Annotated in this window: 38 protein-coding genes; 29 read left to right on the forward strand and 9 right to left on the reverse strand. The window is 45.6% G+C overall.

Going from position 1 to position 44,402, the window contains the following annotated elements:
• Positions 1–266: 266 nt before the first annotated feature.
• The 4 genes from folE to coaBC form a co-directional block, all read right to left on the reverse strand.
• On the reverse strand, positions 267–926 hold the full coding sequence (gene folE, locus ACVBIO_RS16080; protein WP_447162698.1) for a GTP cyclohydrolase I FolE: 660 nt from the start codon (positions 924–926) through the stop codon (positions 267–269).
• Between the two features lie 290 nt (positions 927–1,216).
• Entirely contained in the window at positions 1,217–1,810 is a 594-nt protein-coding gene (slmA, locus tag ACVBIO_RS16085; protein ID WP_447172986.1) for a nucleoid occlusion factor SlmA, read from the reverse strand.
• A gap of 99 nt (positions 1,811–1,909) precedes the next feature.
• Positions 1,910–2,368: a dUTP diphosphatase gene (gene dut, locus ACVBIO_RS16090; protein WP_447162697.1), complete on the reverse strand. Its 459-nt coding sequence runs from the start codon at positions 2,366–2,368 to the stop codon at positions 1,910–1,912.
• Positions 2,368–3,561 carry a bifunctional phosphopantothenoylcysteine decarboxylase/phosphopantothenate--cysteine ligase CoaBC gene (gene coaBC / locus ACVBIO_RS16095; RefSeq protein ID WP_447172987.1) on the reverse strand — a complete coding sequence of 398 codons (1,194 nt, stop codon included), beginning with the start codon at positions 3,559–3,561 and terminating at the stop codon, positions 2,368–2,370. Before coaBC ends, dut begins: the two co-directional genes overlap by 1 nt.
• A gap of 149 nt (positions 3,562–3,710) precedes the next feature.
• Here coaBC and radC point away from each other — a divergent pair, with 149 nt between their 5' ends.
• The 4 genes from radC (at position 3,711) to argA (ending at position 6,589) form a co-directional block, all read left to right on the forward strand.
• Entirely contained in the window at positions 3,711–4,388 is a 678-nt protein-coding gene (gene radC, locus ACVBIO_RS16100; RefSeq protein WP_447162695.1) for a RadC family protein, read from the forward strand.
• A 128-nt stretch (positions 4,389–4,516) separates the two neighbouring features.
• Positions 4,517–4,753, forward strand: a complete 237-nt coding sequence (gene rpmB, locus ACVBIO_RS16105; RefSeq protein ID WP_012157028.1) for a 50S ribosomal protein L28 — start codon at positions 4,517–4,519, stop codon at positions 4,751–4,753.
• Between the two features lie 6 nt (positions 4,754–4,759).
• On the forward strand, positions 4,760–4,933 hold the full coding sequence (rpmG, locus tag ACVBIO_RS16110) for a 50S ribosomal protein L33 (protein WP_012275560.1): 174 nt from the start codon (positions 4,760–4,762) through the stop codon (positions 4,931–4,933).
• A gap of 336 nt (positions 4,934–5,269) precedes the next feature.
• Positions 5,270–6,589 carry an amino-acid N-acetyltransferase gene (argA, locus tag ACVBIO_RS16115; protein ID WP_447162694.1) on the forward strand — a complete coding sequence of 440 codons (1,320 nt, stop codon included), beginning with the start codon at positions 5,270–5,272 and terminating at the stop codon, positions 6,587–6,589.
• 134 nt (positions 6,590–6,723) lie between these two features.
• Here the strand turns inward: argA and rarD are convergent, their stop codons facing one another.
• Together rarD and ACVBIO_RS16125 are read right to left on the reverse strand one after the other, a co-directional pair.
• Positions 6,724–7,611: an EamA family transporter RarD gene (gene rarD / locus ACVBIO_RS16120; RefSeq protein WP_447162384.1), complete on the reverse strand. Its 888-nt coding sequence runs from the start codon at positions 7,609–7,611 to the stop codon at positions 6,724–6,726.
• 179 nt (positions 7,612–7,790) lie between these two features.
• Positions 7,791–8,255 (reverse strand): thioesterase family protein, encoded by a 465-nt coding sequence (locus ACVBIO_RS16125; RefSeq protein ID WP_447162385.1) that lies wholly within the window; start codon positions 8,253–8,255, stop codon positions 7,791–7,793.
• 173 nt (positions 8,256–8,428) lie between these two features.
• On the opposite strand from ACVBIO_RS16125, the gene recQ reads away from it, so the two are divergent.
• Positions 8,429–10,252, forward strand: a complete 1,824-nt coding sequence (gene recQ, locus ACVBIO_RS16130; RefSeq protein ID WP_447163458.1) for a DNA helicase RecQ — start codon at positions 8,429–8,431, stop codon at positions 10,250–10,252.
• A gap of 54 nt (positions 10,253–10,306) precedes the next feature.
• On the opposite strand, the gene ACVBIO_RS16135 is transcribed toward recQ, so the two are convergent.
• The gene (locus ACVBIO_RS16135) at positions 10,307–12,067 is read right to left on the reverse strand and encodes a tetratricopeptide repeat protein (RefSeq protein WP_447170059.1); all 1,761 of its coding nucleotides are present in this window, start codon (positions 12,065–12,067) and stop codon (positions 10,307–10,309) included.
• 569 nt (positions 12,068–12,636) lie between these two features.
• Here ACVBIO_RS16135 and leuA point away from each other — a divergent pair.
• The 7 genes from leuA to glpK all read left to right on the forward strand — a co-directional run bounded on the left by leuA (position 12,637) and on the right by glpK (position 21,654).
• The gene (gene leuA / locus ACVBIO_RS16140) at positions 12,637–14,208 is read left to right on the forward strand and encodes a 2-isopropylmalate synthase (protein ID WP_447162388.1); all 1,572 of its coding nucleotides are present in this window, start codon (positions 12,637–12,639) and stop codon (positions 14,206–14,208) included.
• Positions 14,209–14,294: 86 nt separating this feature from the next.
• On the forward strand, positions 14,295–15,389 hold the full coding sequence (leuB, locus tag ACVBIO_RS16145) for a 3-isopropylmalate dehydrogenase (protein WP_447172988.1): 1,095 nt from the start codon (positions 14,295–14,297) through the stop codon (positions 15,387–15,389).
• 2 nt (positions 15,390–15,391) lie between these two features.
• A complete protein-coding gene (gene leuC, locus ACVBIO_RS16150) occupies positions 15,392–16,792 on the forward strand; it encodes a 3-isopropylmalate dehydratase large subunit (RefSeq protein WP_447163456.1) in 1,401 nt (466 codons plus the stop codon).
• Positions 16,793–16,801: 9 nt separating this feature from the next.
• Entirely contained in the window at positions 16,802–17,407 is a 606-nt protein-coding gene (leuD, locus tag ACVBIO_RS16155; RefSeq protein WP_447162391.1) for a 3-isopropylmalate dehydratase small subunit, read from the forward strand.
• 514 nt (positions 17,408–17,921) lie between these two features.
• A complete protein-coding gene (locus ACVBIO_RS16160) occupies positions 17,922–19,208 on the forward strand; it encodes an outer membrane protein transport protein (protein ID WP_447162392.1) in 1,287 nt (428 codons plus the stop codon).
• A gap of 416 nt (positions 19,209–19,624) precedes the next feature.
• Positions 19,625–20,161 (forward strand): nuclear transport factor 2 family protein, encoded by a 537-nt coding sequence (locus ACVBIO_RS16165; protein ID WP_447172989.1) that lies wholly within the window; start codon positions 19,625–19,627, stop codon positions 20,159–20,161.
• An 11-nt stretch (positions 20,162–20,172) separates the two neighbouring features.
• Positions 20,173–21,654, forward strand: a complete 1,482-nt coding sequence (glpK, locus tag ACVBIO_RS16170) for a glycerol kinase GlpK (protein WP_447162394.1) — start codon at positions 20,173–20,175, stop codon at positions 21,652–21,654.
• Positions 21,655–21,676: 22 nt separating this feature from the next.
• On the opposite strand, the gene ACVBIO_RS16175 is transcribed toward glpK, so the two are convergent.
• Positions 21,677–22,105, reverse strand: a complete 429-nt coding sequence (locus ACVBIO_RS16175; protein WP_447162395.1) for a hypothetical protein — start codon at positions 22,103–22,105, stop codon at positions 21,677–21,679.
• Positions 22,106–22,605: 500 nt separating this feature from the next.
• On the opposite strand from ACVBIO_RS16175, the gene mraZ reads away from it, so the two are divergent.
• The 15 genes from mraZ (at position 22,606) to lpxC (ending at position 39,627) form a co-directional block, all read left to right on the forward strand.
• Entirely contained in the window at positions 22,606–23,064 is a 459-nt protein-coding gene (gene mraZ / locus ACVBIO_RS16180; RefSeq protein ID WP_447162396.1) for a division/cell wall cluster transcriptional repressor MraZ, read from the forward strand.
• 29 nt (positions 23,065–23,093) lie between these two features.
• Positions 23,094–24,041, forward strand: coding sequence for a 16S rRNA (cytosine(1402)-N(4))-methyltransferase RsmH (gene rsmH / locus ACVBIO_RS16185; RefSeq protein WP_447162397.1), 948 nt, complete (start codon positions 23,094–23,096; stop codon positions 24,039–24,041).
• Positions 24,042–24,058: 17 nt separating this feature from the next.
• Positions 24,059–24,373, forward strand: coding sequence for a cell division protein FtsL (ftsL, locus tag ACVBIO_RS16190; protein WP_447162398.1), 315 nt, complete (start codon positions 24,059–24,061; stop codon positions 24,371–24,373).
• On the forward strand, positions 24,370–26,106 hold the full coding sequence (locus tag ACVBIO_RS16195; protein WP_447172990.1) for a peptidoglycan D,D-transpeptidase FtsI family protein: 1,737 nt from the start codon (positions 24,370–24,372) through the stop codon (positions 26,104–26,106). Before ftsL ends, ACVBIO_RS16195 begins: the two co-directional genes overlap by 4 nt.
• The gene (gene murE, locus ACVBIO_RS16200; RefSeq protein ID WP_447172991.1) at positions 26,106–27,572 is read left to right on the forward strand and encodes a UDP-N-acetylmuramoyl-L-alanyl-D-glutamate--2,6-diaminopimelate ligase; all 1,467 of its coding nucleotides are present in this window, start codon (positions 26,106–26,108) and stop codon (positions 27,570–27,572) included. The genes ACVBIO_RS16195 and murE overlap by 1 nt, the downstream gene beginning before the upstream one ends.
• Positions 27,569–28,948, forward strand: coding sequence for a UDP-N-acetylmuramoyl-tripeptide--D-alanyl-D-alanine ligase (locus ACVBIO_RS16205; protein ID WP_447162401.1), 1,380 nt, complete (start codon positions 27,569–27,571; stop codon positions 28,946–28,948). The genes murE and ACVBIO_RS16205 overlap by 4 nt, the downstream gene beginning before the upstream one ends.
• Positions 28,948–30,030, forward strand: a complete 1,083-nt coding sequence (gene mraY, locus ACVBIO_RS16210) for a phospho-N-acetylmuramoyl-pentapeptide-transferase (RefSeq protein ID WP_447172992.1) — start codon at positions 28,948–28,950, stop codon at positions 30,028–30,030. Before ACVBIO_RS16205 ends, mraY begins: the two co-directional genes overlap by 1 nt.
• A 65-nt stretch (positions 30,031–30,095) precedes the next feature.
• Positions 30,096–31,415, forward strand: a complete 1,320-nt coding sequence (murD, locus tag ACVBIO_RS16215; protein ID WP_447163452.1) for a UDP-N-acetylmuramoyl-L-alanine--D-glutamate ligase — start codon at positions 30,096–30,098, stop codon at positions 31,413–31,415.
• Entirely contained in the window at positions 31,405–32,625 is a 1,221-nt protein-coding gene (gene ftsW, locus ACVBIO_RS16220; RefSeq protein WP_447162404.1) for a cell division protein FtsW, read from the forward strand. The genes murD and ftsW overlap by 11 nt, the downstream gene beginning before the upstream one ends.
• Positions 32,626–32,633: 8 nt before the next feature.
• The gene (murG, locus tag ACVBIO_RS16225) at positions 32,634–33,731 is read left to right on the forward strand and encodes an undecaprenyldiphospho-muramoylpentapeptide beta-N-acetylglucosaminyltransferase (RefSeq protein ID WP_447163522.1); all 1,098 of its coding nucleotides are present in this window, start codon (positions 32,634–32,636) and stop codon (positions 33,729–33,731) included.
• Between the two features lies 1 nt (position 33,732).
• Positions 33,733–35,202, forward strand: a complete 1,470-nt coding sequence (gene murC / locus ACVBIO_RS16230; RefSeq protein WP_447172993.1) for a UDP-N-acetylmuramate--L-alanine ligase — start codon at positions 33,733–33,735, stop codon at positions 35,200–35,202.
• Between the two features lie 104 nt (positions 35,203–35,306).
• Entirely contained in the window at positions 35,307–36,071 is a 765-nt protein-coding gene (locus tag ACVBIO_RS16235) for a cell division protein FtsQ/DivIB (RefSeq protein ID WP_447170067.1), read from the forward strand.
• Between the two features lie 3 nt (positions 36,072–36,074).
• Positions 36,075–37,310 carry a cell division protein FtsA gene (gene ftsA / locus ACVBIO_RS16240; protein ID WP_012157000.1) on the forward strand — a complete coding sequence of 412 codons (1,236 nt, stop codon included), beginning with the start codon at positions 36,075–36,077 and terminating at the stop codon, positions 37,308–37,310.
• 31 nt (positions 37,311–37,341) lie between these two features.
• Positions 37,342–38,529 (forward strand): cell division protein FtsZ, encoded by a 1,188-nt coding sequence (gene ftsZ / locus ACVBIO_RS16245; RefSeq protein WP_447162407.1) that lies wholly within the window; start codon positions 37,342–37,344, stop codon positions 38,527–38,529.
• Between the two features lie 177 nt (positions 38,530–38,706).
• Positions 38,707–39,627 (forward strand): UDP-3-O-acyl-N-acetylglucosamine deacetylase, encoded by a 921-nt coding sequence (lpxC, locus tag ACVBIO_RS16250; protein WP_447162408.1) that lies wholly within the window; start codon positions 38,707–38,709, stop codon positions 39,625–39,627.
• Between the two features lie 7 nt (positions 39,628–39,634).
• Here the strand turns inward: lpxC and ACVBIO_RS16255 are convergent, their stop codons facing one another.
• Positions 39,635–40,087 carry a DUF721 domain-containing protein gene (locus ACVBIO_RS16255; protein WP_447162409.1) on the reverse strand — a complete coding sequence of 151 codons (453 nt, stop codon included), beginning with the start codon at positions 40,085–40,087 and terminating at the stop codon, positions 39,635–39,637.
• A gap of 27 nt (positions 40,088–40,114) precedes the next feature.
• Here ACVBIO_RS16255 and ACVBIO_RS16260 point away from each other — a divergent pair, with 27 nt between their 5' ends.
• Positions 40,115–41,014: a M23 family metallopeptidase gene (locus tag ACVBIO_RS16260; protein ID WP_447162410.1), complete on the forward strand. Its 900-nt coding sequence runs from the start codon at positions 40,115–40,117 to the stop codon at positions 41,012–41,014.
• A gap of 60 nt (positions 41,015–41,074) precedes the next feature.
• Positions 41,075–43,798, forward strand: a complete 2,724-nt coding sequence (gene secA, locus ACVBIO_RS16265; protein ID WP_447172994.1) for a preprotein translocase subunit SecA — start codon at positions 41,075–41,077, stop codon at positions 43,796–43,798.
• Positions 43,799–44,402: the final 604 nt, after the last annotated feature.

The raw sequence follows: 44,402 nt of genomic DNA on the forward strand, positions 1-44,402 counted from the left end.
GATTTTGTAATTAATGCTGATGGGCTAAAGCCCAACCTACTTAAAGAAAGTACTAGGTTTAACAAACAGGTGCTAGGAACTCACTCATTTTAGCCTTTGATTGCTTAGCTAAAACGAAAAAACGCTGCGTTTATGACGCAGCGTTTTTGTTTTTAGGCTTTAGTATTTTAGGACCTAGAACCTAGAACCTAGAACCTCGAAGCGAAGCGTCCTAGAACCTAGAACCTTCTTTTACCTTAATTACTTAGCTCTTAGTTGCTAAACTCTTAGTTACTTAAGAATTCAGCCCTTGTTGCTGGGTTCGACTTAAATTTGCCGCCTAGCGCTGTGGTGGTGGTTGAGCTGGTTGAGTCCATCACGCCACGAGATTTGACGCAGTAATGCACCGCATCCATCTTAACCGCTACATCTTGAGTGCCTAATAACGCCTGTAGCGCCACTAGAACCTGTTGTGTCAGACGCTCTTGCACCTGAGGGCGCTGAGCAAAGAAACGCACGATACGGTTAATTTTAGACAGACCGATAATGTTCTCACGTGGTAGGTAAGCCACGGTTGCCACACCGTCGATGGTGACTAAGTGATGTTCACAAGTACTGGTTAAGCTGATGTCGTTAACCTTAACCATTTCATCAAAGCCCATCTTGTTTTCGATGACGGTGATCTTTGGAAAGTTGGCGTAGTCTAGGCCTGAGAATATTTCATCGACATACATTTTGGCGATACGACGTGGGGTATCCGCTAAGCTGTCATCGCTTAAATCCAGTGACATTAAGGTCAAGATCTCACGCATATGATGCTCAATCTTGTCTTTGCGTACTTCAGCGGTTAGCTCGCTAGGTAGCATCGGCGTTTCTAAGCCGCGCTCCATTAATGCAGCTTTTACTATTTGAGCAGATTCACTGAGGATTGCTTCTCTTGATGTCATAAGTTCCTCCTTCACCATAAACAATGAGTGGTGATTTTCGTATCCAGTGTACTAGGGCCGTCAGTCTTATTGAGACTAAGTTATCTCAAAAAAATAAGTTATCTCATGAAAAAATGAATAGTTTGAGTGGCAACTATTTGCATTGTATTTAGAGAGGACGGGAGAATAGCGCTATTTGCTGTAAATATACACCGAAAACCGCATTGGAGATAAGAAAAACCGACTAAATTAGTCGGTTTTTCTATTTGAGACATTGTAATGCTAGATCCGCAGTGGCTTTTTAAGCTGCGTTAGCTCTGAAGCAGTTGTTTTTGGATGAAAGTCCACTGTTCATTAAAGTGCTTGGTCGGCTTGAGCTTAAACTCACTACGCACAAACTGAGCGATGCGGCCTTCGGCTACAGCAAGCAGTAAGTTAGCTAACACGGCTTCATCGAGCTCAAAGCCTTTACCTTCACGTAGACTCTTCTCGCGTAAAATTTGCTTTAAATGCGTTTCAATCTTCGAGAATAACTGGCTAATACGGCTACGCAGGCGTTCGTTTTCACCCAGTAGTGCATCACCGTTTAATACTCGCGAGATCCCTGGGTTGCGCTCGGCAAACACCAACAATAGTTGCAAGAGTTGCTGGCAACGTTTCATGGTGTCTTTTTCTTCGTCCATGATCAGGTTGATACGAGAGAGTAGCGATTCTTCGATAAACTCAATGAGTCCTTCAAACATACGCGCCTTGCTAGGAAAGTGACGGTAGAGCGCCGCTTCTGATACGCCAACTTCTGCGGCTAATTTAGCTGTGGTGATCCGTTGTCCTGGGCTCGTTTCTAGCATTGTCGCTAAGCATTGGAGGATATGCTCACGACGATTTATCTTAGGGCTTGCAGCCATTTATCTGTCCTTCACTCGATTACTACTGAGCGAGACGGCAAGGAAACTTTGCTCCATGCTATCCATTTAAATTGATTACGCGAGGTTCGCTGAAATCTGTTATTTGGTTCCTGAGTGGCCAAATCCACCTGCGCCGCGATCAGACTGATCAAACTCATCGACAAGTTTAAATTCAGCCTGTACAACCGGTACAAATACCAGCTGCGCGAGTCTATCACCAATTTCGATTGTAAAAGGCTCACTGCCACGATTCCAGCAAGAGACCATTAATGGTCCTTGGTAGTCAGAATCGATAAGTCCAACAAGATTACCCAATACGATACCGTGCTTATGGCCAAGGCCTGAGCGAGGTAAAATCACCGCAGCTAAACTAGGGTCTGCCACGTGAATAGCAATGCCTGTCGGGATAAGTACGGTTTCACCCGGCTGTATTGTTAGCTGGGTGTCGGTGATGGCGCGAAGATCCATGCCTGCACTGCCTGGTGTGGCGTAAGCGGGTAGCGGAAATTCTGTGCCGATCCGTGAATCGAGGATTTTTAATTCGATTGGTGTCTTCATTAGTTTTTTATTTTATTCGCTATTAGGGTGAGCAATTGCTTGGCTAGCGTGTCTTTATCAACAGCGGGTAGCTCTTGACTACCATCGCTCCAAAACACGCTCAATGCATTCGCGTCGCTATTAAAACCAATGTCGCTATTAGATACATCGTTAGCGGCAATCATATCGAGCTTTTTACGGCTTAACTTACCACGAGCATATTGCTCTACATCATTGGTTTCAGCTGCAAATCCGACGGTAAATGGTCGGTTAGCATGGCTGGCAACGCTGGCTAAGATATCAGGATTTCGCACTAGCGCAAGCTGCATCTGCTCAGCTGATTTTTTAATTTTATTTTCTGCGACTTCAGCGATTCGGTAATCGGCAACGGCTGCGCAGCCGATAAAGATTTGATGCTGTTCAACCTGCGGCATCACCGCGTCTAACATCTCTTGAGCCGACTCAACATTAATGCGAGTCACGCCTGCTGGCGTCGCTAAATTGACAGGGCCTGCGACCAGAGTCACCTCTGCGCCCATCTGCGCTGCCGCTTTAGCCAGTGCAAAGCCCATCTTGCCTGAGCTATGGTTGGAAATATAACGCACAGGATCAATCGCTTCACGGGTAGGACCCGCTGTGAGTAGCAGTGACATACCTTGCAGTAACTTAGGGCCAAAAAAATCAACGGCCTTGTCGGCAATAGCGACAGGTTCAAGCATTCTGCCAGGACCGACTTCACCGCAAGCTTGTGAGCCTGAATCTGGCCCCCAAATCTGTAAACCTCGCTGCGCCACTTGCGTTAAGTTGGCTTGGGTTGCGTTGTTGCGGTACATCTGTTGGTTCATTGCCGGGCAAAGTACCACAGGTGCCTCGGTGGCTAAGCAGGTCGTTGTAATTAACTCGTCTGCCATGCCAGCGTTTATGCGTGCGATAAGGTTTGCTGTCGCTGGGGCAATAATGACTAAGTCGGCCCAGCGTGCTAATTCGATATGCCCCATGGACGCTTCGGCCGTGGGATCAAGCAGATCGGTTGCTACCGGATAGCCTGAAAGTGCCTGCAAAGTGAGCGGGGTAATAAATTCCTGCGCACTTTGACTCATAACCACGCGGACGTCTGCGCCGCGCTCTTTTAATTTCCGTACTAGGTCAGCAGATTTGTATGCGGCTATGCCGCCGCCGATGCCCAGCAGTACTTTTTTGTTATTGAGACCCATACTTAACTCTTTCCATAATCACTTTGGCGATAAATGTTTCATCACGCTGCAGATGTTGCGGCCTAAGATATCACAAACCGCTAAATGGTGATGAACAACTTCCAAAAATCTAGACCATACTCATAGAAGAAAACAACAAGGAGGTTGTGATGGCGATTAAGGATTGGCCCGAAGGGGAAGCACCGCGAGAAAAATTATTAAATAACGGGGTGAAGCAGTTATCGGATGCTGAATTATTGGCGGTATTGCTTAGGATTGGCGTAAAAGGCTTAAGTGCTGTTGAGCTGGCAAGAACTATGCTAAATGAGTTTGGGGGGCTTAGAGGCCTGCTTAGCGCGTCTCAAATGCAAGTTTGTAGGCAAGATGGAATAGGTCCGGTAAAATTTGCGCAAATACAGGCTGCAGTGGAATTAGGTACGCGAATTTCGCAAGAAAAACTACAAAGAGGAAATTTTTTATCTGATCCTGATTTAACTCGGGACTATTTAATGAGACAATTGTCTGATCGTGCTTACGAAGTGTTCGCTATTTTATTGTTAGATAGTCAACATAGGGTGATTCAATTCGTTGAATTATTTAGGGGCACAATCAATTCAGCATCGGTTTATCCACGTGAAGTGGTGAGCCTAGTGCTTGAAAAAAACGCTGCGGCTGTAATCGTGTGTCACAATCACCCCTCAGGGATTGCAGAACCAAGTTCAGCCGATAGACGAATTACTGAGCGATTGAAACAAGCCTTACAAACTATCGATGTTTCCTTGTTGGACCATATGGTTGTGGGCGATCGAGAGATAGTTTCTTTCGCTGAACGGGGATGGATAGATTAATCTATCCCTTGATCTTTGATTTTAGATCCTGTATAAAATGCGCCCTCTGTTGTGTGCCTCAGGCGACGGCCGTGTTCGAGGTGCATTAATGCTCGAGCGTTAAATATATTGTTTTGGAGAAGATTGACATGTCAAGAGTATGCCAAGTAACTGGCAAGCGACCAATGGTTGGTAACAACCGTTCGCACGCGAAGAATTCAACGCGTCGTCGTTTTTTACCTAACCTACAGAACCACCGTTTCTGGTTAGAAAACGAAAAGCGTTTCGTACAGCTACGTATATCTACTAAAGGTATGCGTATCATCGATAAAAAAGGTATTGAAGTTGTTATTGCTGAACTTCGTGCCCGCGGCGAGAAGGTGTAATAAACCATGGCTAAAGCTAAAGGTAATCGTGAGAAGATCAAGCTAGTTTCTAGCGCTAACACTGGTCACTTCTACACGACTGAAAAAAACAAACGTAACATGCCTGAAAAAATGGAAATCAAGAAATTTGATCCAGTTGTTCGTCAGCACGTTATGTACAAAGAAGCTAAAATCAAGTAATTACTTGTTTAAGCATCTTGGAAAAAGCCTCTATTTATAGGGGCTTTTTTTTGCCTAAAATTTGGCATTACTCTGCAATATCATTGTTTTCTATCCCGCTCATTCGTCATTGGTGACTTAATTTTTCACCTAATTCCTCGCGCGGCTTTACTTAATAGCCTTAGCACAAATAACACCAATTTATGCCTGTCAGACGTACTTTACCCTAATGTAAAAATAAACAGTTAAATTGAAAATAAATGCTTTTTAAATGAATATAAATGCAATACTATCTCTTGAAGTTACTAAATTCTGTTATTCAGATGAATGTATATTTACTCTTGAGGTGATTCTAGCGTGCGTACCACTGAACTTGTTGATGGATTTCGTCATTCCGCTTCCTATGTTAATGCCCATAGGGGCAAAACCTTTGTTGTGATGCTGGGCGGTGAAGCCTTAGCTCAGAAACAGTTTCGCGCCATTATCAACGATATTGCATTGCTGCATAGCCTAGGGATCAAAATCGTCTTGGTGCATGGTGCTAGGCCTCAAATTGATGAAGCCCTCGCGCAATACAGTCTGCCTGCCGAATATTACAATGGTGTAAGAGTTACGGAAGAAGATGCTCTTAAGGTGATTAAGCAGGTTGTTGGTGGCTTACATCTCGACATTACCGCGCGCTTGTCGATGAGTTTAAGTAACACGCCTATGCAAGGTGCGCAGATCAATGTTGTTAGTGGCAACTTTGTGATTGCACAACCGCTAGGAGTTGAAGATGGCGTCGATTATTGCCTCAGCGGTAAAGTGCGCCGAATTGACAGTCAAGGCTTGAAACGTCAGCTTGATAATGGCGGTATCGTATTGCTTGGGCCTGTCGCCGCCTCTGTGACGGGGGAGAGTTTTAATCTTACAGCTGAAGAGGTTGCTACCCAGATAGCCATCAAGCTTCAAGCGGATAAGATGATAGGTTTTAGCTCGCAGAAAGGTATCTTAGATGAGACCGGTCAGGTCATCGCCGAATTGATGCCGACAGATGCGCAAACTATTTTAAATAACCTGTCACAAGTCACGCCACTGTGCGTGGGAACAAAAGCTTTTTTGCAGGCAAGCATTGATGCGTGTCGTAATGGCGTGAGCCGCTGCCACTTTGTTAGCTACCTCGATGACGGAGCCTTGCTACAAGAGCTTTTCTCTCGCGATGGCATTGGTACTCAGATTGTGACTGAAAGTGCCGAACGCTTGCGTAGAGCGTCGATTAGCGATATCGGTGGTGTGTTAGATCTCATTCGTCCATTAGAGCAAAAAGGAGTTTTGGTCAGACGTTCACGTGAGCAGCTTGAAATGGAGATAGAGCAATTTATGCTGATTGAGCGCGATAGCTTAGTGATCGGTTGCGCTGCGTTTTATCCATTCGAGGAGGATAATGCGGGGGAGTTTGCTTGTTTAGTGGTGCACCCTGATTACCGTGATGCCGATAGAGGCAGCTTGTTGCTACAAAATATTATTGGTCAGGCAAGAGTGAGAGGCTATTCGCGCTTGTTTGCCTTAACGACTCGCAGTATTCATTGGTTCTTAGAGCATGGCTTTAATATCGTTGAGGTTGATGAGTTACCTGAGAAGAAAAAGCAGCTGTATAACTACCAACGAAAATCGAAAATCCTGGCTTTGGAGTTGTGAGTCCACTCTTAGAACGTGACCCTTTGATTTTGAGCTTAAAAGAGCCTGATATGTTGCTTTATCGATAATCAATGGCCCCACTAAACAAAAAAGCGAACCTCAGGTTCGCTTTTTTGTTTAAGATTCAAGACGGCTTATTTCTTAGCTTTTCTTTTATAAAACATATCAGTAGTAAACAATATCAATGCTGCCCAAATGAACGCGAAAGTAATGCCTTTTTCGGCATCGAATGGTTCATTGAATAAGCTGATTGCTAGCACAAACATGATACTTGGACCTATGTATTGAAAAAATCCTAGCATTGAAAAGGGGATCCTCACCGCCGCGGAGGCAAAGCACAATAGAGGAATCGTGGTGACGATACCGGCTGCCACTAGCAGTAGATTCAAATGCCAATCGTTAGTGAGCAGATGAGTTAATGAATCGCCCATATTGGTAAACAGGAAAATTAGCGCGATTGGCATCAAAATAGCGGTTTCTACCAATAAGCCTGTCTTGGCGTCGACATTCACTTTTTTACGCAGTAAACCGTAAAATGCAAACGAGCAAGCTAAACCAAGTGATACCAATGGAATTGAGCCAAATGAGATCAGCTGGATCATCACGCCAGTTGCCGCAAGAGCAACAGCGGCCCACTGGAGTTTACGTAGGCGCTCACCGAGAAATATCATCGCTAAGCTAACGTTCACTAACGGGTTAATGAAGTAACCTAGGCTGGCATCGAGCATATGGTCGTTATTGACCGCCCAAATAAACAGTAACCAGTTACCGGCAATCAGTACTGATGTGACACAAAGTACCGCGAGTTGCTTTGGCTGTTTAAGTAAGTGACGCAGGCGGGCAAAACCACCGAACAGTGCAATTAATATTGTCACAAAGAAAAATGACCAGATCACTCGGTGCAGCAAGATCTCAGATGCAGGAACATCGCCGAGTAACTTAAAATAGATCGGGGCAAACCCCCAAAGGGTATAGGCGCAAATGGCGTACAGTATGCCTTTACGGTATTCAGTTTCTTGCATTGGAATGTACTAAATAGGAAAGTAGCCGCAGATTGTAGTCTTGCTAAGCAATAGACTCAAGCGGGTGGGCGGCTTTATTGGAGTGGCTTGCTGTTGTGTGAATTTGACAGCTAGGAAACTTTAGCTGCCACTTAAAGCTAAGCGAGTGATTTGTTTTTATTTAATGTCTGGTTTCACGTCTAGCCAACCATATAAGTGCCTGTGCCAAAAGCAATATGGTCGCCTTTTTCGTTATGCAGTTCCATTCTTGAAACTGATACACGATTACCTGCGCGGATCACTGTGCCTGTCCCTGTAAATATTTCACCACGGCCAGGTCGAAGGTAGTCAATTCTAAGATCGATTGTGCCTAACGTTTTAATACGATGTGCTAACTCTTCAATGCTCCAGTCGTCACGGCTTGCTACTAACCCTGAAAACGCTGTGAGGCCGCCGACGACATCAAGGACTGTAGCCGTAACCCCGCCATGAAGGATCTGCTGATGAATATTGCCAATCAGCTCAGGTTTCATGGTCACCTGGATCTCTACACCGTCCATATCATATCGCTTGATATCCATACCAAGCAGGTTATGAAAGGGCACGTGCTTGTCAAAAATCTCAGCGACTCTTCGTAGTGTCTCTTGTTGAATAAGCTGACTCATCTTGCATCCTTGTTTGCTGATTGGAAATCTTATTGGCCACTTTAGAGTATTTAATCTATCGCTAATGGATGGGGTGAAGCAAGCTCAAATTTTATTCATTAGCGAGAATCGAGAGAGACAATGTCGCTCGCCTCAATTAGAATAGTCGACCCTATTTTTAATACAGGTTTACTATGGATCCGGTTGCGCTCGATAATTCGGTCGATCAATTATCTTCCACCCTTCAGTCGGTATTTGGTTACCGTACTTTTAGAGAGGGGCAGCGAGAGGTTATTGAACAGATCTGCGCGGGACAAGATTGCTTAGTTATCATGCCTACTGGCGGTGGTAAAAGCCTGTGTTATCAATTACCAGCATTAATCATGCCTGGTCTGACAGTTGTTGTCTCCCCCCTGATCTCCTTAATGAAAGATCAGGTTGATAGCCTTATTCAAACGGGTGTATCTGCAGCTTACTTAAACTCCTCTCAACCAAGAGAAGAGAGTCTGCAAGTTTTGCAGAAGATGCGTTATGGCGAGCTGAAGTTATTGTACGTATCGCCAGAGCGTTTACTGCAGGCAAGTTTTATCGACAGATTGCATGAGCTTAATGTATCGCTATTTGCTATCGATGAAGCGCACTGTATCTCTCAGTGGGGCCATGACTTTAGACCTGAATATGCCGCGTTAGGCCGATTACGTCAGCAGTTTCCGCAAGTCCCCATCATGGCGCTGACTGCGACAGCCGATAAAGCGACTCGAGCCGATATTTGTGAGCGGTTAACCATAACGCCACATTCACTGTTAACCAGTTTTGATCGACCTAACATTCGCTATACCGTGGCTGAAAAACTCAATGCAGCAAATCAGTTGCGTCAGTTTGTTGATGCACAAAACGGCACCAGTGGCATTGTGTACTGTAGTAGCCGTCGCCGGGTTGATGAGGTCGCTGAGCGCTTGCGTCTGCAAGGGCATCAAGCCGAAGCTTACCATGCGGGTAAAACGCAAGAAGAGCGAGCAGATGTACAAGACAGGTTTCTAAAAGATCAGTTAGACATAGTGGTTGCAACTGTGGCATTTGGCATGGGGATCAACAAATCTAACGTGCGCTATGTGGTGCATTACGATATTCCCAAGAGTGTAGAAGCTTATTATCAAGAAACCGGACGAGCAGGGCGTGATGGGCTGGACTCTGAAGCATTAATGCTGTTTGACCCTGCCGATATTGGCCGGGTGCGGCACTTAATCGAGCAATCAGAGCCTGGTCCGCAGCAGCAAGTCGAGTTTCATAAGCTTAATACCATGGCAGCCTTTGCCGAGGCGCAGACTTGTCGTCGCCAGGTGCTACTGCATTACTTCGATGAAAGTGCGCAAAAGGCCTGTGGTAACTGCGATATCTGCTTAGATCCGCCCAAAAAATACAATGGCATTCAAGATGCTCAAAAAGTGTTGTCTTGTATCTACCGTATTGGGCAACGCTTTGGTATTAATCATCTTATTGACGTGCTGCGTGGTTCAAAGTCGGCGAATGTGATTGAACGTGGACATGACAAGTTATCTACGTGGGGCATTGGTAAAGAGAAAAGCCACGAGCATTGGCTCAGTGTGATAAGGCAGCTGATCCATTTAGGGCTGGCGAATCAAGATATCACCCGAGGCTCTTCTGTTACCCTTAACCCATCTGCACGCGCAGTGCTTAAAGGTGAAGTGGAGCTATTACTTGCTGAGCCTAGAATTGTTATTCAAACCACTAAGCGCCGCAGTAATAACTCCCGTGCCCCGCTTAATTACGACCGCAAGTTATTTGCAAGGTTGAAACTACTGCGCCGTACCCTAGCCGAAGAGTTAGATGTACCGCCCTATTTGGTGTTTAACGATGCAACTCTGGCTGAGATGGCGGCGATATTACCAACCAGTCCTGGAGAAATGTTGGCGGTAAACGGTGTTGGTGAGCGTAAACTTGAACGGTTTGGTGGCGAGTTCTTAGATGAAATAGCGGATTATCTTGCCGAAGGCTAATCAGCCTTTGAGCTTATCTAGGACTATTTATTGCAATGTTTGAAGGGTTGAAGTCTAGCGGCTGTTAGTGACAGGAATGAGTCGTCTAAGTTGGCTAACATTGGCGCGCTTTATCATAGATTGTAAGTTATCAAACTGCTGCATGCTGGCAAGACCAATGTTGACCTTGCTGTTGTTTTGCCATACCGCCATGGTGCCGGAGAGCTGCTCGATGACGTTAATCGCGGCAGCCTCTGAAGTATGGGGTAACATGATTAACAGCTGCTGCTCAGATTGTAAAAACAGCTGATCTTGCTCTCTTAACTTCGTCTTTAGTTGTTCAATCATAATCGGCATATCACTGTTTAACACGCCACTAGGGTCGAGCACTAACAATGACAGTGGATAATGTGCGTGTTTACTGACACTCAGTAAATCTTCCATTTTTTGCTTGCCGGTCGCATTAGGCTTTATCGGCGTCGGCTCTTTAGAGGTTGGCGATGTTTTTGGTGTTTGTTTGTGATACCAGGCGATAAAGATGATTAAGCTGAAAAGAATAAATACAATTGGTAAGAATTGACCTGAAATTAATTGGCTGGGTACGACTGCTGCGTTGATACTTTGCTGATGTTCGGAGGCCTGTTGTTGGCGGCTTAAGTCTGATTTTAAATGAGATAACCAAACATTTTGGATAAATAGAGTTTCATTCTCGGTAGCTTGGAACTGCTTAAGCTGGTAATCGTAGGCTAAAGCAAAATCTTTCTTCTCGGCAAAGTATTTAGCTAACACGGCATAACAAAATTTTAGATCAGTATATAGATTTTTTTGTTGAGCAATCGCTATCGCTTCATTCATCTGCTCCAAGCCTAACTCCTCTTGACCTTGAGCCAAATTAACCTGAGCTAATAGGTGTAAAGCGCTAATGGTTGCGCTCGCGTTAGACTCTTTCTTAAACGTGTTAATGCTTAATTGAAGCAGTTGTTCGGCACTACTATATTTACTGCTACTAAAATCAATAAAGGCAATTTGCATATAGGCCTTGGCTAGTTCAAAAGGACTACCAAGTTCTGCGAGCTTGCTGCGTGCTACCTGAACGTAATGATCCCTTAACTTAGCTTGATGATTAGATTGGGCTAGGTTAGCGGCATCAATTGCCAGGTTAAGCGCTATTTTTCCTGCTGAATTAACATCTTTGAGCGCCTTGTCTAAAAAGGCCTTTGCTTCTTTGGGTTCATTTTCTTCTATCAGTAACTTAGCCATGGATGCATTTAAGTAGGCGATAGGCGTGAGTAGCCACTGCTGATCTTGCTGTTTAACTTGTGGATAAAGGTCTAACGCTAGACGTAAGTCTTCAATAGCGGTGTCGTTATGCTGAACCTTAGCGTCAAGCTGACTTCTGAGCCATAAGCCATTAATCAAGGCCTGGGGTTGTTTTAGGCGACGAGACATGGTGATAGATGAATGAATTAACGGCAGGGCTTGTTGGTAATTACCATAGTGAACGTATGCTTGGGCCATACAGTTGAGAAAGTAAGGTCTTGCTTCATCTAGCTTCAGGCGTTTTGCTTTGGCTTCGTTAAATCGCGCTAAGTTAATTGCGGCTGCATTTTCCCCTAACTGCAGATAGGTTTCACACTTAAATGCGCTCATTCGCAGCTGTAAAACTTGGGGGTCTAAATAGGCGTGGAGTTGTTGTTCGATGTCGTGGATGGTATTTAATGCTTTGCTGGGATACTGATAGACAGTGGTATTAAGCTGATCTAGCTGCTCTAGGGTTAATGAATACGCAGGTGAAAGCCACAGCGTAAAGCTGAGGATCATAATACGAAAATCCATTTTAAAACGCTCCAAGGGTAACCCTTACCCACTTTCCATCGAATAAGGCCGCATTATAGCGAATCTAAATGAAATATGCATAAAAAAGCTTGTGACGCGAGAATATTGCGACAGGATAATTATATGTCTGCTTTTTTGCGATAAAAACGTGTTCTTGCATGTTATTACGCCGATTACTGTCTTTTATTTCGCTTTTAAGAGCGATAATTAGCCTGAAAATAACTGAAGTAAGCTAATTTATGGTTGACACTGATGCGTATGCACGTTAAAAATTAACCGAACCCGCTATGGTGTTGGGAATATTTATCTAGTTATGGTGAATATAAAATCGTAACAAATAGAAAGTAGGTTAATTAACGTGATGATATATACCCGTGTATTACTAGGACTCCTTTTTCTCATTCTCGCAGGATCTGCGCGGAGGACTTAGTGCTATACGCTTAAAAATAAGCCTGCATTAATAAACCCCGCCAAGACGCGGGGTTTTTTGTATTTAAAGCAATCGCTATTAAACGCCAAATAGCAACGTGAACGCATAACTGAACAATGATGTTCAATGGAGAAGATAGATGTCTAACCGAGTGATTATATTTGACACCACTTTACGTGATGGTGAACAAGCATTAGCAGCAAGTTTAACGGTTAAAGAAAAGCTTCAAATTGCATTAGCGTTAGAGCGTTTAGGCGTTGACGTGATGGAGGTGGGGTTTCCCGTTTCTTCACCGGGTGATTTTGAGTCGGTGCAAACAATTGCAAGAACGATTAAGAATAGTCGCGTATGTGCTTTGTCCAGAGCATTAGAAAAAGATATCGATGCGGCGGCCCAGGCTTTGTCAGTAGCGGATCAGTTTCGCATCCACACCTTTATATCGACATCGACCATTCACGTCGAAAGTAAGTTAAAGCGCTCGTTTGACCAGGTGTTAGAGATGGCAGTTGGGGCGGTTAAATACGCGCGTCGATTTACCGATGATGTTGAGTTCTCCTGTGAAGATGCCGGGCGCACACCTATCGATAACTTGTGCCGTATGGTGGAAGAGGCGATTAAGGCTGGCGCACGCACGATTAATATTCCTGACACGGTTGGTTACACGGTGCCAAGCGAATTTGGCGGCATTATTCAAACGCTGTTTAACCGCGTCCCCAATATTGATCAGGCGGTGATCTCAGTGCATTGCCATGACGACTTAGGGTTGTCGGTAGCCAATTCTATTACTGCCGTGCAGCACGGTGCACGACAAATTGAATGTACCGTAAATGGTATTGGTGAACGCGCGGGTAACTGTTCATTAGAAGAGATCGCCATGATCCTATCAACTCGTAAGGGCGAGTTAGGCTTGGAAACGGGCATTAATGCCAAAGAGATCCACCGTACATCTAGCTTAGTGAGCCAACTTTGTAATATGCCGGTGCAGGCGAATAAGGCCATTGTTGGCGCGAATGCATTCACTCACTCATCAGGCATTCACCAAGATGGCATGCTAAAAGCGCAAAACACGTATGAGATCATGACACCTGAGAGTATTGGTCTTAATCGTAATAACTTAAATATGACCTCACGCTCTGGCCGCCACGTTATTAAGCACCGCATGAGCGAGCTTGGTTATGGTGAGCAAGATTACGATATGGACGTATTGTATGAAGACTTCCTGGCGTTAGCAGATAAAAAGGGGCAGGTGTTTGATTATGACTTAGAAGCGTTAGCCTTTATGGAGGCGCAAGCTGAAGCCGATGATCATTTTAAGCTGCAGCAATTAGTGGTGCATTCAGACTCAACCGAAGGCAGTGCCACTGCGACGGTAAAAGTGGCTGTTAATGGTGAAATAATTACCGAGGCGGCGACAGGTAACGGTCCGGTTGATGCTGCTTATAAAGCGGTTGCCCGTGCCAGTGGCTGTGAAACCAATATCACTAGTTACCAGCTAAGTGCAAAAGGCGAAGGGCAAAATGCATTAGGCCAGGTGGATATTACCGCTAAATACCGTGAGCAAAATTTCCATGGTGTGGGTCTGGCAACCGACGTTGTTGAAGCTTCTGCCAAGGCCTTGATTCATGTGATGAACCTGACATGGCGCGCCGATAAAGTGGCTGATTGCAAACAGCGTATTCAACAGAACAAGAGAGAGCTCGGTGGCGTGTAAGCCATCGAATCGACACTAAGGTGTTTGAGCGTAAGAATAAGTTTAACGAACAAATTGAAGAATAAACCACAGGAGTGAGCCGAAGTATGAGTTATCAGATTGCAGTACTGGCCGGAGATGGCATTGGACCAGAGGTGATGGCTGAAGCACGTAAGGTGTTAAAAGCAGTTGAACAACGTTTTACACTTTCTATTGAGTATTCTGAGTACGATGTTGGCGGCGCTGCTATTGATAATCATGGCTGCCCACTTCCTGCAGAAACCCTAAAAGGCTGTGAAGCTGCTGATGCGATACTATTTGGTTCAGTAGGCGGTCCTAAATGGGAACACTTAGCACCAAACGATCAACCTGAGCGTGGTGCCTTATTACCACTTCGCGGCCACTTTGAGCTGTTCTGTAATATGCGCCCAGCCAAATTACACGCAGGCCTTGAGCATATGTCACCGCTGCGTAGTGATATCTCTTCTCGTGGTTTCGATGTGGTTTGTGTTCGCGAGTTAACAAGCGGGATCTATTTTGGTAAGCCTAAGGGGCGCCAAGGTGAAGGCGAAAACGAAGAAGCGTTTGATACTATGCGCTATAGCCGCAAAGAGATCCGACGCATTGCAAAAATCGCCTTTGAAACCGCGCAAGGGCGTCGTAAGAAAGTCACCTCTGTCGATAAAGCCAATGTACTTGCTTGTTCAGTGTTATGGCGAGAAGTGGTTGAAGAGGTTGCTAAAGACTTTCCAGATGTTGAGCTAGAACATATCTATATCGATAACGCGACCATGCAACTACTCCGTCGTCCCGATGAATTTGACGTCATGCTGTGCTCTAACCTTTTTGGCGACATCATCTCTGATGAAATTGCCATGTTAACAGGCTCGATGGGCTTACTTTCCTCTATTAGCATGAATAGCTTAGGCTTTGGTTTGTATGAACCTGCTGGTGGTAGTGCACCTGACATTGCTGGTCAAGGCATTGCTAACCCAGTAGCGCAAATTCTTTCGGCTGCATTATTACTGCGTCATAGCCTAAAGCAAGAAGAGGCGGCAACAACGATTGAAAATGCAGTCGGTCAGGCATTGAGTGACGGTTACCTAACTGGTGAGCTACTTGCTACTGAAGATCGCCACAACGCTAAATCAACCAGCGAGATGGGTGATTATATTGCCAAGCTTGTGCGAGAAGGAGTGTAGTCATGGCTAAGACATTATATGAAAAGGTATGGGATAACCATATTGTGTTTACAGCCGAAGGTGAGGCGCCAATTATCTATGTAGATCGGCATTTAGTGCATGAAGTGACGTCTCCTCAAGCCTTTAGTGGGCTAAAAGTGGCTGGGCGTAAATTACGTGCACCAGAAAAAACCTTCGCGACGATGGATCACAATACCTCCACCACGAGTGCCAGTTTAGATGCGTTAAGCCCAATGGCGCGCACGCAGGTTGAAACCCTAGAGCGTAACTGTAAAGAGTTCGGTGTACGTCTTTATGATATCCACCATAAAAACCAGGGTATTGTACATGTGATGGGCCCAGAGCTAGGTATCACCTTGCCGGGTACCGTAATTGTATGTGGCGACTCACATACTGCAACCCATGGCGCTTTTGGTGCGCTGGCCTTTGGCATTGGAACCTCTGAAGTCGAGCATGTGATGGCAACGCAAACTTTGCGCCAGCTTAAAGCTAAGACGATGAAGATTGAAGTGCGCGGTCATGTTGCTGATGGCATTACGGCTAAAGATATCGTGCTGGCCATTATTGGCAAAATTGGTATGGATGGCGGTACAGGCTATGTGGTCGAATTCTGCGGTGAAGCGATTGAAGCCTTAACGATGGAAGGCCGCATGACAGTTTGTAATATGGCCATCGAAATGGGCGCCAAAGCAGGCATGATAGCACCCGATGCTACAACAGCTGAGTACTTAGAGGGTCGTGAGTTTGCACCTAAGGGCACAAGCTGGAAGCAAGCAGTTAATGCATGGAGTCAGCTAAAAACTGATGCCGATGCCGTATTTGACGCGACCGTAGTGATTGAAGCTAAAGATATTGCACCACAATTAACCTGGGGCACTAACCCTGGACAAGTCGTGGCGATCGATCAACTGGTTCCTAATCCCGCTCAAGAAAGCAACCCTACGGTCAAAACCAGCATTGAGAAAGCGCTAGAGTACGTAGATTTATCCGCGGGCACCTTAATGACCGATGTCAGCATTAATAAGGTATTTATCGGTTCGTGTACCAACTCTCGCATTGAAGATCTACGCGCAGCAGCGGTGCATGCTAAAGGTCGCAAGGTGGCTGACGGTGTTAAAGCCATCGTCGTGCCGGGTTCGGGTCTAGTGAAAGAGCAAGCAGAAGCAGAAGGCTTAGATAAGATCTTCTTAGATGCAGGCTTTGAGTGGCGCTTACCAGGCTGCTCTATGTGTTTAGCAATGAACGATGACAAGTTAGAAGCAGGCGATCGCTGCGCTTCGACCAGTAATCGTAATTTTGAAGGTCGACAAGGACGAGGTAGTCGTACTCACTTAGTGAGTCCAGCTATGGCAGCCGCCGCAGCGGTTGCGGGTCATTTTGTTGATATTCGTAAACCATACTAGGAGAGCAGCATGCAACCATTTATCTCACATACGGGGCTTGCGGTTATCTTAGATAGTGCAAACGTCGATACCGACCAGATCATCCCTAAGCAATTTTTGTCTAAGGTGACCCGAGACGGCTTTGGTGTTCATTTATTTCATGATTGGCGTTATCTAGATGATGCAGGCGATAAGCCAAATCCTGATTTTACTTTGAATAAGCCTCGCTATAAGGGGGCGTCAGTTTTGGTGTCGCAGGAAAACTTTGGCTGTGGTTCAAGCCGAGAGCATGCACCATGGGCATTGGCTGATTTTGGTTTTAAAGTGATTATTGCGCCAAGCTTTGCCGATATCTTTTATGGTAACTCTATTAATAATGGTTTGTTGCCGGTAAAGCTCGCTGACGCAGAAGTTAAACAGCTAATGACTGAGGTTGAAGCTGAAGAAGGGGCGGAGATCGGTATTGATCTTCAGGCTTTAACAGTGACCAGTCCTTCAGGCGCGGTATTCCATTTTGATATTGCTCAGTCGGCAAGACACAATTTATTAAATGGATTAGATGCGATTGGGCTAACCCTGTCACATGCCGATACGATTGCTAATTATGAAGCTAACATTCCATCTTGGAGAGTCTAAACACATTAAAAAAGCGACTAAAAATTAGCGTACAGCTGTACCATTATTGAGTTTTGCTGAAGCCATTTAGATTTTTTTCTAAATGGCTTTGTTTAATTTAGCCTTTGCTATATAAGTTAAGTTGCTGTTTTTGTTTTATTTGCTTGTGCATCCCCGTCTGAATGAATCTGATCTTATAAATGTGCCAGTTATTATCACTACTATTTGGCTTAATTTATAGAGTACATTCGTACGCGCCATATCTTGGCGCTATCCTTATGATTAATAACTTTATTTCCTCAGTGTGTAACCAATCATTAATATCATTCAGCGACGGTAACCCCTGATGCTGGCACGGTTCTTATGTTTTAAAGTGTGATCTCTTCTATATTTATTCTGCCTGTCGTTATTTTTGCCAGTGTTTTGTGCTGTTTTTTATAAAGTACTTGAAAAGATATTCTGCAGTTGTAAAATCGCCGACATTAAAAAGTGGAGTTAATACTCTACTTCTTGTTAACATAATTAGAGATAACAAATGAATAAGCGTTTAATAACTCTTGCTGTGAGTACAGCACTTTTGGGGACGGTTACACAGGTTCAAGCTGCTGGTTTTCAATTAGCTGAATACTCTGCAACTGGGTTGGGTCGTGCGTATGCTGGTGAAGCAGCCATGGCCGATAACGCTGCTGCGCAATTTCGTAACCCTGCGATGCTTACCTATTTAGAAGGCACTCAACTTAGCACGGGTGCGATATTGGTTATGCCAGATATTGATGTCGATGGTTACGTCACATCAAATGGTGTTACAACACCATCATCAGCAAAAGATATCGCTGGCGATGCCGTAGTTCCTAACTTCTACGTATCTCATCAGTTAAATGACCAATGGTTCCTTGGTTTAGCCGTTGGCAGTAACTTCGGTATGGCGACTGAACTAGATGATGACTTCCTTGCGACTCAGTTTGGTAATGAAGCTTCGATTATGGCAATCGAAATCAACCCGAACGTTGCATATCGCATAAACGAGCAATTCAGTGTTGGTGCGGGTGTGCGTTTGGTTCTTGGTGAAGGAAGTTTCGGCGCTCAGGCTCCAACAGGAACAATCGTGCCTGCAGGCTCGACGCTTAAGTATATGGAAGGCGATGACATCTCTTGGGGTTGGCAGTTAGGTGGTGCATGGCAGATTAACGCCGATAACCGTATCGGTTTTAACTACCGCTCTGAAGTAGAGCAAAACCTTGAAGGCGACGCTAAAGGTCTAGGTTTTGACGTTGCAATGCTAATGCAAGGTAAAGCACCTTCTAGTCATTATGATGGATCAATGGAGCTTGCACTTCCAGCTACAGCAGAAATTGCTAGCTTCCATCAGTTGACTGAGAAACTTGCTATCCACGCAAGTGTTAACTGGACTGATTGGAGTTCGTTTGAAAAGCTAGAAGCAATGATCCCAGAGATCTCTGCCAATCCTATTCTAGTTAAGCAAGAGAACTGGGAAGACAACTACCGTTTTGCCGTTGGTGCAACTTACCAGTTGTCACAAAAATCAACGCTAAGAACAGGTGTTGCTTACGACCAAGCTGCAGTGTCTGATGCTAATCGTACAACCACAATTCCTGAAGTTGACCGTTTATGGTTGAGCGTGGGTTATGGTTACCAGTATAGCGACAACCTAGATTTCGATTTTGGTGCAACTTACATCTTTGCTGATGAGTCTCCAATTCATGAACATGAAGCTGACTCTGCTATGTTTGGCGGTACTTTCGAAGGTCAGGTTAGCGGCAACATCATTCTAGTTGGTGTTCAGGCGACTTACCGCTTCTAATGTAGCCTCTAGTACGGGACTTACCTTAGCCACAATTAAGGTGTTTAGCCCTGACAGTTTTAATTTAAAGCCTCGCCTATGCGAGGCTTTTTGTTAGAACATTTCGCTGCCGACTTTTACGTTAAATGACTTCTAGATAAATGACTTCTAGTTAAATGACTTTGCCGGGGAGCACTTGCATGTAGAGCGCGGTCAACAATAGCATCATTTATTGGCCTTTAATTCGTTTGCCAACAACATACTGAGTCGAGCACTTTCTTATACTGATGGGTATAACTACTGCTGAGTTGGATGAGCGGTCAGTTTCGTGGTAAAAAAGAATGAAGCACATTTAGATGATGATAACTACAAGGTCTCCTTGTAGTGCGTTATTCAACCCACTGCCCAAAAGCATAAAAATAAATAAGAGGTTCACCATGAAACCCAAGATTTGGTTACTGGCTATCGGTTCAGCATTGATGAGCGTATCGCCACTGGCTAGCGCTAGTAATACTTTAGCGATTGAAGCTCAACAGCCCGATTCTGTGACAGTCGTAAAACAGTTTATTCAAGGCTTTAATAATCATAGTGTCGAGCAGTTACTGCAACATACTACGCCTAATGTGCATTGGTTTAATTTATCGGGCACTAAAATGGATGTTGAAACAGCGACTCAGCATGAGCTGGGGGCGGCTATGACGGACTATTTTTCCAGTCTAACTGACGCCCATGCCACATTGAGGCAGATAGTCGTGTCGGCAAATTATGTCAGTACCGTTGAAGAGGTGACTTGGAGCCATGAAGGTGAGCAAAGTAGTCAGTGTAGCCTTGGTGTTTATCAGTTATCGGGCGATAAAATTAGTGCGGTTTGGTATTACCCTGCCCATGCTTGTGATCAAACCACATGGGTAGAGAACAGCGAGCCAGGCATTGTTCAGCCAGAGATCAGCCTATTAAAAGAAACGCGTCAATAAGGAAAGCATACGTGTCAAAGAAATACATCATTGCACTGGATCAAGGTACTACCAGTTCTCGAGCCATCGTGTTTGATCACAATACCAATATGGTCGCTAGCTGCCAGCGTGAGTTTAGTCAGATGTACCCAAAACCGGGTTGGGTTGAACATGACGCGATGGAGATCTGGGCTTCGCAAAGTTCGACACTCATTGAGGCATTAGCGCGAGCTGACATTCATAGTGAAGATGTTGCCGCTATCGGCATTACCAACCAGCGCGAAACCACTGTGATATGGGATAAAGCGACAGGCAAGCCGGTTTACAATGCAATTGTATGGCAATGCCGTCGTAGTAAAGCTATCTGTGATGACTTAAAAGCACAGGGGCTGGAAGATTATGTTAAGCAAGCAACAGGTTTACTGCTTGATCCTTATTTCTCTGGCACAAAAATTAAGTGGATTCTGGATAATGTAGCAGGAGTGAGGGAGCGCGCGGAAAAAGGTGAGTTGCTATTCGGCACGATTGATACCTGGCTGGTGTGGAAGCTCACCGAGGGACAAGCCCATGTCACCGATCCAACGAATGCATCGCGCACCCTGTTATTTAATATTCACACCCAAGAGTGGGATGAGACTCTGCTTAAGGCGCTCAATATTCCGCGTTCAATTTTACCAGAGGTCAAACCTTCTTCGGCTGTTTACGGTCATACTCGTATCGTGGGTGAAGGTAGCCATATTGCTATAGCAGGTATGGCTGGCGATCAGCAGGCGGCATTGTTTGGTCAGCTTTGTATTGAAGAGGGGATGGCAAAAAATACTTATGGCACCGGGTGTTTCTTATTAATGAATACCGGTCTTGAGGCCGTTCAGTCACAGCATGGGCTATTAACCACTATAGCCATTGGTGCTAATGGTGAGGTGAATTACGCGCTAGAGGGCTCGGTTTTCATGGGCGGCGCCACAGTGCAATGGCTTAGAGATGAGCTAGGGCTTATTCGTGATGCACAAGATACCGAATACTTTGCCTCTAAAGTTGAAGATACCCATGGGGTATATTTAATTCCTGCGTTTGTCGGTTTGGGCGCGCCATACTGGGATCCAGACGCGAGGGGCGCCTTAGTGGGGTTAACTCGGGGCGCTAATCGTAACCATATCATTAGGGCCGCACTTGAAGCGATAGCTTATCAAAGTCGTGATTTGCTTGATGCCATGGCTAAAGATAGTCATGTTGAGCTTAAGCAGATTAAAGTCGATGGCGGTGCGGTAGCGAACGATTTCTTAATGCAGTTTCAGTCAGATATTACCAATGTTGAAGTTCAGCGGCCTGATTTAACTGAAACCACGGCCATGGGGGCCGCATTTCTAGCGGGATTGGCGGTCGGGTTTTGGGAGTCAACTGATGAGCTAAAGCTGAAAGCAGGAGTGGAGCGTAGCTTTACGCCACAGATCACGGCACAAAAACGCGATAGCTTATATCAAGGCTGGCAAGATGCTGTGGCTCGGATCCGCTAAGCGATAACCACTAACCACAAAGCTATACATTGATGTCGATCTTAGTGTGGATCGACTCACTCTGTTTTGTTGCGGGTTCAGACTCTGTTGAGCTAGCAGGCTCGTTAAAATGAGTTGGCTGGTTAGAATGAGTCGCCTCAGCTGATTGAGCTATTTGCGGCAGAGTCAGTTCTTCTGGATTATCTTGTGCTTCTTTAGCTCGGCGGTCTTTGCTTGCGCCTTTTCTTCTCTCTAGGCTGGGGTCGAGTTGGTAAGCAATTTGTTGATCTTTGCGCCTATCATCGCTTGAAGAGCGCCTTTCTAGGTGAGGCGGTAGTTGAGACTGTGGCGGCTCATGGCTATCGGCACTGATTGCAGCACTATTATCGATACGCTTTACTTTTTCCTTAGTCTTTAGCTTCGATAAGACCGGCTTAGCAAGCATGGCATATACACTATCTAGACTAATCATTTGGCACCCCAGCATTAAATGTGATTATCCATTTATCGGCATGAGCTGGTTAAAATTTAGCCTTTATTTTGAGGTGAGCAAATTTATCCTGTATTGGAGGCGTAATTTGCAACCAATTTGGTTAATTATGATTAATTTAAAGCTAAGTCATCTCGATGCTACTGTGCTTTTATCTGGCAATTTTGAATAAGGTCATCTGCGTTAACGTCAATTTTATGGGGGAAATATCCACAATGGGCTTTAAATGCGGTCAATGCCCCCCTGTCTTCTGTCTGTTTTTCCTACTTTTTAGCCCAGAAGTCACATAGCATCCCCACTTAAATCCCTAGTAGGCTTATTCATTTTATTTTAATCAAAATGCGCTGCTAACCCGCTTGGTTGCTGGATCTTAAATAAGCGGCTTTCCTTGACAAGTCTTGCGTTCTATCCCTAAACTTAGCTGTTGTGGGGAAATGTGGATATTTGTGGGTAATTTATAGAATAACAGGGATGACAATAAGGTGTTTTCTGGAGCCAGCGCTATAAACCTTGATACAAAAGGACGGATCGCAATACCAAAGCGATACCGTGAGCCGCTGCACGCCTGCCATAATAGTCAACTTGTGATCACTGTAGATATTCAATCCTCTTGTTTATTGCTGTATCCCATTCAAGAGTGGGACAAAGTTGCAGCTAAACTCGCGTTACTTTCCGACACACAGCCTACCGAAAGAGCAATTAAACGCATGTTGCTCGGATACGCCCACGAATGTGAATTAGATGGTAACGGTCGCATGCTATTACCAACGCCTTTACGTCAATATGCCAATTTAGATAAGCGGGCGATGTTAGTCGGTCAGCTCAACAAGTTTGAGCTGTGGGACGAAGCGGCATGGCAACAACAGATTGAGCAGAGTCGATTAGCGATTCTTAATGAAGATTTGGCTGCTAACGAACGTTTGGCAGATTTTTCACTTTAGCGAGTGATACTTAAAAGTAGAAGAAACCCATGACACAAGAATTTGAACACCTATCAGTCCTGTTAACGGAAACAGTTGCTGGCTTAAACATAAAACCTGATGGCATCTATATCGATGGCACATTTGGTCGTGGTGGTCATTCTAGAAAAGTTCTTGAAGAACTTGGACCGAATGGAAGATTGATTGCTATCGATCGTGATCCGCAGGCGATCGCAGCGGCGCAGCAGTTTAAAGATGATAGCCGTTTTCAAATTGTGCATGGTGGTTTTGGCCAGTTGGCAGACTATGTAGAAGAGTTAGGCCTGAAAGGCAAAATTGATGGCGTGTTGTTGGACTTTGGCGTTTCATCGCCTCAGCTCGATGATGCGGAACGTGGTTTTAGTTTCTTAAGAGACGGCCCATTAGATATGCGTATGGACAACTCTCAGGGACAAACTGCAGCCCAGTGGATTGCTCGCGCCGAAATCGAAGATATGGCGTGGGTGTTTAAAACCTATGGCGAAGAGAAAAATGCGCGCCATATTGCTCGCTGTATCGCAGCCGATCGTGAGAAAGCCCCTTTTTTGCGCACCAAAGAGCTTGCGGACTTAATCGCTCGAATCACTAAGAACAAAGAGCGTAATAAGCATCCAGCTACTCGCGTATTCCAAGCTATCCGTATTTATATCAACAGTGAACTAGAGCAAATTGACCAGGCTCTAGAAGGCGCATTAACCGTGTTAGCGCCTGAAGGTCGCTTGTCAGTGATCAGCTTCCATTCGCTTGAAGACCGTATGGTAAAACGCTTCATTCGTCGTAATAGCCAAGGCGAAAGCGTACCTCATGGCCTGCCTATTACTGAAGAAGAGATTAATAAGTCACGTAAGCTCAAGGGCGTTGGTAAAGCGATTAAGCCTTCAGCAGAAGAGATTGAGCGTAACGCAAGAGCACGTAGCTCGGTGCTGCGTATTGCCCAACGCTTACCTTACGAAGTGTAAGTGAGCTAGAGGTTAGCGTGAGTAAATCGCAATTGAATTTAACTCGAATCGTGTTGCTAGATCTTTGGCATCACAAATGGGTCATGATCTTAGCATTGCTGGTGATGCTAAATGCGATTGCGGTGGTGTACACCAGTCATGAAGGACGAAAGTACACCAGCCAGTGGGATCAGTTATTACAAGAAAGAGACAGGCTAGATATTGAATGGCGTAACTTGCTTTTAGAAGAGCAGTCACGGTCTGAGCATAGCCGTATAACCCGCATAGCGACTAAAGAGCTTAATATGAATCGTCCGCTACCAAAAGATGAGGTTGTCGTAAGAGTGCCATGAGCAAACAGGCAAAGCGTAAACAAAAACCACAGTTAATCCAATGGCGTTTATACGTCGTGGTGGCTTTTGTTTGCCTGCTGTTTACCAGTTTGGTTGGCCGAGCTGCTTATATTCAAATCATCGAGCCTGAAATGCTACGTCACCAAAGTGACATGCGTACACTGCGCACCACGAGTCGTGAAGTGCAGCGTGGCCTCATCACCGACCGTAATGGTGAGATGCTCGCGGTGAGTGTGCCGGTCAAAGCGGTATATGCCGATCCTAAAGTGGTTCATGACAAGAATGGTTTTGCTGATATGCGCCGCTGGCAAGCATTAGCGGATGTTTTGCATGAGCCAAAAGAAGATATTCTTAAACGTGTTCAGTCTAATCCTCGTAAACGCTTTACCTACCTTAAACGCCAAGTGACTCCAGCGGTTGCCGACTATATCAAACAGTTAAAGCTACCGGGTGTTTACCTTAAGCCTGAATCACGTCGTTATTACCCAACCGGTGAGATCTCGGCGCAGTTAGTAGGTATCACCAATATCGATGATAAAGGCATTGAAGGGCTTGAGAATAGCTATAACGACTGGCTAACTGGCACGCCGAGCAAGCAAAAAGTACGAAAGTCACGTGACGGTCATGTCGTCGAGCGTCTTGATATGGTGCAGGAGGGCGAGAGCCCTAATGACTTAGTGCTAAGTATTGACCAACGCATTCAACAGCTTGCCTATCGCGAGCTTAAAAAAGCCACTGAGATTAACCAAGCAACATCCGGTTCTATCGTGGTGTTAGATGTGCATACCGGTGAAGTATTGGCAATGGCTAACACGCCATCGTACAACCCTAATTCACGCGAAAACCTGCAAAGTTATCGTATGCGTAACCGTGCATTGACCGATTCTTACGAGCCCGGTTCAACGATTAAGCCGTTTGTGGTCGCCGCAGCACTCGAAGCTGGCACCATTAAAGCGAATGACATTATTAAGACTAACCCTGGCCGCATGCGTATCGGCGGTAAGATTGTCCGTGACGGTCGAAACTATGGCGATCTTTCCCTGAGTGGCATTTTGGTGCATTCCAGTAACGTGGGTATGACAAAGATTGCGTTATCTATGCCAGTGCAGGAACTATTAGGCGCCTACCAAACCATGGGGCTGGGTAATTATTCTGGAATAAATTTAGAAGGTGAAAGTGCCGGGCTTATTCACGACCGTCGTCGTTGGTCTGAGTTTGAACGTGCGACCTTGTCTTTTGGTTACGGCTTAATGGCCACACCACTACAGCTTGCAAGAATGTACTCAATTTTGGGCAACAAGGGCGTACTGTACCCAGTTTCGATTTTAAAACTAAAACAAAAGCCTGAAGGTACCCAAGTGCTTTCTCCTGAAGTGGCACAAGGTGTCATGGAGATGTTGGTTGGAGTGACAGAAAAAGGTGGCACCGCGCGTAAGGCCCATATTGAAGGTTATCCAGTAGCGGGGAAAACCGGTACTGCACGTAAGGCGGTAGCCGGTGGTTATGGCGAAGACTACGTAGCGTTATTTGCCGGCGTTGCTCCTGTGCACAATCCTAAACTCGCCATTGCCGTTGTAGTGAATGAGCCAAAAGGCGATCGCTATTATGGCGGCGATGTTGCGGCGCCCGTTTTTGCCGCGGTCATGTCAGGTGCTTTACAAATGCTAAACGTTGAGCCTATTTCAAATCGTGAAAAGGTCCGTTTAGCTGCTAATTCTAGGAGTGTTGAATAATGCTAATACGCGATCTATTAGCGCCATGGTTCCATTATTCGGGAGCCGAAGACTTCTTGGAGCTCACACTAGATAGCCGTGCTGTACAAGCTGGCTACCTGTTCGTTGCTATTCCAGGCTATCAAGTCGATGGTCGCAAATATATTACTGCAGCCTTTGAGCGCGGTGCAGTCGCAGCCTTAGTGCATACCGACTCACCCGATGAGCACGGTAAGGTTATCAATGAGGCTGGGCTCCAGATCCTATTTTTCCAGCTGAATAGACAAATTTCAGCCTTGGCTGCGCAAGCTTATCCACTGTCGCAATCGCGCCCACAAATTATTGGCGTGACAGGGACTAATGGCAAAACCTCTGTGACTCAGCTAGTGGCACAGTTGCAATTATTGCAGGGTAAAACAACTGCGGTGATGGGGACCTTAGGTAATGGTTTGTGGGGCGAACTTGTTGATAGTGGCAACACCACCGCCGATCCCATCACGCTTATTAAACAGTTGCAAGATTTTGAACAACGCGGCGCCGATACCTGCGCAATGGAAGTCTCTAGCCATGGTCTAGTGCAAGGGCGGGTCGAGGCGGTTCCATTTGATGTGGCGGTATTTACCAACTTAAGTCGTGATCACTTAGATTATCATCACACCATGGATGCCTATGGTGCAGCCAAAAAGCGCTTGTTCCAATTTGCCAGCCTACGCGCGGGCTTAATTAATTGTGATGATGCCTTAGGTCGAGACTGGCTTGCAGAGCTAGCGTCAGACAAGCTTATCGGCTTTAGTATCAAAGCGGATGCCAAGGCTGCCATTTATAGCAAAGATTGTCATTTTCATGATGGTGGCGTGTCATGCACCTTGGTTTGGCCAACGGGTGAGGCCAAGCTTAACTCTCCGTTACTCGGCGACTTTAACCTCTCAAACCTATTAGCAGCCCTAGGCGCGCTTTACCTACTCGGTGAAGATATGCATGCGCTGGTGGCACTAGCAGAAAAGCTGGAGCCGGTAGCAGGTCGTATGGAGCGTGTTACCACTAAAAATGGCGTCACATTGGTGGTTGATTATGCCCACACTCCAGATGCTATTGAGCAGGCGCTAAAAGCGCTCAGAGTGCATTGTAAAGGCCTGCTTTGGTGTGTGTTCGGTTGTGGTGGCGACAGAGATAAGGGCAAGCGCCCTATGATGGCCGCCAGTGCAGAGCAGTTTGCCGATAAGGTGATGGTGACTAACGATAACTCGCGCAGTGAAGATCCGAATGCAATTATTGCCGATATTTTAGCGGGGCTACAGCGGCCTGAAGACGCGTTAACACAAGTTGATCGTCAAGCGGCTATTAAAGAAGTTGTGGCTCAGGCAGTTGCGGGCGATATGGTATTGCTAGCAGGTAAAGGTCATGAAACCTATCAAGAGATTAATGGTGCAAGATTGAATTACGATGAAAGAGCATTTACAAGAGCCATTGCAGAAGGTGAAGCATGATTAGCGTTTCTTTGGCCGAGCTAGCGAGCCGCTTAAATGGTCAACTTGTTGGCAGCGACGTGCTGATAGATAGCGTTTCAAGCGACAGTCGTGCAGTAAACAGCCAAACCCTGTTTGTGGCACTGAAAGGCGAGAATTTTGATGGCCACGTTTTTGCACAAGCTGCAGTCGACGCGGGTGCTAATGCGTTGCTGGTTGAGCGTGAGTTGCCGATAAATGCCAGCCAGCTTATCGTCAGTAATAGTCAAAAGGCGATGGGTGAGATTGGTGCATATGTGCGTGAAAAGCTTGCCCCAGTTTGTGTGGCATTAACCGGTTCAAACGGTAAAACCAGCGTAAAAGAGATGATTGCGACAATTTTGACGCAGAAACATCAAGTGCTTTATACCGCAGGCAATTTCAATAACGAAATTGGTGTGCCCTTGACCCTATTAAGGTTACAAGCGGGTGATGAATTTGGCGTATTTGAACTCGGAGCAAACCATGCTGGTGAGATTGATTATACCTCTAGCTTAGTTAAGCCAAGTGTTGCCATGGTCAATAACGTGGCGTCGGCTCACCTTGAGGGCTTTGGTTCTTTAGAGGGCGTGGCTAAGGCCAAATCTGAGATCTTTAACCATATTGGCACTGGTGGCACCGCGGTGATTAATGCCGATGATGCATTTGCTGATGTCATGCTTCAGGCGTCTAGCCATGTTAAGCAGTTATGTTTTGGCGTTAAAAATGAAACGTCGAGAGATCTTGATGTTTTTGCAACAGATTTGATGGCTGACGCCTATGGACGTTATGCCTTTAGCCTTTGCTACGGTGCAGAAGTACATAGAGTTAAATTGCCGTTAGCGGGACGTCATCAGGTGTCAAATGCATTGGCCGCTACAAGCATGTGCCTTGCACTGGATCTGTCTTTAGCTGAGATCTGCCAAGGACTTAGTCAGCTACAACCTGTAAAAGGACGTATGCTGCCAAGTCAACTTGGACGAGTGACAGTGATTGATGACAGTTACAATGCAAATCCGGCTTCGGTTGGCGCTGCAATTGACTGGCTTCAAGAAATTAAAGGAAATCGCTGTTTAGTGCTGGGCGATTTGGGCGAATTAGGCGACAATGCCGCCCTTTTGCATTGTGAGCTTGGGGAATTAGCCAAGGCCAAAGGCGTTAACGCGCTGTTTTGTGTCGGTACGCTAAGCGAAGGTGCAAGTCATGCTTTTGGTTCCACTCACTATCACGATATCGATGATTTAGTTGCAGGATTAATTCAATACATTAATGAGTTACCGGCTGAAATCACAGTGCTAGTGAAAGGTTCTCGCAGTGCGAGAATGGAACGTGTAGTCGAAGCTTTAACAATGGCCTATGGTCGCGGGGAGTTTGTTTAATGCTGGTTTACCTGGCTGAGTATTTAACCCAGTTTTACAGTGGGTTTAACGTATTTTCTTATGTCACCTTTCGAGCAATCTTAGGCTTGATGACGGCAATGGTATTTAGTCTTTGGTGGGGACCGAAGATGATTGCACGCTTGCAGTTAATGCAAATTGGCCAAGTCGTGCGCAATGATGGTCCTGAATCGCACTTTAGCAAACGCGGCACGCCAACGATGGGGGGATTATTGATCCTTGCCGGTGTGTTTATTAGTGTGTTGTTGTGGGGCGATCTTGGTAGCCGTTACGTATGGGTAGTGCTGTTTGTATTAGGTAGCTTTGGCTTAATCGGCTTTATTGATGATTACCATAAAGTGGTGCGTAAAGACACTAAAGGCTTAATTGCTCGGTGGAAGTACTTACTGCAATCTTTGGCTGCACTAGTTATAGCAGTGTATTTATATGCATCAGCACAAAGCCCGGGTGAAACCCAGTTAGTCGTGCCTTTCTTTAAAGATATTATGCCTCAGCTTGGCGGCTTCTTTATCGTGCTGGTTTATTTCACTATTGTGGGCTCAAGCAATGCAGTGAATTTAACTGACGGTCTCGACGGTTTGGCGATTATGCCGACGGTTATGGTCGCGGCAGCATTTGCCTTGATTGCTTACCTGTCTGGTCACGTTCAGTTTGCTAGCTACTTACATCTTCCTTACTTGCCTGGTGCGGGTGAGCTTGTGATCGTTTGTACCGCAATTGTTGGTGCAGGCCTAGGCTTCTTGTGGTTTAACACTTATCCAGCGCAAGTCTTTATGGGTGATGTTGGATCTTTAGCGCTAGGTGCAGCTTTAGGCGCAATTGCGGTGTTGGTTCGTCAAGAAATCTTATTGGTGATTATGGGTGGCGTCTTTGTGATGGAGACTGTATCGGTGATCCTACAAGTTGGCTCTTATAAGCTGCGTGGACAGCGCATCTTCCGCATGGCACCTATTCATCATCATTATGAGTTGAAGGGCTGGCCGGAGCCGAGAGTGATTGTACGTTTTTGGATTATTTCTTTGTTCCTCGTCCTACTTGGATTGGCGACATTAAAGCTTAGATAAGCTAAATAACAGCTTGAAATTAGATAGCACAGTTAATTTAAACAACAGGATTACATAGGTCTGATATGGCGCAGCAATATTCACACATCGTTTTAGGTTTAGGTGCAACAGGCTTATCTGTTGTGCGTTACCTGTGTGCGCAAGGCATTGTCCCTTTAGTGATGGATAGCCGAACTCAGCCTCCTGGTGCTGACACCTTAGCGGCAGACTTTCCTCAAGTAGAGTTAGTCGCGGGTGGATTTGATTGTCGCTATTTAGTGCAAGCGCAGCAGATCATCATCAGTCCTGGTATAGCATGCGAAACCCCAGAAGTTAGGGTCGCATTCGATATGGGGATTGAGGTGATTGGTGATGTGGAACTTTTCGCGAGAGAAGTGAGCAAAACCTCTGCTAAAGTGATTGGTATTACCGGTTCTAACGGTAAAACCACGGTCACAACCTTAGTGGGCGAGATGGCTAAAGCCAGCGCTTGTTCATACGCTGTTGGTGGCAATATCGGTATACCAGCCTTGGACCTACTACTGGAGCCTAAAGATTTATATATTTTAGAGTTATCGAGTTTTCAGCTTGAAACTACCCTGAGTTTGCAGTGCACAGCAGCAACTTGCCTCAACATTAGCGAAGACCATATGGATCGTTACAGCGATCTAGAGTCATATCGCCAGGCAAAACTTAAGCTGTATGAACAAACCAAAATGGTGCTGTTTAATCGCGAAGACCCATTAACCATTCCGAATAATCCGACTAATCAGCAAAGTTTTGGTTTAAATGCGCCAGAAGTTGATGACTGGGGAATTTCAGGTGGAATGGTCGTGCAAGGTAACAGCCAGATTATGTCTGTTAGCGATGTGGTGCTTGTGGGAAGTCATAACCATGCAAATGTCATAGCGGCAATGGCGTTAGCAACTGCAGCAGGTATTGGGCGAGATTTTCAAATCGAGGTCGCTAAGACATTCAGTGGATTAGCTCATCGCTGTGAAGTGATTGCTGATATTGCTGGCGTGACTTATGTCAACGACTCTAAGGCGACCAATGTTGGCGCGACTGTCGCAGCAATCGAGGGCTTAAGTGATCACTTAGGTGAACTGATCTTGATCGCTGGCGGCGACGGCAAAGGTGCAGACTTTTCTCCGTTAGTACCAGTACTAGGCAAAGTCAGCCAGCTAATCACGTTGGGTAAAGATGGCGATAAAGTCGCGGCGTTAAAAGCGGACTCAATAAAAGTAAAGACAATGGCAGAGGCTGTTGCCAAGGCGCATGAGATAGCGACAGCAGGTGATATCGTGATTTTGTCACCAGCATGCGCCAGCTTAGATATGTACCCCAACTTTATGGCTCGCGGGGATGAATTTCGCAGCTTAGTAGAAGCGCTTCATGGCGAGTAGCGAGAAGCAGTTAAGCTTATTTGGCAACCGCTTTAAGTGGTCGTTGCCGAATTTGTTTAATGACACCTCGGCACCAGGAATGCAGCTATATGATCGGCCGTTAATGTTTGCGGTGTTGTCACTTATCTGCTTTGGCTTTGTGATGGTGATGTCAGCTTCTATGCCAGAGGCGCAAACCTTGACCGGCAATCCGTTTCATTTTGTTTGGCGTCACGGCGCTTACTTAGTCGGTTGCGTTATTATTGCGGCGGTGGTGCTGCAAATAGAGATGCGCCATTGGCAACACTTTAGTCCGTGGTTGTTGGTCGTCGTTGGTGTCATGCTGGTCGCGGTGCTGTTTGTGGGCACAACCGTTAATGGAGCAACCCGCTGGTTATCGATAGGGCCAATCCGTATTCAGGTAGCCGAGATAGCTAAGTTTGCCTTTGCCATCTACATGGCTGGCTACTTGGTACGACGCCACCAGGAGATTAGAGAAAACGCTAAAGGCTTTTATAAGCCCATTGCTGTTTTTGCTGTATATGCGTTTTTGATTTTGATGCAACCAGACTTAGGTACTGTGGTCGTACTGTTTGTGGGTACCGTCGGGTTACTGTTTTTAGCGGGCGCGCGATTACTGGACTTCTTCGCATTGATCTTAACTGGGATATTAGCATTCGTGGCCTTGGTATTACTTGAGCCCTACCGAATGCGCCGAGTAACGTCGTTCCTCGACCCGTGGCAAGATCCGTTCGGTAGCGGTTATCAGCTGACTCAATCTCTTATGGCGTATGGACGCGGTGATTGGTTTGGCCAAGGCTTAGGCAACAGTATTCAAAAGTTAGAGTATCTGCCTGAGGCGCACACTGACTTTATCTTTGCGGTTATTGGCGAAGAGTTAGGGTTTATCGGCATTATCGCCGTATTAGCAGTGCTGCTATTTGTTGCACTGCGAGCGATTAAACTCGGCAGTATGTGTCTAGCACTAGAAAGAGCATTCGAAGGTTATCTTGCTTATGGCATCGGGATCTGGATCTGCTTTCAAACCGTGGTAAACGTTGGTGCCAGTATTGGTATGTTACCAACCAAAGGATTAACTCTGCCATTTATTAGCTATGGCGGTAGTAGTTTGTGGGTCATGACGGCGGCAGCCATGTTGCTTATCCGAATAGACCATGAAAGACGATTAAGTGTTATTCAGGCCGTTGAAGGCCGGACAAGTAAACAATGAGTGAATTAATGACTAACCAAGCTGAAGAAAAACGCATTTTAATCATGGCTGGCGGAACTGGCGGCCATGTATTTCCTGCGCTAGCGGTGGCTAAATATTTGAGTCAGCAAGGCTGGAAAGTGCGTTGGTTAGGCACTGCAGAGCGAATGGAAGCGAGATTAGTGCCACAACATGGCTTTGATATCGACTTTATCGATATTAAAGGTGTGCGTGGTAATGGCTTGATGCGAAAGCTCGCTGCGCCATTTAAGATCCTACGTTCGGTGATGCAGGCGCGTGCTGTTATTAAAAAGTTTAAGCCCGATGTGGTGATGGGCATGGGCGGCTTTGCTAGCGGTCCTGGCGGCGTTGCTGCCAAGATGTGTGGCATACCTTTGGTGTTGCATGAACAGAATGCGATTCCGGGCATGACCAATAGATTGTTGTCGCGTATCGCCTCTGAGGTGCTATGTGCCTTTGACGGTACCTTTACCGACATTAAAGCTGAAACTGTCGGTAATCCTATCCGCAAAGAGCTTATCGCCCTTGGCGAAAAGCAAAAGCCTGCCTGTGACGATGATTCGCTAAAAGTGCTCGTTGTAGGCGGTAGTTTGGGAGCAAAGATTTTTAATGATGTCATGCCAAGTGTACTCGAAGGGGTGAGTAAAACCCATTCAATGACGGTTTGGCATCAAGTTGGGCGTGATAATTTAGCGAGCGTTAAAGCCGAATATCAACGATTAGGCCAAGATGGCAGCGTAAGCGTTGCTGAGTTTATTGATGATATGGAAGCGGCTTATCGCTGGGCTGATGTGGTGGTGTGTCGCTCTGGTGCGTTAACCGTATCTGAATTAGCTGCAGTCGGTTTACCGAGCTTGCTAGTGCCATACCCACATGCGGTAGATGATCATCAGACTAAAAATGCCCAAGTATTAGTTAACGCTGGGGCAGCATTTTTACTGCCACAGCCTATAGTCGATACCAGCAAGTTAATGACTAAATTGTCGATGCTGGCATCTGATAAACAAGAATTATGCAATATGGGCCAGCGTGCTCGAGACGTTGCCATTTTAGATGCAACTCAAAGAGTCGCCAACGTCTGTATTCGATTAGCACAGAAGGGTTGAGATGAGTAACAAAGCAGAGAAGTATTCGCAGCTAAGATCCATGATCCCTGAAATGCGCAGGGTTAAGCACATCTATTTTGTTGGAATAGGTGGTGCGGGTATGGGCGGCATAGCGGAAGTGCTTGTTAATGAAGGTTACCAGTTAAGTGGTTCAGATATCGCTGAAAGTGCGGTCACTCAGCGATTAGCTCAACTTGGTGCGACCATCTATATTGGCCACGATGCAAGCCAAGTTAAAGGTGTAGACGTGGTTGTTGTTTCAACCGCGATTAGCGCTGACAACCCTGAGTTGGTTGCAGCAAAAGCGCTTAGGATCCCCGTGGTGCGTCGGGCTGAAATGCTAGCTGAGCTGATGCGCTACCGTCATGGTGTCGCTGTTGCCGGAACTCACGGTAAGACGACTACGACGAGTTTGATCGCAAGTGTTTATGGTCGAGCAGAGCGCGATCCCACTTTTGTGATTGGCGGCTTGTTAAATAGCGCAGGTACTAACGCTCGATTAGGTCATAGCCGTTACTTAATTGCTGAAGCTGATGAGAGTGACGCGAGCTTTTTACATCTGCAGCCGATGGTCAGTGTCGTGACTAACATCGAAGCTGACCATATGGATACCTATGAAGGTGATCTAGAAAAGCTTAAAACAACCTTCGTTGATTTCCTGCATAACCTGCCTTTTTATGGGGTTGCAGTAGTCTGTATCGATGACCCTATTGTACGAGAGCTTATTCCACGTATTGGTCGTCGTGTAGTGACTTACGGTTTTAGCGATGACGCTGATGTGCAGGCGCTAGATTTCGAGCAAACAGGCTATTGCAGCGCATTCACGGTTAGACGTGCAGGGTTAGCAGATGTGCGCTTAACAGTTAACTTGCCAGGCGAGCACAACGTGTTAAACGCGCTGGCAGCGATTGCCGTAGCTACTGAAGATGACATCGAAGATGAAGCAATTATTGCTGCTTTAGGTGAGTTTCAAGGCATTGGTCGTCGTTTTCAGCAAATTGGCGAGTTTAGTACCGCGAAAGGTGAGATTAAATTGGTTGATGACTATGGTCACCACCCAAGTGAAGTTGCCGCCACGATAAAGGCTGCCAGACTCGGTTGGCCTGAACGCCGCTTGGTGATGATCTATCAGCCGCACCGTTACAGTCGTACCCGCGACTTGTATGAGGACTTTGTAGAAGTACTATCACAAGTCGACTGCCTGTTGATGTTAGATGTATACGCCGCAGGTGAAGCACCTATTCCGGGGGCTGACAGTCGGGCATTGTGTCGCTCTATTCGTGTTCGTGGTCAGGTTGAGCCTGTATTTGTTGCGAGCACCGAGCAGCTAGAAACCGTTTTACCAGAGATATTGCAAGACGGTGATTTACTGCTGACCCAAGGGGCTGGCAGTATTGGGTTGTTATCACGTAGCCTTGCCGAATCGAATTTGGGTTTTGGTACTGAGACTACTGATGAAAAAAATGCGTAATTTAGAGTTATATACCTTAAGTTACACATCTAATTTTGACGCTTGGAATAAGGGCTATATAATGGCCGATTTTCTGAGTTCCCGGTTGCAAAAGGAAGCCTAAGGTGTCTTGGCGCGAGAAAGGTCAGCGTATTCGAGTTTTGCTTTCGCAAGCTGATTGGTATCTGTGTTTTGGTTTAGCGTTCTTACTGTGCGTATTGATTGGTTTATCGATGGCAGTGATGAAACTCAATACCGTGCTAAATGATGCTGATGCGCTACCTATTGAAGCGGTAGCGATTAAAGGGGAGCGCTTATATACAGACGATAAAGAGATCCAACTAGCATTGCAGGATTTGATGCAGAGGAGTTTCTTTTCGGCTGATGTGACCCAAGTGCAAGAAGCCCTCGAAGCATTACCTTGGGTTTACCAAGCCTCCGTTAGGCGCGAGTGGCCAGCCAAGTTAAAGGTATATTTGGTTGAACAAAAACCAGTTGCGCATTGGAATGGTGATGCTTGGCTCAATATTTACGGCGAAGTGTTTGATGCACCGGCGAAAGAAGGTATACCTAATTTACCTATATTGACGGGTCCTGAAGAGCAAGGTAAGTCGGTACTAACTACTTACCAGCAGGTAGGCGAGTTATTAAGAATTAATGGCTTTAACTTACAAAGTTTAAGCTTAAGTCCAAGGCATGCTTGGCACGCTGAGCTAAATAATGGCATTAAGCTGGAGCTCGGTCGAGAAGATAAGATGGCAAGGATACAAAGATTTATCCACGTCTACCCAAAACTTGCAGAGCAAGATAAACAGGTAGCTATTGTGGATTTGCGCTACGACACAGGTTTGGCCGTAGGTTGGGATGATGCACAAAAAGAGAGCCGTTAATTAATGACCAAGAATCTAGATAGAAATCTGATTGTGGGATTGGACATAGGGACATCAAAAGTCGCTGTGATCATTGGTGAAGTATTGCCTGACGGTGAGATCAGTATTGTCGGTCTGGGAAACCATCCTTCAAGGGGGATGGATAAAGGCGGCGTAAACGATCTCGACTCTATCGTCCGCAGCGTACAAAGAGCACTGGATCAAGCCGAGTTAATGGCAGATTGCCAGGTCTCATCGGTGTATTTAAGTATTTCTGGCAAACATATCGAATGTCAGAATGAAAACGGCATGGTGTCGATTAACGACGAAGAAGTGACTCAAGAAGATGTCGACAATGTGATCCATACGGCTCGCTCTGTCAAAATTCCAACTGAGCGTCGTATCTTGCATGTATTGCCTCAAGAATACGCTATTGATATACAGGACGGCATTAAGAGCCCAATTGGCATGTCAGGTATGCGTATGGAAGCCAAGGTTCATATCGTGACTTGTGCCAATGACATGGCTAAGAACATCACTAAGAGTGTCGAGCGCTGTGGTTTAAAAGTTGACGACTTAGTGTTTTCAGCCATCGCTTCAGCTGATTCAGTACTGACTGATGATGAGAAAGACTTAGGCGTTTGCTTGGTCGATATTGGTGGCGGTACAACCGATATTGCGGTTTATACCAATGGTGCACTGCGTCACTGTGCTGTCGTGCCCGTTGCGGGTAATCAGGTGACTAACGATATCGCTAAGATATTCCGTACACCTTTGTCACACGCAGAACAGATTAAGGTGCAGCACGCTAGCGCTCGTAGCGCGATGGTGAGCCGTGAAGACAGTATCGAGGTGCCTTCAGTAGGTGGTCGTCCTTCACGTAGCATGTCACGTCACACGTTAGCGGAAGTGGTTGAACCTAGATACCAAGAATTATTTGAATTGATCTTAAAGCAGCTACGCGATAGCGGCTTAGAAGATCAGGTTGCAGCAGGCATTGTCATTACTGGTGGTACCGCATCGATTGAAGGTGCCGTTGATATCGCTGAAGCGACATTTGGTATGCCAGTGAGAATGGCACAGCCGCTGCCAGTTAAAGGTTTACACGAATATGTGGATCAGCCTATTTACTCTACCGGAGTCGGGTTGCTTCACTATGGTGCGCGCAGAGTGATCGAACGACAGTTCGAACGTCCTGAACGACAAGGGGTTACCAGTCTTTGGAATCGGGTTCAGAGCTGGTTTAAAGGCGAGTTTTAGTTAATAACGCAGGCATAACGGAGAAAAGACCATGTTTGAGATCATGGATAGTCATTCAGACGAAGCGGTGATTAAGGTCATCGGTGTCGGTGGTGGCGGCGGTAACGCTGTTGAGCATATGGTTAAACACAACATCGAAGGTGTTGAGTTTGTAGCAACAAATACTGACGCACAAGCATTGCGTAAGTCTGCTGCAACGACCACAATTCAATTGGGTCGCGATGTGACCAAAGGTTTAGGCGCTGGCGCCAACCCTGAAATCGGTCGTTTAGCGGCAGAAGAAGACAGAGAAAACATTCGTAATGCGATTAAAGGTTCAGACATGATCTTTATCGCTGCGGGTATGGGCGGTGGTACCGGTACTGGTGCTGCACCAGTAGTTGCAGAAATTGCACGTGAAGAAGGTATTCTTACTGTTGCTGTTGTAACCAAGCCTTTCCCATTCGAAGGCAAGAAGCGTATGACCTACGCGGATCAAGGTATTGAGCAGCTTGCTAAGCATGTTGACTCGCTAATTACCATTCCAAATGAAAAGTTACTTAAAGTGTTAGGTCGTGGTACGTCTTTATTAGATGCATTCGCTGCAGCTAACAACGTGTTACTTGGCGCGGTTCAAGGTATTGCCGAGCTAATTACTCGCCCAGGTCTAATCAACGTCGATTTCGCCGACGTAAAAACGGTTATGTCTGAAATGGGTAATGCCATGATGGGTACCGGTGTAGCAAGCGGTGAAGATCGTGCTGAAGAAGCTGCAGAAGCGGCTGTTGCAAGTCCATTACTTGAAGATATTGATCTAGCTGGTGCGCGTGGCGTATTAGTTAACATCACTGCGGGTATGGATATGAGCATTGAAGAGTTCGAGACTGTGGGTAACCACGTTAAGGCTTATGCTTCTGATAACGCAACTGTTGTTGTGGGCGCGGTAATCGACCCTGAAATGTCTGATGAGCTACGTGTAACGGTTGTTGCTACGGGTATTGGCGCAGAAAAGAAGCCGGATATCCAGCTAGTATCTAAGCCTGCTCCACGTCCAGAGCCGATTGTTCCAGCTGAGCCTCGTGTAGAGAGCTTTGCAGCAGAAGACGCTATCGCTCCAACGATGTCACACGGTAATACTGCAGCTGCAACTCAGCCTCAAGTAGCAACACCAGTGGCTGAAAAAAAGAGCGATCTTGACTACTTAGATATCCCAGCATTTTTGCGTAAGCAAGCTGATTAATCTTAGTGTTAATAAATAGTTAAGAAGTATGAGGCAATACTAAACTATTGTCCTAAAGCTGAGTGAGTTTTGGTGAATTTGCAAAGATATGCTAAGATATCCGACCAGCATAGCCTGCACACGACTGAAAAGTGTGCGGTTAGCGCTTTTTTGTTGAGATAATGAACGGGTAAATACATGATTTTTCAAAGAACTGTAAAAGAAATGGTTAAAACGACTGGTGTTGGATTGCATTCCGGCAACAAGGTTACGTTGATCATTAAACCCGCGCCCATCAATACCGGTATTAAGCTAGTTCGTACCGACTTGTCGCCTGCAGTTGAAATACCAGCTGTTGCCGATCAAGTTCGTGAAACGACTATGTGTACTGCCTTGGTAAATGATGATGGTGTTCGTATCTCAACAATTGAGCATCTATTTGCAGCGCTAGCCGGACTAGGTATTGATAACGCAGTTATCGAAGTTGACGCGCCTGAAATTCCAATTATGGATGGCAGTGCGAGTCCTTTTGTTTTCCTACTTCAGTCTGTAGGTATTCAAGAGCAAAACGCCGCTAAAAAATACATCAAAATCACTAAACCTATCCGTGTTGAAGACGGTGATAAGTGGGCAGAGTTGAAACCTTTTAAAGGCTTCAGAGTCGATTTCGCAATTGACTTTAACCACCCAGAGATCGCGCGTAGTCAGCAGCATATGGTTATGGATTTTTCATCGTCTGCTTTTGTGAAAGATATCAGCCGTGCAAGAACCTTTGGTTTTATGCGCGATATTGAGTACCTAAGAGCGAATAATCTTGCACTAGGTGGCAGCATGGAAAATGCTGTTGTTCTTGACGAATATCGCGTCCTCAACCCCGATGGCCTGCGTTATGAGGACGAGTTCGTTAAGCATAAGATTCTTGACGCTTTTGGTGATCTATATGTAGCGGGTCACGCTATTGTTGGTGAGTTCTGTGCATACAAAACTGGCCACGCACTTAACAATCAGTTAGTACGTGCCATGCTTGCACAGCAGGACGCTTGGGAAATTGTCAGTTTTGAAAAAGAAGCCGACGCACCAGTCAGCTTCTCGGTACCTGCGGGTGCTGTATTCGCTTAATCGCGAATTAAGATTGCCTTGAACGGCTGGCTAATGCAGCCAGCCGTTTTAGTTTTACCGCTAATGTCCCCTCAGTATGTTCAGCTAACGCTTCAATATGAGCGGCGGCATTTTCACTAATTAGGTTGTGAGCGACCTTGGGTTTTGTTTCATACATTAACAAGCTTGGGTTGACTTTAACCTCGATTGCGGTAAGCATGGGTAGCGTTTCGGCTTGCAGCTGTTGTAATATTTTGGGTTTTTGGAAGTTAATTCTTGCCGCCCAAGCAGCCGTAGTTGTTTCAATAACCAAGATCCCTTGGCGTAAATTGGCAACCTTTAGTTGCTCTGTCACTGGACCAGTTAGCACTTGTTTCACGTAGCGATCTAAGTGTAATAACAGTTCTGCCTTTTCAGCTAAGTTAGGCATTGTGCCTTGCTGATGTAGTAACTGACTGAGATCCTGTGGGGGCTTTTTCATATGATAATAAAATGGCTTAATTAGGCTATGAGTGTAACAGTTTTTATTCAAGGTCGAAATGGTGCCACACGCTGGCAACCAGGAAAGCGTTGGCTGCTATTGCCTATTTTGCTCATCGCAGCAGGTACGGGTCTTTATCAGCACAATGCCAAGCAACTTACACAGCAACAAGCTAATGTCGACGGCGAGCGTATGGCTCGTGAAGAACAAAAAGATGAGTTAGTCGCGCTAAAGAGTGCGACAGAGACTCAACTTTCGATGTTGGTTGCCCACGTTGCTCGTATGCAAGCTAAACTCACGCGCTTAGAAGCACTGGGTCAGCAAGTTGCTCTCAATAATCAATTAGAAGATCAATTTGATTTCTCTTCAGAAGTCGGTGTTGGTGGTATCAGTGAGTTGGGTACTAACATCGAACTCGATCAGCTTATCGCAGATATGGATAAGTTGGTGTCTCGAATAGATAATAATAATGTTCAGTTATCACTACTTGAAACAGTAGCATCTAATCTCCATATAGATGAAGAGCGTTATATATCTGGGCGACCAATCCAGAAAGGTTGGTTATCCTCGCCCTATGGTTTACGTAATGATCCTTTTAACGGTAAAAGAACGATGCATAAAGGTATCGACTTTGCTGGAAAAGAGGGCGTCGATGTAATCGCGACAGCAGGTGGCGTAGTTACATGGGCGGACAAGATGTTTGGTTATGGTGAGTTAGTCGAAATTGATCATGGAAATGGTCTAAGCACTCGTTATGGTCACAATAAAGCTTTGTCAGTAACTGTGGGCGATGTGGTCGCTAAAGGCGATAAAATCGCTGTGATGGGAAGTACTGGGCGCTCAACTGGGCCTCATGTACACTATGAAGTGTTGCGTGGTGGACAGCAGATCGATCCGCAAAAGTATGTCTACCGCAAGGCAGGTTAATCATAAAATAGGCTTTCAGGCTCTCAAAGGGACTTGGCCAACAACATAGAAGTGGTTCAGATGTTTGGTAAATTACTGACAAAAGTATTTGGTAGTCGCAACGATCGTACACTTAAAGCATTTGGTAAAGTCGTTAATAAAATTAACGCACTAGAGGCTGAGTACGAAAAGCTATCTGATGAAGATTTAAAAGCAAAAACGGCCCACTTCCGCGAGCGTTTAGACGGCGGTGAAACATTAGAAGGCGTATTACCTGAAGCATTCGCGACAGTACGTGAAGCCTCGAAGCGTGTATTTGATATGCGTCACTTCGATGTGCAGCTTATTGGTGGCATGATCCTGGATAGTAACCGTATTGCAGAAATGCGTACCGGTGAAGGTAAAACACTGACGGCAACTCTGCCAGCCTACCTTAATGGTCTAACGGGCAAAGGTGTACACGTCATCACGGTGAACGATTACCTTGCGGGTCGAGACGCTGAAAACAACCGTCCTCTTTTCGAATTCCTTGGTTTAACCGTTGGTATTAACGTTGCGGGTCTTGGGCAAGTAGAAAAGAAAGCTGCCTATGATGCAGATATTACTTACGGTACTAACAACGAATTCGGTTTTGATTACCTACGTGACAACATGGCGTTCTCGCCAAGTGAGCGCGTTCAACGTCCACTTCACTATGCACTAATCGATGAAGTCGACTCGATTCTTATTGATGAAGCACGTACGCCGCTAATTATTTCTGGTGCGGCTGAAGATAGCTCAGAGCTATACATCAAGATCAATACACTGATCCCAAATCTTATCGCGCAAGATAAAGAAGATACTGAAGAGTATGTGGGTGAAGGTGATTACTCAGTTGATGAGAAGTCAAAGCAAGTGCACATGACCGAACGTGGTCAAGAGAAAGTTGAAGTACTGCTAACTGAGCGTGGCATGCTAGCCGAAGGCGACTCGCTTTATTTTGCTGCTAATATCTCTTTATTACATCATGTAAATGCAGCACTACGTGCCCATACCTTATTTGAAAAAGACGTAGACTATATTGTTCAAGATAACGAAGTCGTTATTGTTGATGAACATACTGGCCGTACTATGCCTGGTCGTCGTTGGTCTGAAGGTTTGCATCAAGCGGTAGAAGCTAAAGAAGGGGTTCATATTCAAAATGAAAACCAAACATTAGCCTCAATCACTTTCCAGAACTTCTTCCGCCAGTACGAAAAGTTAGCGGGTATGACGGGTACTGCCGATACTGAAGCATTCGAATTCCAACACATCTACGGACTTGATACAGTGGTTGTTCCGACTAACCGTCCAATGGTTCGTCAAGATAACCCTGATTTGGTTTATCTGACAGCTGACGAAAAGTATGCTGCAATCGTAAAAGATATCGTTGGCTGCCGTGAGCGTGGACAACCAGTATTGGTCGGTACAGTATCGATTGAACAATCAGAACTGTTACACAGCTTACTTAAGAAACAAAAGATCCCGCATGAGATTTTGAATGCTAAGTTCCACGAGCGTGAAGCTGATATTGTTGCTCAAGCTGGTCGAATTGGTGCGGTAACAGTGGCAACTAACATGGCCGGTCGTGGTACCGATATCGTGTTGGGCGGCAACTGGAACATGGAAATTGATGCGCTAGCTAACCCAACTGACGAGCAGAAAGCTAAGATTAAAGCTGACTGGAAAGTTCGTCATGATGAAGTTGTTGAAGCCGGTGGTCTACATATTCTAGGTACTGAACGTCACGAGTCTCGCCGTATCGATAACCAGCTACGTGGTCGTTCTGGTCGTCAGGGTGATGCTGGTTCATCTCGTTTCTATCTATCTATGGAAGATAGCTTAATGCGTATCTTTGCTTCTGACCGCGTATCTTCAATGATGAAGAAACTTGGAATGGAAGAGGGTGAAGCGATTGAGCATCCATGGGTGTCACGCGCTATCGAAAATGCACAACGTAAAGTAGAAGCACGTAACTTTGATATCCGTAAGCAGTTACTTGAATTTGATGATGTTGCTAATGACCAGCGTCAGGTTGTTTATGCTCAACGAAATGAGTTGATGGATGCTGAAAGTATTCAGGAAACGATCACAAATATCCAAGCAGATGTGGTTAACGGCCTCATCGATCAATATATTCCGCGTCAGTCTGTTGAAGAGCTTTGGGACGTTGAAGGGTTAGAGAAACGCCTACAGCAAGAATACGCAATGAGTCTGCCAATTCAAGAATGGTTGGATAAAGAAGATGACTTGCATGAAGAAACCTTGCGTGAGCGTATTGTTGATACTTGGGTTAATGCATATAAAGCAAAAGAAGAGATGGTAGGCGAGCAAGTTCTACGTCAATTCGAAAAGGCGGTCATGCTGCAAACGCTTGATGGTTTGTGGAAAGAGCACCTTTCTGCAATGGATCACCTGCGTCAAGGTATTCACTTGCGTGGTTATGCACAAAAGAATCCAAAGCAAGAATATAAGCGTGAATCGTTTGAGTTGTTCCAGCAGATGCTTGAATCACTAAAGCACGATGTGATTAGCATCCTGTCTAAAGTACAAGTACAGGCACAATCAGATGTTGAAGAGATGGAAGAGCGTCGTCGCCAAGAAGATGCCAAGATCCGTCGTGATTATCAACATGCACAAGCTGAAGCTATAGTGGGCGCAGAAGAAAGTGCTGCATTGGCTGCTACCCAACCAACAGTTCGCGATGGCGAGAAAGTTGGTCGCAATGACCCTTGCCCATGTGGTTCTGGTAAGAAGTACAAGCAATGCCACGGCAAGCTTAGCTAGAATAGCAAAACAATACTAAAGAAAAGGGTGACTCATTGAGTCGCCCTTTTTTATTACCAATGAAAAAGGATAGTGGGTTAATTTATTAGTTTCCTAAGTCTGGCTCTTAACCCAAATAGCGCCTTGCTACATAAGTTATGTATATATGAAGATAGGCTAGTAAGAAGCGAGTAAGAAGACAGTAAGAAGATAAACGAGTGGTGCAATCCAACCACAGTAACATTGATACCGTGTAGAAATAGCTTAACTTTAATTTGGTGCTGGCGATAAAAGCGTCGCTGAAAGCAAGTTTTGTGGATAAGTCTGAGGGTAACTAGTGGCTAAGTTGTGCTTAAATTAAAACATTAAAAAAAGGCGTTTATTTTCGAAAAAAGCACTTGCGCTCTTTTCGAATCTCCCTATAATGCGACCCCACTGACACGGTGAAGCAGGCAACTAGCCAAGCACACAGCGTTAGAGAGATTAACTTCTACGGAAATTAATCTCAGGTGACAATCGCTTTAAGAGCTTCGGGTTTTGCTACTTTTCACGAGAGTGTATAAGAAATCATCGCTTGAAAAACTTCTTAAAATAAGCGCTTGACGCCGCCACTGGAGAGTGTAGA

It is taken from the genome of Shewanella sp. 0m-8, from assembly GCF_052977265.1.

Bases quoted from the DNA above. Each gene is read 5' to 3' on its own strand.
- ftsZ (WP_447162407.1), top strand. From the start codon at position 37,342: ATGTTTGAGATCATGGATAGTCATTCAGACGAAGCGGTGATTAAGGTC.
- recQ (WP_447163458.1), top strand. From the start codon at position 8,429: ATGGATCCGGTTGCGCTCGATAATTCGGTCGATCAATTATCTTCCACC.
- rsmH (WP_447162397.1), top strand. From the start codon at position 23,094: ATGACACAAGAATTTGAACACCTATCAGTCCTGTTAACGGAAACAGTT.
- ACVBIO_RS16125 (WP_447162385.1), bottom strand. From the start codon at position 8,255: ATGAGTCAGCTTATTCAACAAGAGACACTACGAAGAGTCGCTGAGATT.
- ACVBIO_RS16260 (WP_447162410.1), top strand. From the start codon at position 40,115: ATGAGTGTAACAGTTTTTATTCAAGGTCGAAATGGTGCCACACGCTGG.
- lpxC (WP_447162408.1), top strand. From the start codon at position 38,707: ATGATTTTTCAAAGAACTGTAAAAGAAATGGTTAAAACGACTGGTGTT.
- leuD (WP_447162391.1), top strand. From the start codon at position 16,802: ATGCAACCATTTATCTCACATACGGGGCTTGCGGTTATCTTAGATAGT.
- ACVBIO_RS16205 (WP_447162401.1), top strand. From the start codon at position 27,569: ATGATTAGCGTTTCTTTGGCCGAGCTAGCGAGCCGCTTAAATGGTCAA.
- dut (WP_447162697.1), bottom strand. From the start codon at position 2,368: ATGAAGACACCAATCGAATTAAAAATCCTCGATTCACGGATCGGCACA.
- murC (WP_447172993.1), top strand. From the start codon at position 33,733: ATGAGTAACAAAGCAGAGAAGTATTCGCAGCTAAGATCCATGATCCCT.
- ACVBIO_RS16195 (WP_447172990.1), top strand. From the start codon at position 24,370: ATGAGCAAACAGGCAAAGCGTAAACAAAAACCACAGTTAATCCAATGG.
- leuA (WP_447162388.1), top strand. From the start codon at position 12,637: ATGTCTAACCGAGTGATTATATTTGACACCACTTTACGTGATGGTGAA.
- rarD (WP_447162384.1), bottom strand. From the start codon at position 7,611: ATGCAAGAAACTGAATACCGTAAAGGCATACTGTACGCCATTTGCGCC.
- murE (WP_447172991.1), top strand. From the start codon at position 26,106: ATGCTAATACGCGATCTATTAGCGCCATGGTTCCATTATTCGGGAGCC.
- folE (WP_447162698.1), bottom strand. From the start codon at position 926: ATGACATCAAGAGAAGCAATCCTCAGTGAATCTGCTCAAATAGTAAAA.
- rpmG (WP_012275560.1), top strand. From the start codon at position 4,760: ATGGCTAAAGCTAAAGGTAATCGTGAGAAGATCAAGCTAGTTTCTAGC.
- leuB (WP_447172988.1), top strand. From the start codon at position 14,295: ATGAGTTATCAGATTGCAGTACTGGCCGGAGATGGCATTGGACCAGAG.
- ACVBIO_RS16175 (WP_447162395.1), bottom strand. From the start codon at position 22,105: ATGATTAGTCTAGATAGTGTATATGCCATGCTTGCTAAGCCGGTCTTA.
- ACVBIO_RS16160 (WP_447162392.1), top strand. From the start codon at position 17,922: ATGAATAAGCGTTTAATAACTCTTGCTGTGAGTACAGCACTTTTGGGG.
- ACVBIO_RS16255 (WP_447162409.1), bottom strand. From the start codon at position 40,087: ATGAAAAAGCCCCCACAGGATCTCAGTCAGTTACTACATCAGCAAGGC.
- ACVBIO_RS16165 (WP_447172989.1), top strand. From the start codon at position 19,625: ATGAAACCCAAGATTTGGTTACTGGCTATCGGTTCAGCATTGATGAGC.
- radC (WP_447162695.1), top strand. From the start codon at position 3,711: ATGGCGATTAAGGATTGGCCCGAAGGGGAAGCACCGCGAGAAAAATTA.
- mraY (WP_447172992.1), top strand. From the start codon at position 28,948: ATGCTGGTTTACCTGGCTGAGTATTTAACCCAGTTTTACAGTGGGTTT.
- secA (WP_447172994.1), top strand. From the start codon at position 41,075: ATGTTTGGTAAATTACTGACAAAAGTATTTGGTAGTCGCAACGATCGT.
- ftsW (WP_447162404.1), top strand. From the start codon at position 31,405: ATGGCGAGTAGCGAGAAGCAGTTAAGCTTATTTGGCAACCGCTTTAAG.
- ACVBIO_RS16135 (WP_447170059.1), bottom strand. From the start codon at position 12,067: ATGGATTTTCGTATTATGATCCTCAGCTTTACGCTGTGGCTTTCACCT.
- murG (WP_447163522.1), top strand. From the start codon at position 32,634: ATGACTAACCAAGCTGAAGAAAAACGCATTTTAATCATGGCTGGCGGA.
- leuC (WP_447163456.1), top strand. From the start codon at position 15,392: ATGGCTAAGACATTATATGAAAAGGTATGGGATAACCATATTGTGTTT.
- ftsA (WP_012157000.1), top strand. From the start codon at position 36,075: ATGACCAAGAATCTAGATAGAAATCTGATTGTGGGATTGGACATAGGG.
- coaBC (WP_447172987.1), bottom strand. From the start codon at position 3,561: ATGGGTCTCAATAACAAAAAAGTACTGCTGGGCATCGGCGGCGGCATA.
- slmA (WP_447172986.1), bottom strand. From the start codon at position 1,810: ATGGCTGCAAGCCCTAAGATAAATCGTCGTGAGCATATCCTCCAATGC.
- rpmB (WP_012157028.1), top strand. From the start codon at position 4,517: ATGTCAAGAGTATGCCAAGTAACTGGCAAGCGACCAATGGTTGGTAAC.
- murD (WP_447163452.1), top strand. From the start codon at position 30,096: ATGGCGCAGCAATATTCACACATCGTTTTAGGTTTAGGTGCAACAGGC.